General features: G+C 41.5%; 54 protein-coding genes and 1 other RNA gene (1 of these 55 running past the window's edge). 38 read left to right on the top strand and 17 right to left on the bottom strand.

The window, feature by feature from the left end:
- From map to K245_RS0109015, 3 genes are all read left to right on the top strand, one after another.
- Positions 1 to 281, top strand: the 3' end of a protein-coding gene (gene map / locus K245_RS0109025) for a type I methionyl aminopeptidase (protein ID WP_027359030.1). The gene continues 613 nt to the left of window position 1, outside the view; the window shows 281 of its 894 coding nt (coding positions 614-894); the start codon falls outside the window, past its left edge; the stop codon is at positions 279 to 281.
- A gap of 92 nt (positions 282 to 373) precedes the next feature.
- The gene (locus tag K245_RS0109020) at positions 374 to 862 is read left to right on the top strand and encodes a YchJ family protein (protein ID WP_027359029.1); all 489 of its coding nucleotides are present in this window, start codon (positions 374 to 376) and stop codon (positions 860 to 862) included.
- Between the two features lie 55 nt (positions 863 to 917).
- Entirely contained in the window at positions 918 to 1,298 is a 381-nt protein-coding gene (locus K245_RS0109015; protein WP_027359028.1) for a NifB/NifX family molybdenum-iron cluster-binding protein, read from the top strand.
- Between the two features lie 238 nt (positions 1,299 to 1,536).
- Here the strand turns inward: K245_RS0109015 and K245_RS0109010 are convergent, their stop codons facing one another.
- From K245_RS0109010 to K245_RS23730, 3 genes are all read right to left on the bottom strand, one after another.
- Positions 1,537 to 2,073, bottom strand: coding sequence for a hypothetical protein (locus tag K245_RS0109010; protein WP_156906749.1), 537 nt, complete (start codon positions 2,071 to 2,073; stop codon positions 1,537 to 1,539).
- Positions 2,074 to 2,217: 144 nt separating this feature from the next.
- Positions 2,218 to 2,469, bottom strand: coding sequence for a hypothetical protein (locus K245_RS0109005; protein WP_027359026.1), 252 nt, complete (start codon positions 2,467 to 2,469; stop codon positions 2,218 to 2,220).
- 62 nt (positions 2,470 to 2,531) lie between these two features.
- Positions 2,532 to 2,834, bottom strand: coding sequence for a hypothetical protein (locus tag K245_RS23730; RefSeq protein ID WP_051284004.1), 303 nt, complete (start codon positions 2,832 to 2,834; stop codon positions 2,532 to 2,534).
- 543 nt (positions 2,835 to 3,377) lie between these two features.
- Here K245_RS23730 and argC point away from each other — a divergent pair.
- The 10 genes from argC to K245_RS0108945 all read left to right on the top strand — a co-directional run bounded on the left by argC (position 3,378) and on the right by K245_RS0108945 (position 14,144).
- Positions 3,378 to 4,415: an N-acetyl-gamma-glutamyl-phosphate reductase gene (argC, locus tag K245_RS0108995; protein ID WP_027359025.1), complete on the top strand. Its 1,038-nt coding sequence runs from the start codon at positions 3,378 to 3,380 to the stop codon at positions 4,413 to 4,415.
- A 114-nt stretch (positions 4,416 to 4,529) separates the two neighbouring features.
- On the top strand, positions 4,530 to 4,961 hold the full coding sequence (locus tag K245_RS0108990; RefSeq protein WP_027359024.1) for an ACT domain-containing protein: 432 nt from the start codon (positions 4,530 to 4,532) through the stop codon (positions 4,959 to 4,961).
- 13 nt (positions 4,962 to 4,974) lie between these two features.
- A complete protein-coding gene (locus K245_RS0108985) occupies positions 4,975 to 6,147 on the top strand; it encodes an ABC transporter substrate-binding protein (protein ID WP_051284003.1) in 1,173 nt (390 codons plus the stop codon).
- Between the two features lie 82 nt (positions 6,148 to 6,229).
- Complete coding sequence (locus tag K245_RS0108980) at positions 6,230 to 7,087, top strand: branched-chain amino acid ABC transporter permease (RefSeq protein ID WP_232223814.1); 858 nt, start codon at positions 6,230 to 6,232, stop codon at positions 7,085 to 7,087.
- A 302-nt stretch (positions 7,088 to 7,389) separates the two neighbouring features.
- Entirely contained in the window at positions 7,390 to 8,397 is a 1,008-nt protein-coding gene (locus K245_RS0108975; RefSeq protein ID WP_051284002.1) for a branched-chain amino acid ABC transporter permease, read from the top strand.
- Positions 8,398 to 8,460: 63 nt separating this feature from the next.
- The gene (locus K245_RS0108970) at positions 8,461 to 9,222 is read left to right on the top strand and encodes an ABC transporter ATP-binding protein (RefSeq protein WP_198013860.1); all 762 of its coding nucleotides are present in this window, start codon (positions 8,461 to 8,463) and stop codon (positions 9,220 to 9,222) included.
- Between the two features lie 41 nt (positions 9,223 to 9,263).
- Positions 9,264 to 10,001, top strand: coding sequence for an ABC transporter ATP-binding protein (locus K245_RS0108965; protein ID WP_027359019.1), 738 nt, complete (start codon positions 9,264 to 9,266; stop codon positions 9,999 to 10,001).
- A gap of 496 nt (positions 10,002 to 10,497) precedes the next feature.
- Complete coding sequence (locus K245_RS0108955) at positions 10,498 to 11,793, top strand: phenylacetate--CoA ligase family protein (RefSeq protein ID WP_027359017.1); 1,296 nt, start codon at positions 10,498 to 10,500, stop codon at positions 11,791 to 11,793.
- Between the two features lie 224 nt (positions 11,794 to 12,017).
- A complete protein-coding gene (folD, locus tag K245_RS0108950; protein WP_027359016.1) occupies positions 12,018 to 12,923 on the top strand; it encodes a bifunctional methylenetetrahydrofolate dehydrogenase/methenyltetrahydrofolate cyclohydrolase FolD in 906 nt (301 codons plus the stop codon).
- Positions 12,924 to 13,187: 264 nt separating this feature from the next.
- Positions 13,188 to 14,144: a M23 family metallopeptidase gene (locus K245_RS0108945; protein ID WP_027359015.1), complete on the top strand. Its 957-nt coding sequence runs from the start codon at positions 13,188 to 13,190 to the stop codon at positions 14,142 to 14,144.
- A 2-nt stretch (positions 14,145 to 14,146) separates the two neighbouring features.
- Here the strand turns inward: K245_RS0108945 and K245_RS0108940 are convergent, their stop codons facing one another.
- The 3 genes from K245_RS0108940 to K245_RS0108930 form a co-directional block, all read right to left on the bottom strand.
- The gene (locus K245_RS0108940; protein WP_027359014.1) at positions 14,147 to 14,617 is read right to left on the bottom strand and encodes a PilZ domain-containing protein; all 471 of its coding nucleotides are present in this window, start codon (positions 14,615 to 14,617) and stop codon (positions 14,147 to 14,149) included.
- Positions 14,618 to 15,031: 414 nt separating this feature from the next.
- Positions 15,032 to 16,336: a CBS domain-containing protein gene (locus K245_RS0108935; RefSeq protein WP_027359013.1), complete on the bottom strand. Its 1,305-nt coding sequence runs from the start codon at positions 16,334 to 16,336 to the stop codon at positions 15,032 to 15,034.
- Positions 16,337 to 16,360: 24 nt separating this feature from the next.
- The gene (locus tag K245_RS0108930) at positions 16,361 to 17,161 is read right to left on the bottom strand and encodes an MraY family glycosyltransferase (protein WP_027359012.1); all 801 of its coding nucleotides are present in this window, start codon (positions 17,159 to 17,161) and stop codon (positions 16,361 to 16,363) included.
- 492 nt (positions 17,162 to 17,653) lie between these two features.
- Between K245_RS0108930 and K245_RS26515 the strand changes: the two genes are divergently transcribed.
- Positions 17,654 to 18,937 carry a carboxypeptidase regulatory-like domain-containing protein gene (locus K245_RS26515; RefSeq protein ID WP_027359011.1) on the top strand — a complete coding sequence of 428 codons (1,284 nt, stop codon included), beginning with the start codon at positions 17,654 to 17,656 and terminating at the stop codon, positions 18,935 to 18,937.
- Positions 18,938 to 19,248: 311 nt separating this feature from the next.
- On the opposite strand, the gene K245_RS0108920 is transcribed toward K245_RS26515, so the two are convergent.
- On the bottom strand, positions 19,249 to 20,079 hold the full coding sequence (locus K245_RS0108920) for a formylglycine-generating enzyme family protein (RefSeq protein WP_027359010.1): 831 nt from the start codon (positions 20,077 to 20,079) through the stop codon (positions 19,249 to 19,251).
- 488 nt (positions 20,080 to 20,567) lie between these two features.
- On the opposite strand from K245_RS0108920, the gene K245_RS28040 reads away from it, so the two are divergent.
- The 4 genes from K245_RS28040 to K245_RS26510 all read left to right on the top strand — a co-directional run bounded on the left by K245_RS28040 (position 20,568) and on the right by K245_RS26510 (position 23,979).
- A complete protein-coding gene (locus tag K245_RS28040) occupies positions 20,568 to 20,726 on the top strand; it encodes a hypothetical protein (protein ID WP_198013859.1) in 159 nt (52 codons plus the stop codon).
- Positions 20,689 to 21,792, top strand: a complete 1,104-nt coding sequence (locus tag K245_RS0108905) for a flagellar basal body-associated FliL family protein (protein WP_027359008.1) — start codon at positions 20,689 to 20,691, stop codon at positions 21,790 to 21,792. Before K245_RS28040 ends, K245_RS0108905 begins: the two co-directional genes overlap by 38 nt.
- 290 nt (positions 21,793 to 22,082) lie before the next feature.
- A complete protein-coding gene (locus K245_RS0108900) occupies positions 22,083 to 23,249 on the top strand; it encodes an exo-beta-N-acetylmuramidase NamZ family protein (protein ID WP_035276835.1) in 1,167 nt (388 codons plus the stop codon).
- The gene (locus tag K245_RS26510; RefSeq protein ID WP_084156179.1) at positions 23,176 to 23,979 is read left to right on the top strand and encodes a ribonuclease HI; all 804 of its coding nucleotides are present in this window, start codon (positions 23,176 to 23,178) and stop codon (positions 23,977 to 23,979) included. The genes K245_RS0108900 and K245_RS26510 overlap by 74 nt, the downstream gene beginning before the upstream one ends.
- A 193-nt stretch (positions 23,980 to 24,172) precedes the next feature.
- Here the strand turns inward: K245_RS26510 and K245_RS0108890 are convergent, their stop codons facing one another.
- Positions 24,173 to 24,385, bottom strand: a complete 213-nt coding sequence (locus tag K245_RS0108890; protein ID WP_027359006.1) for a hypothetical protein — start codon at positions 24,383 to 24,385, stop codon at positions 24,173 to 24,175.
- Between the two features lie 634 nt (positions 24,386 to 25,019).
- Between K245_RS0108890 and K245_RS23715 the strand changes: the two genes are divergently transcribed.
- Together K245_RS23715 and K245_RS23710 are read left to right on the top strand one after the other, a co-directional pair.
- Positions 25,020 to 27,638, top strand: coding sequence for a 1-acyl-sn-glycerol-3-phosphate acyltransferase (locus K245_RS23715; protein WP_051284000.1), 2,619 nt, complete (start codon positions 25,020 to 25,022; stop codon positions 27,636 to 27,638).
- 16 nt (positions 27,639 to 27,654) lie between these two features.
- On the top strand, positions 27,655 to 29,352 hold the full coding sequence (locus K245_RS23710) for a sugar phosphate nucleotidyltransferase (protein ID WP_051283999.1): 1,698 nt from the start codon (positions 27,655 to 27,657) through the stop codon (positions 29,350 to 29,352).
- 242 nt (positions 29,353 to 29,594) lie between these two features.
- Here K245_RS23710 and K245_RS0108875 read toward each other — a convergent pair whose 3' ends face one another.
- The 3 genes from K245_RS0108875 to K245_RS0108865 all read right to left on the bottom strand — a co-directional run bounded on the left by K245_RS0108875 (position 29,595) and on the right by K245_RS0108865 (position 34,270).
- Positions 29,595 to 30,146 (bottom strand): DUF1439 domain-containing protein, encoded by a 552-nt coding sequence (locus K245_RS0108875; protein WP_027359005.1) that lies wholly within the window; start codon positions 30,144 to 30,146, stop codon positions 29,595 to 29,597.
- A 474-nt stretch (positions 30,147 to 30,620) separates the two neighbouring features.
- On the bottom strand, positions 30,621 to 31,967 hold the full coding sequence (locus K245_RS0108870) for an acetyl-CoA hydrolase/transferase family protein (protein ID WP_027359004.1): 1,347 nt from the start codon (positions 31,965 to 31,967) through the stop codon (positions 30,621 to 30,623).
- Between the two features lie 200 nt (positions 31,968 to 32,167).
- Positions 32,168 to 34,270: an acetate--CoA ligase family protein gene (locus tag K245_RS0108865; RefSeq protein ID WP_027359003.1), complete on the bottom strand. Its 2,103-nt coding sequence runs from the start codon at positions 34,268 to 34,270 to the stop codon at positions 32,168 to 32,170.
- A gap of 234 nt (positions 34,271 to 34,504) precedes the next feature.
- On the opposite strand from K245_RS0108865, the gene K245_RS0108860 reads away from it, so the two are divergent.
- From K245_RS0108860 to K245_RS26505, 8 genes are all read left to right on the top strand, one after another.
- Complete coding sequence (locus K245_RS0108860; protein WP_232223813.1) at positions 34,505 to 34,978, top strand: MerR family transcriptional regulator; 474 nt, start codon at positions 34,505 to 34,507, stop codon at positions 34,976 to 34,978.
- Positions 34,968 to 35,735, top strand: coding sequence for a glycerophosphodiester phosphodiesterase (locus K245_RS0108855; protein WP_027359001.1), 768 nt, complete (start codon positions 34,968 to 34,970; stop codon positions 35,733 to 35,735). Before K245_RS0108860 ends, K245_RS0108855 begins: the two co-directional genes overlap by 11 nt.
- A 154-nt stretch (positions 35,736 to 35,889) precedes the next feature.
- Entirely contained in the window at positions 35,890 to 38,685 is a 2,796-nt protein-coding gene (gene ileS, locus K245_RS0108850; RefSeq protein ID WP_027359000.1) for an isoleucine--tRNA ligase, read from the top strand.
- A 461-nt stretch (positions 38,686 to 39,146) separates the two neighbouring features.
- Entirely contained in the window at positions 39,147 to 39,638 is a 492-nt protein-coding gene (gene lspA, locus K245_RS0108845; RefSeq protein WP_027358999.1) for a signal peptidase II, read from the top strand.
- Positions 39,639 to 39,658: 20 nt separating this feature from the next.
- A complete protein-coding gene (lgt, locus tag K245_RS0108840) occupies positions 39,659 to 40,429 on the top strand; it encodes a prolipoprotein diacylglyceryl transferase (protein WP_027358998.1) in 771 nt (256 codons plus the stop codon).
- Positions 40,422 to 41,843: a DNA polymerase III subunit delta gene (locus tag K245_RS0108835; protein ID WP_027358997.1), complete on the top strand. Its 1,422-nt coding sequence runs from the start codon at positions 40,422 to 40,424 to the stop codon at positions 41,841 to 41,843. The genes lgt and K245_RS0108835 overlap by 8 nt, the downstream gene beginning before the upstream one ends.
- 691 nt (positions 41,844 to 42,534) lie before the next feature.
- Positions 42,535 to 43,938 (top strand): pyruvate kinase, encoded by a 1,404-nt coding sequence (gene pyk, locus K245_RS23705; RefSeq protein WP_051283997.1) that lies wholly within the window; start codon positions 42,535 to 42,537, stop codon positions 43,936 to 43,938.
- Positions 43,938 to 45,170 carry a class I SAM-dependent methyltransferase gene (locus K245_RS26505; protein ID WP_051283996.1) on the top strand — a complete coding sequence of 411 codons (1,233 nt, stop codon included), beginning with the start codon at positions 43,938 to 43,940 and terminating at the stop codon, positions 45,168 to 45,170. The genes pyk and K245_RS26505 overlap by 1 nt, the downstream gene beginning before the upstream one ends.
- A 434-nt stretch (positions 45,171 to 45,604) precedes the next feature.
- Here K245_RS26505 and K245_RS0108815 read toward each other — a convergent pair whose 3' ends face one another.
- From K245_RS0108815 to K245_RS26500, 6 genes are all read right to left on the bottom strand, one after another.
- The gene (locus K245_RS0108815) at positions 45,605 to 46,273 is read right to left on the bottom strand and encodes a hypothetical protein (protein WP_027358995.1); all 669 of its coding nucleotides are present in this window, start codon (positions 46,271 to 46,273) and stop codon (positions 45,605 to 45,607) included.
- Between the two features lie 369 nt (positions 46,274 to 46,642).
- A complete protein-coding gene (locus tag K245_RS0108810; RefSeq protein WP_027358994.1) occupies positions 46,643 to 47,626 on the bottom strand; it encodes an inorganic phosphate transporter in 984 nt (327 codons plus the stop codon).
- A gap of 38 nt (positions 47,627 to 47,664) precedes the next feature.
- Positions 47,665 to 48,309, bottom strand: coding sequence for a DUF47 domain-containing protein (locus K245_RS0108805; RefSeq protein ID WP_027358993.1), 645 nt, complete (start codon positions 48,307 to 48,309; stop codon positions 47,665 to 47,667).
- A gap of 185 nt (positions 48,310 to 48,494) precedes the next feature.
- Entirely contained in the window at positions 48,495 to 49,805 is a 1,311-nt protein-coding gene (locus K245_RS0108800) for a DUF401 family protein (RefSeq protein ID WP_027358992.1), read from the bottom strand.
- Positions 49,806 to 49,903: 98 nt separating this feature from the next.
- A complete protein-coding gene (locus K245_RS0108795) occupies positions 49,904 to 50,413 on the bottom strand; it encodes a M48 family metallopeptidase (protein WP_027358991.1) in 510 nt (169 codons plus the stop codon).
- A gap of 607 nt (positions 50,414 to 51,020) precedes the next feature.
- Positions 51,021 to 51,731, bottom strand: coding sequence for a LexA family transcriptional regulator (locus K245_RS26500; RefSeq protein WP_051283995.1), 711 nt, complete (start codon positions 51,729 to 51,731; stop codon positions 51,021 to 51,023).
- Between the two features lie 58 nt (positions 51,732 to 51,789).
- Here K245_RS26500 and K245_RS0108785 point away from each other — a divergent pair, with 58 nt between their 5' ends.
- From K245_RS0108785 to K245_RS27210, 10 genes are all read left to right on the top strand, one after another.
- The gene (locus K245_RS0108785; RefSeq protein WP_027358990.1) at positions 51,790 to 52,035 is read left to right on the top strand and encodes a helix-turn-helix domain-containing protein; all 246 of its coding nucleotides are present in this window, start codon (positions 51,790 to 51,792) and stop codon (positions 52,033 to 52,035) included.
- A gap of 137 nt (positions 52,036 to 52,172) precedes the next feature.
- A complete protein-coding gene (locus K245_RS0108780; protein WP_198013858.1) occupies positions 52,173 to 54,404 on the top strand; it encodes a Mu transposase C-terminal domain-containing protein in 2,232 nt (743 codons plus the stop codon).
- A 194-nt stretch (positions 54,405 to 54,598) separates the two neighbouring features.
- Positions 54,599 to 55,339, top strand: coding sequence for an AAA family ATPase (locus K245_RS0108775; RefSeq protein WP_027358988.1), 741 nt, complete (start codon positions 54,599 to 54,601; stop codon positions 55,337 to 55,339).
- Positions 55,340 to 55,486: 147 nt separating this feature from the next.
- Complete coding sequence (locus K245_RS0108765; RefSeq protein ID WP_027358987.1) at positions 55,487 to 55,987, top strand: hypothetical protein; 501 nt, start codon at positions 55,487 to 55,489, stop codon at positions 55,985 to 55,987.
- Positions 55,980 to 56,318: a helix-turn-helix domain-containing protein gene (locus K245_RS0108760; protein ID WP_027358986.1), complete on the top strand. Its 339-nt coding sequence runs from the start codon at positions 55,980 to 55,982 to the stop codon at positions 56,316 to 56,318. The genes K245_RS0108765 and K245_RS0108760 overlap by 8 nt, the downstream gene beginning before the upstream one ends.
- Positions 56,319 to 56,483: 165 nt before the next feature.
- On the top strand, positions 56,484 to 56,786 hold the full coding sequence (locus K245_RS0108750) for a Mu transposase C-terminal domain-containing protein (protein ID WP_027358985.1): 303 nt from the start codon (positions 56,484 to 56,486) through the stop codon (positions 56,784 to 56,786).
- Positions 56,776 to 57,006, top strand: coding sequence for a hypothetical protein (locus tag K245_RS0108745; RefSeq protein ID WP_027358863.1), 231 nt, complete (start codon positions 56,776 to 56,778; stop codon positions 57,004 to 57,006). The genes K245_RS0108750 and K245_RS0108745 overlap by 11 nt, the downstream gene beginning before the upstream one ends.
- Complete coding sequence (locus K245_RS0108740) at positions 56,990 to 57,205, top strand: hypothetical protein (protein ID WP_027358862.1); 216 nt, start codon at positions 56,990 to 56,992, stop codon at positions 57,203 to 57,205. The genes K245_RS0108745 and K245_RS0108740 overlap by 17 nt, the downstream gene beginning before the upstream one ends.
- 51 nt (positions 57,206 to 57,256) lie before the next feature.
- Entirely contained in the window at positions 57,257 to 57,526 is a 270-nt protein-coding gene (locus K245_RS0108735) for a hypothetical protein (RefSeq protein ID WP_027358861.1), read from the top strand.
- An RNA gene (locus tag K245_RS27210) (hammerhead ribozyme type II) lies at positions 57,526 to 57,588 on the top strand. The genes K245_RS0108735 and K245_RS27210 overlap by 1 nt, the downstream gene beginning before the upstream one ends.
- Positions 57,589 to 57,671 lie beyond the last annotated feature (83 nt).

Genomic DNA, 57,671 nt, shown 5'->3' with positions numbered 1-57,671 from the left:
GGTGTTCTGTCGTGCGTGAATACGTCGGTCACGGAATAGGTTATGATTTCCATGAATCACCCCAGATTATGCATTACGGCAGAAAAGGAACCGGGACTCCACTTGTGCCTGGTATGGTTTTTACTGTCGAGCCAATGATAAATATTGGCGGACATGATCTTTACGTTTTAAGGGATCAATGGACTGCAAAAACCAAGGACGGGTCTCTGTCCGCACAGTTCGAGCAGACGGTTGTAGTAACTGAAGGCGGGTATGAGAGTCTTACCCCATATGATTTATGATTTTGAAACTTGAAAATTAAACGCCAATCTAATAAAAAAAACATGCTTTTGTTTTTTGGCTTTGATTAATCTCTATTTTAAGGAGCAGAAAGATGGAAATTTGTCCATGCGGTTCAGGAAAAGGATACACAGAGTGCTGCGAACCGCTTATTCAGGATCAGAGAAAGGCCGCAACAGCAGAAGAGCTTTTAAGATCAAGATATACTGCATATACCAAGGTTGAGCTTGAGTATCTCTATGCCACAACTCACCCTAGCCAGAGAGCCCATTATGACTCTGAAGGAACAAGAAAATGGGCCGAGAAATCAGACTGGCTGAATCTTGAAATTCTTGATGTCAATCTTGGCGGCGCAGGCGATGATAAAGGTCAGATTGAATTTCTGGCCCATTATGCAAAAAAGGATAAAAAAGAATCCCACCATGAACTTGCTCTTTTTGAAAAAGCAAACGGTATTTGGTATTTTCTTGACGGGAAACCCGTTATTCCAAAGCAGTTTAAAAGAGAAGTTGCAAAAGTGGGAAGAAACGAGCCTTGTCCTTGCGGCAGCGGCAAAAAATACAAGAAGTGCTGCGGCGCATAGCCTTTTTCAAGACAAACATTGATTTTAGAAGAAAGCTGATAAAAGGATTCTTTAAATGAAAATTGCATTCCCGGTTAACTCAGGTTCAGATTTGAACAGCGAAGTCTTCGGGCACTTCGGTTCTGCAGAAAAATTCATAGTTGTTGATTCTGAATCAGGTTCCTTTGAAGAAATAGGCAATAATGATCTTGGCCATGCACATAATAAATGCAATCCAATGAAAGCCCTAGGCGGAAATAAAGTGGACGCAGTTGTTTCAGGTGGCATTGGTCAGGGGGCACTGAATGGTCTAAGATCCCTTGGAATTAAGGTTTTCAGATCAGAAGGCGGAACAGTTTTAAAAAATCTTGAGCTTTTCAGATCAAACTCACTCATGGAATTCATGCCTGGTTTTGTATGTTCCGGTCATGACCATGAAGGTGGCTGCGCTCATTAATTATGATGAAGCCTCAAAAAGTCAGAAAAAGGCGTCGGCATCATGCCGGTCTTGATCAGGCATCTTTGTAGTTTCAGCCACTTCTGGATTCCGGCCTTCGCCGGAATGACGGGGATCTTGCTTTTTTGCGACCTTGTCAATGATGATGTTTTTTAAGAATTGAGATAAGAAAAATTCAGGCCGTTTTATTTTGACAGTTTGTTATTGTCTCTATAAACCGGCCCGGTTTTTTGATGGTTTACTGGTTGGTTTTTGGGGTCGCAGCTTTTACTGCTGCTGCTTCCAGAGATGCTATGGTCTGCTGAAGTTTTGATATTTCTTTTTTCTGGTCTGCAAGAAGCTGATTGAGCTTATCGACGTCTTTTTTCTGGGCTGATATTTCTTTGTCTTTATCTGCAAGAAGCTGATTCAGTTTATCCGCTTCTTTTTTTTGCGCAGAAATATCTTTGTCCTGATCCTTTATCTTTTTCTTCTGGTCTTCAATCGTTTTATTAGCTGCGGCAAGCTTTTTCTCTGTTTCTTCAGATTCAGAATTGTCAGCCATTCCGAACATCTTCATACAGTCTGACATAGACCCCTGAATTTTTTTTGACGAGTTTTCCCAGAGTAGCATTATATCGTCAGGTGTTGCCTTCATTTCACAGACTTTTTTTGAAAAAGTCATGAAATCATCCATATAATGCATTGTGTTCTGGAGCCATGCATTTATTTCGTTTGAGCTGGCTGTTTCAGGTTTCATGAACTTGAAGTAGTTGTCCCACATATTTTTATCCATTAAATGGCCTCATAGTCTTATTAAGGTTTGAAAAACAACGGCGGACGCTTTTAATAAAAAGCAGGCCGCCGTAGTATTGCTTTATAATTTTTTTGACTGATCGTTAAAACTGAAAGAGAGGGTAATTATTCAATCAACTCGGCATTAAAAAAACTCTTTGAGTTTTTTATAGTTGCTGTCCATCGTTGCTTTGAATTCTTCGCGGCTCTTTTTCATAGTGTCAACCCAGTCGAGAACAGATTTTTTTACTGGTTCTGGCAGTGCAGGCTGCTTTTCGATCATGCTGAGAATCATTTTCTCAGTCTGCTCCTGCATGCCTTTAATACCGTTGAATGTGTTTTCGAATGAAGTCTTATTGAAATCAATCATGAGTTTCATGAATTCAGGCTGCTGCATATTAAAATCCTCCACTTTATACTCCCGGCCGCAAGTCAATCACCCATCAGCCTTAAATTTTATTATTTTGCTGATTTTGACTTTGATGAATCAGATGATTCTTCTACGAAAGATTCCATTCTTTTGAAGTTTTCATCGATAGATTTTTTGAAATCGTCGCGGCCTTTTTTGAAAGAAAGACGCCATTCATTTATTATTTTCTGGCCTTCTTCAGGGATAAGGCTGTTTTTTGTGATAAACTGATCAGCAAGTTTTTCAGTCTGGCCCTGGATCATCACCATGGCGCTGAAAGAGTTTTCAAAAGCTGTTTTCTGGAATTCAATTACCTGTTTTACCATTTTTCCTGGTTCAAAACTTTTCATCATGGCGGTATCCTCCTGGATTCTTTATTATTATTTTTTTTGTCTAAAGATGAGTTATATTAATGCTGTATGGCAACAATATTAGCAGCGATGATCTAATTGTCAAGGCAAAATTTTGCATCGCAATAATTTTTTATCCATAATATTTGTGCGGATAATATTAGCTGTGTGTGAGTATTTAATTAATATTTTCAGATTATTAACTTGATTAAAATAAAAAGGCCTTTATGTTTCGCAAAATTATTATTTCTCATTTTCTTATTGCAATACTGTTATGTCTTTGCAAAAGCACCAAACAAGTAACGCTACAGGTATGAAGCAGCAAATAACCTTGAAAAGCACTGTAACCTTTGATAATCATTTCTTCCCGAATCATTTCCCAGATAATTGAATAACAGGTATTGGGGAAATGTTTTAGTTCTTAGGCAATTAAACATAGTGTTTAATGTATGTTTTTGTTATCCCTGCAATAAATGCTTGGCAGTTGCTTAAGGGAAATGTGGATTTGGTTTACCTTATATAAATAGAACCGGAGACTTTATATATATGCTTAAGGCCGCAATAATTGGTGCCACAGGATATACAGGCGCGGAACTTGTGAGGATTCTTGCATCCCATCCGAATGCAACTGTTGAACTTATAACCTCAAGGCAGTACCAGGGGGTTGCTTTTTCAGATATTTACCCCGCTCTTTCAGGATTGATCAATCTTACATGTGAAGAATACAGGCTTGATAGAATTATTGAGTCTGCGGATGTCGTTTTTATGGCATTGCCTCATCATCTTCCCATGGGCCTGGTCCCTGATATTTTAAAAGCAGGGAAAAAGATCATAGATCTGTCTGCTGATTTCAGGTTTAAGGATAAAAGTGTTTATGAAGCGGCTTATCAGGCTCATTCTGCTCCTGATCTGCTTGAATCTGCGGTTTATGGGCTTTCAGAAGTTTATAAAGAGGAAATAGCCTGCGCGGATCTTGTTGGCAATCCAGGCTGTTATCCTACAAGTATTCTTTTGCCTCTAATTCCTCTTGTAAGGGCGGGATTCATTGTTCCTGAAACAGTAATAGCAGATTCAAAATCAGGAGTCAGCGGAGCTGGACGATCCCTTTCAATGAGGGCACATTTTTGTGAGGCAAATGAGGCATTTAATGCTTATAAGGTTGCAAACCACAGACATTCTCCGGAAATTGAGCAGATTATTTCAAGAGAAGCCGGTTATGATGTGAACATTACTTTTGTGCCGCATCTTTTGCCTATTTCAAGGGGTATGCTCTCAACCATTTATTCGGCAGCAAAGGATTCTGTCACTTCTTTCGGTGTTTTTGAGTGTCTTTCAGATTTTTACAAAGACAAACCGTTTGTAAGGATACGCAAGGAAGGGGATATTCCTGATGTTGCGCATGTCAGGGGAACCAATTTCTGTGATATAGGATTTAAGCTTGATTCAAGGACTGGCCGCCTGATTATTGTTTCAGTAATCGATAATCTTGTGAAGGGCGCATCTGGACAGGCTGTACAGAATATGAATATAATGTGCGGTTTTGACGAGACAGAAGGTATGCGCGGCATACCATATCCTATTTAAAATGCCGCCGATTTTGCTGACTGATAATCCTTATGATAATTGTATTGAAGAAGGGGGTGTCAGGCTGATGAATACGGCTTTATCAATATGAACAGTATATTTCCTGGAGGTTGGATGAAAGTAAAGCAGCTTTCAATATTTTTGGAGAACAGGTCGGGGCGGCTTGCCGAGATTACTACAACCCTGGGTGATGCTGCCGTAAATATCCGGGCCATGTCTCTTGCAGATACTTCCGATTTTGGAATACTCAGACTTATTGTCAATGACGTTGAAAAAGGCAGGCAGGCATTAAAAGACTGCGGGTTCACGGTTCATATTACCGAGGTTATTGCGGTCGAGATTCCCGATACTCCGGGCGCTCTTGGCAAACTCTTGGTTTCTATAGAGAAATCAGGGCTTAACGTAGAGTATATGTATGTTTTTGTTGAAAAAATTCTTGGCCAGGCCATCATCATTTTCAGGTTTGATGATCTGGACGAGGCTGTGCGGGTAATTACGAAGGCAGGATATAATGTCCTGGAGAATGACAAACTATTAAGCATGTAAACTGGAGGGGACAGTGAAAAAAAGTCTTATGGGTTTTTCGGCTTCATTTTTTTTAATGACGGCTGTTTTTACGTTAGGATTTGGTTCCAGCGTCATTGCAGCAGATAATGACTATAAAATAGGCTGTGTTTTTTCTGTGACAGGAAATACTTCCTGGCTTGGAGAACCCCAGAAAAAGACAGTTGAAATGATCGCAGATGAAATAAATGCAAAAGGCGGAATAAAAGGCCGTAAGATTTCACTTTTTATCGAAGATAATCAGGGCGACAATACAAGAACCGTTAATGCTGTAAAAAAACTTGTTCAGAAGGACAAGGTCTGCGCAATCATCGGGCCATCTGAAAGCGGCACGACAATGGCGGTTATCCCGGTTATTCAGAAGATGGAAACACCTGTTCCTCTTCTTTCCTGTGCTGCTGCAGAGGAAATTACAAAACCTGCAAGCGAGCGTAAGTGGATCTTCAAAATGGGACAGAACGATAGTGATGCTGTCAGAAGAATCTATGAAAATATGAACAAGAAAGGCATTAAAAAAGTCGGCATTCTGACAGCCACAAATGGTTTCGGAAATGCCGGACGTAAAAAACTTACTGAAATGGCCTCTGAATTCGGTCTTCAGATAGTAAGTGACGAGACCTATAATCCGTCTGATACAGACATGACAGCACAGCTTCTGAAAATTCAGAAAGCCGGAGCCGAGGCTGCCGTTAATTGGTCAATAGTTCCTGCCCAGTCCATAGTTCCTAAAAATATGAAACAGCTAAAAATGAGCATTCCTCTTTATCAAAGCCATGGATTCGCAAATGTGAAATACGCCGAAGCAGCAGGAGATGCTGCCGAGGGTCTTGTGTTCCCTGCTGGCAGGGTAATGGCTGTTTCGACCCTTCCTGACGGTCATCCCCAGAAGGCTGTTCTTAATGAATATAAGACCGCTTATGAAGCTAAATATAAAGACCACGTAAGCACATTCGGCGGGCATGCCTATGACGGGCTCTGGCTTGTGGTCAAGGCTATAGAGGCAGTTGGTGACGATCCTGCCAAGATCAGGGATTACATTGAAACAGCCCAGTTTACAGGAACCGGTGGTCAGTTTAAATTTTCTGCCGCAGACCATAACGGACTTGACAAGAACGCCTTTGAGATGCTTACCGTTAAAAATGGCCAGTTCGTAGTTCTTGGTGAGTAGGCTGGAATAATAAGTAAAAGGGCAGGGCTTAATTTAAATCATGGAACCATCATTTTGGCCGGATTTTATACAGTATATCTTTATGGGCATACAGCGCGGCTGTATTTATGCGCTTGTGGCCATGGGGTACAATATTATTTACAACTCCACCGGCGTAATAAATTTTGCCCAGGGCGAGTTTGTTGTTTACGGCGGCCTGATGATGGTAACCTTGACCATGTCTTTGGGAATGCCGGTTCTGCCGTCATTCTTTTTAGCCGTCATTTTTGCAATGATTGTCGGAATACTCATGGAGAGGCTGACAATAAACCCAGTTAAAAATCCCACAGGGCTTCAGCTGATAATAATAACAATTGCTGTTTCAATCATTATGAAGGGCCTTGCCATGTGTTTCTGGGGCAAGGGTTCCCATTATATGAAGCATTTTTCAGGAGATGAGCCTCTTAAGGTTTTGGGAGCTCTGCTTCTTCCCCAAACATTGTGGATTATGGCTATTCTTTTCATTATCGTGATTCTTCAGGGCTTTTTTTTCAAATATACAATGACGGGCAAGAGTATGCGCGCCTGCTCAATAAATCGTGATTCAGCAAAACTTGCGGGTATTAACGACAGATTCATGGTAATGCTGTCCTTTGCTCTCTCAGCCGGTGCAGGCGCGGTTGCAGGAATTATAATTACACCTATTATCCAGATGGATTACGGTCGAGGAGCCATTCTTGGGCTAAAAGGATTCGGAGCCGCTGTGGCAGGAGGTCTTGGAAGCAGTTTCGGCGGTGTTTTAGCCGGGCTTCTTTTGGGGATTCTTGAGGCCATGGGAGGCGGTTACATTTCTTCCCATTATATGGATGCAATGGCACTTATAATTCTGATTATGGTTCTTTTCATAAAACCATCCGGGCTGATGGGCGGCGCAGGCGCTAAAGGGACAAGGGAAATTTAGCAGGCTTTTTTTGTCTTGTATGGTAAAATTGCATAATCGTAGTCTGCTCAAGCTCTAAGGCTTGCGCACCAGATGCGTGTGCCCCTGGCGGGTCGCTTTTTGGAAAAAGTTCCGCAAAAACTTTACGGTTTGCGCTTTCTGGCAATGGTTCTTATTTATTGAGCATTTAAATGCTTCGGCTATGTCTTCCAAGCCGCAACCGACAATTGAGCATAGTCTTTGTTTTGTATTTTGGAACTATGGAATTGCTAACATACTGTTCTTGCAATTTATAATTTATAATTAAGTTTTTTCGGATTTTTATGACAGATGTTTTCAGAAATTACGCTCTTTTAATTTGCCTTGCAATCGGGGTTGCTGTTATTCCTTTTTTTGTTTCAGGAAGCTATTATCAGGGTATTTTGATTTTTTCAGCCCTTAATTGTCTGACATGCACAGGCTTATGCCTGCTTTCCGGTTATGCAGGGCAGATTTCCATAGGTCATGCAGCCTTTAATGCCCTTGGTGCATACGGGACAGGGATCTGCACGACAATGTTTGGTCTGTCTCCTTTTGTTGGTATGGCTGTTTCCGCTGTTATTTCAGTATTTGTGGCATTTGTTTTAGGTGGCCCGGCACTTAGATTGAAAGGGCATTATCTTGCCATGGCAACCCTCGGATTCGGTGCAATAATTCATACGGTCGCTGTTGCTGCCGTTGATATTACCGGCGGCCCCCAGGGTATAAGCGGTATTCCTTCAATAAGCCTTTTGGGCTTTGAACTTGACTCAGATCTCAAGCAATATTATTTATGCTGGGCAATTGCACTCTTGGGCATTTTTTTTGCGCTGAATCTTATCAATTCTAGAATAGGGCGTGCTCTTAAGTCTATTCAGGGAAGTGAGGCAGCTGCTTCGTCAATCGGTATCAATACTTCCATCTACAAGATTCAGATATTTGCACTAAGCGCTCTTTATGCTTCAATCTCCGGGAGTCTTTATGCTCATTATATGGCTTATATTGATCCTGAACCTTTTGATGTAATGCACTCTGTTCTTCTTGTCACCATGGTAGCTGTCGGAGGCATGCACCAGATATGGGGTGCTGTGATAGGATCGGTCGTTCTTTCACTGTTGCCTGAGGCTCTTTCATTTATAGGTGAGAATTTCTCGATCATGGGTGTTTCATATAAGACTGATTACAATACTCTTGTTTACGGCGGAATATTGCTTGTTATAATGCTTTTTCTTCCTGACGGTCTTGCCGGCGGTCTGGTTAAAATAAAGAACTCGTTAAAGAGCTCTGTGATAAAAACACGCAAGTCTGCATGAAATTTATTTTGAATAACTGCATTTACGTTTTAAAATTCTGGGATTTGGAAGGCTTCACTTATAGTGTCTGAATATATATTATATATTGAATCAGTCTGTAAATCTTTTGGCGGACTTCTGGCAGTTAACGGGCTTGATCTTGCAATACCAAAAGGCTCGGTTTCATCTGTCATAGGGCCAAACGGAGCAGGCAAGACAACGCTTTTTAATATGATAACAGGCTATGTCATGCCTGATTCAGGCGTTATCACGTTTAATGAAATTTCAACCAAAGGCCTTAAACCGCACCAGATTGCTTCGCTCGGTATAGCCAGAACCTTTCAGAATATTCAGATTTTTCCAGGCATGTCAGTTCTTGAAAACGTAATGGCAGGCAGGCATCTGAAATCAAAGTCAGGATTTTTCCTTTCGTCTTTTTTTCCTCCTGTCCTTAGAGGTGAAGAGCGCAAGATAAAAGAGAATGCTGAAAAATGGCTCGAATTCACAGGCCTTACATCCGAGGCTTGTAATAATGCAGGAAGCCTTCCGCTTGGCAGCCAGAGGCTCCTTGAGCTTGCAAGGGCCCTTGCCATGGAGCCTGATCTTATACTTCTTGATGAGCCTGCTTCAGGTCTTAATACGAGGGAAACCTTCAGGATGGGAAGCATGATAGAAAAAATCAAAGCAATGGGTACAACAGTCATGCTTGTGGAACATGATATGGAGCTTGTTATGGAGATTTCCGATTTCGTGGCTGTGGTTAATTTCGGTACCAGGATTGCTTGGGGAACGCCTGCCGAGGTTCAGAGAAATCCCGATGTGATAAGGGCTTATCTTGGTGAGTGAGTCTTTATGTCTCATTCAGGAATGAATCATGGAAATGCTGAATGCTTAAAATAGTAAATATAAATTGTCATTATGGCCTTGTGCATGTTCTTAAAAATGTGTCTCTCCACGTAAAAGAAGGAGAGATAGTCACGCTCATAGGCGCAAATGGTGCCGGAAAAACCACCACCCTCAGATCAATTAGCGGCCTGCATTTAGTTTCCGGCGGATCCATCACGTTTATGGGCAAAGAAATAAAAGGCGTGTGCGCGGAAAAAAGGGTGGGCACCGGAATTGCTATGGTTCCAGAAGGCAGACAGATTTTCAGGCCAATGAAGGTTGTTGAAAACCTCATGATAGGCGGTAACCTTATTTATCGTCGAGAAGGCAGAAAAGCCCTCACAAAAGCCATAGAAGAGATGTATGAAATATTTCCTCTGCTAAGGGAGAGAAAATCACAGTATTCAGGCACTCTGAGCGGAGGGGAGCAACAGATGCTTGCACTTGCAATGGCTCTTATCAGAAAACCCAGGCTCCTTCTTCTGGATGAACCGTCAATGGGGCTTGCTCCGCTTATTGTAAAAGATATTTTTCAGACAATTTCCATGCTCAACAAGGAAACCGGCCTTACAGTCCTTCTTGTTGAGCAGAATGCCAATGCTGCTTTGAATATCGCCCACAGGGGATACGCTCTTGAGACAGGCAAGATCATTCTTGAAGATACTGCTTCTTCTCTGAAGATGAATCCTGAAGTAACCAGGGCATACCTTGGTAAGGAAAAAAGAGAAATTTGGGAATAATCGGATTGATGCTTTATTTGTTTCAATTTAATAATCCGTATATGCTTTATTCTCATTTGAAATAGCCTTGTATGGTTAAATTCACTTAAAAAAGGCCAGTTAGTAGGTCGTTTTAGAGTGCCCCTTTGCTCGTAGTCCGGCATTGATTCGAATGCCCCAGGCGGATCGTTTTTTTTTTAAAGTTCCGCAAAAACTTTATGATTATTGCAAATGCTCAAATTTGACAAAGTCGCAAAAAGTCAGATTCCCGTCATTCCGGTTCAGGCAGGAATCCATAAGTATCTGAGAATACAAAGATGCCGGATCAAGTCAGACATGACGACACCGCCCGTTTTTGACTTTTGCGAGACCATTAAATTTGGATCACCTGACATATTAAGCAAAGCTTTTTATGAGACTTTTTCAAATATTAACCAGCTCTGATTATATTGCCTATCTATATTAAGTACGGATCATGAGCCATCTGATTTTTCATGCTTTGCAAAGGAGAAACGCCATGGAATGCTGGGATCCTTCAAGAGAGTTGATGCCTCTGGATGATATCAGGCAGTTGCAGCTTGAAAGGCTTCAGGCTGTATTCAACAGGGTTTTCAAAAATGTCAGTCATTACAGACGGATTTTCAGGCAGATAGATTTTGTCCCCGAAGATCTGAGGTCTGTTGATGATATAACGAGGCTGCCTTTTACAACTCGCGAAGATCTTAAAAGAGACTATCCCTATGGCATGTTTGCGGTTCCTTTGCGTGAGGCAGTCAGAATTCATGCTCCGGCGGTAAATCTTGACAAGCCTGTCGCAGTTGGTTTTACGGCAAATGATCTGAAGAACTGGGGGCAGCTCATGGCAAGAATGCTCAGGGCCTCAGGTGTTACAAAAGATGACGTGATCCAGGTTTCCCTTCCAATGGGCAAAACCACCGGCCCTTCTGGAATTCAGCTTGGTGCCGAACTCATAGGCGCTTCTGTTATACCTCTTTCAAATCAGAATCCCGAAAATCAGGTAAAGATAATGAGGGATTTTCGAACCACAACCCTTGTGTCAACTCCGACATTTGCTCTTCAGCTCAAGGCTGAAATGGATAAACTCGGAATGGATCAGGTGGGACTCGTTTTGAAAAGGGGTATTTTAGGGGCCGAGCCATGGCCAGAGTCAATGAGAAACAGAATCGAATCCTCAATGAATATCTCTGCAACAGATGCTTATGGTCTTGCAGAAATATTCGGACTGGGTATGGCCTGGGAATGTCAGGCAAAAAAAGGACTTCACGTTTCAGAAGATCATTTTCTGGTCGAGATTATTGATCCTTTATCAGGTCAGCCTATGCCTGACGGCCACGAAGGCGAACTTGTCGTTACTACGCTTTCAAAAGAAGCTTTTCCTTTGATCAGATTCAGGACTGGTGACGTCGCAAGTATAGATAGAAGCGTATGTGAATGCGGAAGAACTCATTGCAGAATATCAAGGATTTCAAGAAGGGTCGATGATGTCATCGTTATGAGGGGCACTTGTGTTATCCCTGATCAGATAAGGGTTATCCTTGAAAAAACCGGAGAGGTTGATCCAAAGTTCCAGCTTGTTGTTGAGAGAAAAAATGACCAGGACTTTCTTTCTGTTGTTGTAGCTATTTCCGACAATATGTTTTTTGATGAGATGAAAAAGCAGAGATTGTTTGTTGAAGAACTTGTACGAGGAATTTCAGGTTATCTTGGATGGGATGCAGCTGTTAAGCTTGTTGAACCTGCTGCATTCGACCATACCGTCAAGATCAAGGATCTCAGAGGTTTTTCTGATTGATTAAGGTATCCATAGTGTGTCTGCTATAATATAGACAAGGTCGCAAAAAGTCCGATTTTCGTCATTCCTGCGCAGGTCGGAATCCAGAAGTGTCTGAAAATACAAAGGATGCCTGATCAAGTCCGGCATGACGTCAATCCTTTTTTGACTTTTTGCGAGTCCATAAATCTTGAATTGTTTTGCGCACGCCTGCGCCGCATGAATATATGAAAATGGAGGCTTATATGTCAGCTGTCATAATAAATGGTAATGAAATACGAGAAGGTATACTTGCGGATCTAAGAGAAGAAGTCGCGGCCTTAAAGGCCAAACACGGCGTTGTTCCTGGACTTGTAACAATTATGCTTGGTGAGCATCCTGCGTCGGTTTCCTATGTTTCTCTTAAAATCAAGACAGCAAAAGGTCTTGGATTTAATGAGATACAGGTCAGTCTTCCTGAAAACATATCTGAAACGGACCTTCTTGAAACAATAGAGAAGTACAATAGGGATGATCGTGTTCATGGTATTCTTGTCCAGCTTCCACTGCCTAAACACATAAGTGAACAGAAGGTTATAAATGCCATTCGCCCGGAAAAAGATGTAGACGGCTTTCATCCTGTAAATGTCGGCAAGACGCTGATTGGAGACACAACCGGTTTCAGGCCGTGTACTCCTGCGGGTATTCTTGAAATGATAATAAGGAGCGGGATTAATACATCTGGGGCAGAAGTCGTTGTTGTTGGGAGATCAAACATTGTTGGAAAGCCAATTGCAGCCATGATGATGCAGAAAGGGCCTGGAGGAGACGCCACTGTCACCGTAGTTCATACAAGGACTAAAGATCTTTCCTATCATTGCAGGAGGGCGGATATTCTTATTGTGGCAGCCGGAGTACCGGGCCTTGTAAAGTCATCATGGATAAAACCAGGGGCTTGCGTGATTGATGTTGGGGTCAACAGGGTGGGGGAAAAGAAAGATGATAAGACCGGCAGAATCATACCTCTTTTAAGAGGAGACGTCGATTTTGAAGAAGCTCGGGAGATAGCAGGCTGGATAACTCCGGTACCCGGTGGAGTAGGGCCCATGACTATTGCGATGTTGATGTCAAATACAGTACGATCATTGAAGCGCAGTCTTTTATTAATATAATAAGCCATTTATTTATTATTGTCTGACAAATGAGTTTCTTGGTTATTTTATCTTTTTGATTATATATAATAAAAACAGGTATTTATTATGATATATCATGCACTGTTGTGACATGGTGTCGTATGATTTTGTCTGTCTTTTCTTGACAGCTTACCTTTACTTATGGTATCTATGCCGCTAAAATAACTAATTGTTAATATGTATATAGCTAAATGTTCGGAGGCTTTATTATATTTTATCTGTATTTAAAGATGGTTAAAAAATATGTCTAGATATTATACCTTAATGTTTATTGATGATGATGGCTCATCTGTCAAAAGAGCAGTAATCTCTAAAAAACTTCTTATATCGGTTTTTTCATTCGTTATCTGTATAATAGCAGCACTTACATATGTTTTTTTTGATTACTCCAAACTAAAGAATACCTCATTCCAGACCAAACGTTTTGAGAAAAGACTTCTTAGCAACAGAGGGGAGCTTGAAAACCAAAGACGTCAGATTCAGCTTTTTGCTGATGAGATTAACGCTCTTAAGAAAAAGATGGAGAGCCTCAACACATTTGAAACAAAAGTTGCTGAAACACTTAAGAGTAAAAAAGTTACAAAGGAAGATTTTACAGGCATGGGCGGTTCCATGCCTGACGATATAAATACCAACCTCTCGCTTGGTGACAGGCATAATTCGCTACTCAGGGAAATGCACCAGCAGCTTGATCTTATTGTTGCAGAGGCGGAAAAACAGGATGTGGATTTCAATGTACTCCTTAAATCTCTGGAAACTTTTGAGAATCAGAAAATTTCTGGTGAAAAGAATGTCAGAAATTTAGTCATTTCTTCTACTCCAAGTCTGAGACCGGTCAACGGCGGCAATGTTACATCCCGTTTCGGGTATAGGGAGTCTCCTTTCGGAGGACGCACAGAAGTACACAAGGGATTTGATATAGCAGGAAGCGCGGGAACACCTATAAGAGCCGGAGGCGATGGTATAGTGTCTTTTGTTGGCGACAAGGGAGCTTATGGCAAAACAATAATAATCAGCCACGGACACGGTATCGTTACGCAGTATTCTCACCTTTCTTCATATAAAGTAAGTTCCGGTGATAGGGTAAAGAGGGGGCAGACAATAGCCGGAATGGGAAGTACGGGAAGAAGTACCGGAAATCATCTCCATTATGAGGTTCATCTCAACGGCGTTCCTGTTAACCCGCAAAAATACATGTAATCTCAATTTGAGGATAAAACCAGTTCAAGGGCTTTTCTAGTTTCAGGTGATACATTACTGAATCTGACACCAATCCCTCTGTTTAATATCCTTTCTTGGGAAACTCCTGAATTTGACCATACGACTTGGGCTGTCATGATCGGCAGCCTCGGTTCATTCAAAAACTCGACTTTCAGAATAGTTCCTAACCCCAATGATTCATTGCATTTTATAAAGGCTCCGCTAAGACTCATATCTCCTGATGTTGCTGGAATTGCGCCGGTCAGATCATTGCAGAATATTAAAAGAGGCTGACCTGTTTTAATTCTTGTGTGCTGCCTTTTTTCCTTTGCTCCGCAGTCAGCGGCCAGATTCTTGATCCTATGATTCTGAAGTTCCTTTGAGTTTTTGCATTTCACTTTCTCGTATATTTTTGAACAGATAAAAAGTACTCCTCCGCAGATCATTATTGCCACCATAAGCTGTTTGAACATATTGCCTCCTGACCCAAATAAAATTTGATGAACTATCAAAATAATCCGATTCCCGTTCATAAAATAAACAGAGCCTGATTTATTTTGTACGAGCTATTTATTTGCCAAACCTGACACAGTTATTAAACTTCGGGTTACATAAGAACAATGGTTAGAAGGATGGTGAAAAAAGGATAAAAAGCAGAACATATTTATTTCAATTTTGACAAAATTGCAAAAAAAAGTTAGATTTTCGTCATTCCGGCGCAGGCTTTAATACATAACTGTCTGAGAATAAGAAGATATTAGATCAAAACAGGTATGACCCCGATTTTTTTGCGAGTCCATCAATTTTGAATCAATGCATCTTTGATTTGAAATCTGGAATTAGCTGTCGGCCAAAATCATTTATGAATTCAGCCGACAGAAAAATATTTAATCAGGGAGCATATCATAAAAATAATTCATCATATCTGACCTTGAGACTATTCCTATGAGTTTGCCATCCTGCAAGACAGGGAGTCTTCCTATGTCGTATTTAACCATTATCCTTGCTGCTTCCATTACGCTTTTTTCAGGAGCTATGGTTACAAGATTTGGGCTCATGAATGCTTTTACAGGAGACTGCATCTGCTGGGTCTTTTTGACTTTTCTGAAGTCTCTTTTTGATACGACCCCAACCATGTTGCCGTCGCTATTTACAACCGGCATTCCAGTGCATCCCTTTTCGACAAGAATTTTAGACAGATCTTCCATTGACGAATCCTGAAGGATGGAAAAAACCGGAAAGGACATTATATCTCCGACAAGAATGCTTCCCTGTTGATCGCCCTTTATAAGCTCTGTTATTGTCTCGATAACAGTGTCCGGGTTGACCGATTTCATGAGCGCAGAACCTGCTGCAGGGTGGCCACCGCCGCCAAGTACCCTCATTATTTTTCCGATGTTAAGATCCTCGTTTTTGCTTCTTCCTATGATCATGACTCGGTCTCTTTCGGCTTCAACAAAGACACCGATTGCGGCGTCAGCATTTACAATATTTCTGTACATATTTACAACGGCCGAAAGATTTCCAACATGTCCTGATACTTCTACACGGTTAAAGCTTATGGAATGGCCATTGATTTTTGTGCTTACCGCGTTTTTAAGCATTTCGAAAAGGATTTCTTTTTGTTTCTCACCGTAAACCTGCATCAGAAAAGTGCTTAATATATTGAGATCTGCTTTTCTCTCAAGGAGGTATGCTGCTGACATGGCATCTTCCGCTGTTGTTGCGGGGAAAGTCAGGTTGCCGGTATCTTCGTATAAGCCAAGGAGAAAAAGTGTCGCCTGAATTGGTGTGATCAGAGTCCTTTTTCTTTTAAGCTCTCTAATCAGCAGTGTGATGGTGGCGCCTGTTTCTTCCTGGCAGGATGAGACTACTGGCCTTATGTCTCCTTGTTCGTGGTGATCCCATATGATCACTTCCAGATCGTGCTTATTCTTAAGAGGCGATGTTGAGCCGTCAAGCCTGCTCCAGTTGTTGGTGTCTACAATTATCAGTCTGTTAATGTCTGAGGTTTCTATTTCGGAGAATGAGTAGGAATCAAAAATGTCCTTGTGTATGGACAGAAATCCCTTGACATTTGGATTGATGGCTTTGGGAAGAACAGGAAGTGCATCAGGATAAATAAGCTTTGCCGCCATTACCGAAGCAAGAGCATCAAAATCCACATTCTTATGAGTTGTAATAATATCCATTTAAAGCCTTTTTTGGTGCAAAAATCAGTCTTTAATTTCAAAAACAGCAGATTCATTCATGGATTCTATTTTCTTGATATCTTCATGATCAATCAACCGTCTTTTGTCAATTGCATTGAACTCAATCTGCTTTATCGCAATCTCCTTCTGAACCTCAATGGTTTTGCGCGCCAAAAGATATCTGAGGTAGATTATCCATAGCATTGTTCCAGCTCCAAAAACTGAAATAACGATGAAAAACCATTTGTAATTTATTATGAAATCAAGGGTAGCTTTTGAAATGTAAGTAAATAGGTTGGGTATGACCCAATACAGGAAAACCGATAGAAGCAGTATGAAGCCTATCGCAAAAATATCGAGGCGTTCAAATATCTTCATGTAAGCGGGCAGTCCCTTGCTTCCCGAAATATCATCGTAAGATTCCATGATGCTTGGTTCAGTTGCGTGAAAAAGCGATTTGTAAGCTTTCACGGCAAATGCAGAAAGTAATATCAGAAAAAGAGGAAGCCCGGCAGCCGCAGTAAGCCAGGCCCTGAAAGGAAAGGGGATGTCTTTTGTTACCAGCTTTTTTTTATATGTTTCCAAAGAGCCGAAAGTATTTTCAAAATAATATTTGTCAAATTCGGAAAGGTGTTCTCCATTTATCTCATATATAACCTGATCAGTGCTATCTATTATCTGTAAACACTTTTTATTGCCTGACTGACTAAATGCCGAAATCAGAATCAGACCTTCAAGAATAAGAATAAAGACTATGACAAGGATGATATTGCGGTCATGCTTTTTAGCAAGGTCTTGTTTATCTTCGTTATAATGATCCGTCATTAATTGACACCTTTTTTAAATCAAATTTAAAAAAATATTATCATAGTTATTTTGTCTTATACAGAGTTAAATTAAATAATTATGAATTTGTATTACCAAAAAAATAGCGCAAGGCATCGTTAAAAAAAATAATCTGATTCTTATAGACCTCTGATAGAGGTCTATCCTCTTAAAATAATAAAAAATCCTCTTTAAAAAACGCATGAAAAGAGTTAAATATATAGATATATTTAATTTAAAGAATTCTGTGAATGATTTGCTCAATAATTATTATTGAACTTTGACAAGGCAGCAAAAAGTCCGACACCTTCATTACTGTGCAGGCCTGAATCCAGAGGTAACTGAAATTCAGGATGCCGGATCAACTACGGCATGGCGCCTACGCCTTTTTTGACTTTTTGCGAGACCATTAAATTTATCATACTGAAGAAACTTTGATCCGAAGGCTTCGGTCATATTTTGAGTTAAACATGTATATTTGAAGGGGGAAGTATGGAAAAGAGATTTTTAAGAAGTATTTTGCTGTCCGTTGTTTTTTTGTTAGCGTTTGTGCCAGGATTTGCGATGGCCACAGATTGCGTTGTAACTCCTAAATCTTTGCAAATGAATTACACCACAATGCCAAAAGCTGGCGTGCCAATTGATTTTACTCTGGATGCAGTATCAAGCTGCAGTGGCTCACTCTTTTATTTTTTTACTTATATCCCGGATTATGGTTCAGCGTCTTATGATGCATATAACAACTGGGTTAATATGATGACTGGTACCCAGGTCGTCACATTCACACCAAGCAATACGGTTAGATATACTTTTGACACACCCGGCTATTACATCGTGGTAGGAGATGTTATGCCTACAGAGGCTTTCCCGGCTGTGAGAAATATTATTGGTACTTCAGTCGCTGTCCAGGAGAACTCTGGCGGAACAGGAACCTGTCCATTCCAGGCAACCGGTCTTAACATGACAGTTACAAATGCTCTTAACGGTGACGTAGTACCCGGCGCCACAGTAACAGCACTTGGCCAGACAAATACCACAAATTCAAGCGGTTCCGCTTCATTGATCAATCTTCCGACGGATCAGGATGTTGTTGTTCAGGCAAGTGCTCCAGGATATATCACCCAGTCTCTTCAGGTAAGGCTTGCCTGTGGTCAAGTACAGACCCAGGGTCTTGCCCTTCTTCCGTCAGGAGATGCAGGAGTGGCAAGCGGTGACATAAGAGTTATTCTTACTTGGGGTGAAAATCCTTCGGATCTTGACTCACACATTACAGGGCCTAAATCAGACGGCTCTACTGACCGCTTCCATGTATATTATTCCAATACAAACAATAATGGCTCTGGTGCTGCATCTGACACGACCATACCTTGCTGGCTTGATGTTGACGATGTAACAAGTTACGGACCAGAAACAGTCTCAGTCAACAAGTCCGGCAGCTCATATGTCGCTGGTACTTACAGGTACTATGTTCATCACTATTCAGGGTCAAATAACATCCCGACAAGTGGCGCGGTTGTTCAGGTATACAAAGGATCTCAGTTGATAAGAAGTTTCAGCGCGCCTACTACAACAGATGCCAGTGTTGGTGATAATTATGTCTGGTCAGTTTTTGAAATGACTTTAGGAGCTGATGGAAGTTATACAATCAATCCTGTTAACACCTACTCATCAACAGGCTATTCTTCATATGATACGACGGTGTTCAGAAATGGCGTAAAGCTTCCGTCTTTCATTCCTGAAGTTTATCAGCTGTTCATGAGTATGCCTGCAAAATAAAAATCAGTAATTTTCTCATTAAATTTTTAAGGCTCCGGATCAAATCCGGAGCCTTTTTATTTGTTAATATTTATCTGATTTTAAGGATTGCATCGCCCTGAGATAAGGTCGGAAGAGGTATTTACGGTTTCATAATATTTGATATATGAATCCTTGATGGTCTGTCAAAAAGTCAGAAAAGTGTTTTAGCGTCTTCTATACTTGACCCGGCATCTTTGTATTCTCAGATACTTCTGGATTCCGGCCTGCTCCGGAATGACGGTAATCTGACTTTTTGCAACTTTGTCATATTTGATATATGAATTTTTGAATCAGTCTTCTTTGGGTTTGCTTTCTTCAGACATTACTACCCTGAACCCAAGAACAAAATCCTTGAATACATTCATATTAAAATAACGATTTGCAGACCTGCAGTCCCTTGCGCTGAAAACGTAGCCACCGCCCTTAAAAACCTTGCCTTTGCCTTCAGACGGCCCCTTGGGGTCTTTTACATCATCTTTGCCGAGATCCTCAGTATACCAGTCTTCGCACCATTCCCATACATTCCCATGCATATCATAAAGTCCGTTTTTATTTGGTCTTTTCAATCCTGTTTCATGTGGGAAGTTTTCATTTATTTTTACAGTATTTTCATTGAACCACGCATATTTATCAAGATCCTGGGCAGTTCCCAAAAATCCGTACGCACCTTTTGAGCCTCCTTTGCAGGCATATTCCCATTCTGCCTCAGTCGGCAATCTGTATTTATCTGTTTTTTCAAGTTCGTTCAGTTTTTTGATAAATTCCTTGCAGTCATCCCATGAGACAAAAGTCGCAGGGAAATTATCACCAGACTTTACATTTGTTTTTCCTTCCCATGGCTTGGTGCCCATGACAGAAGTCCATTGTGCCTGTGTCACCTCGGTTGTCTGGATGTAAAAATCTTTTGTTATTGTTACCCAGTGCTGGTTCTCTCTATTGTAACGTCCTTCTTCGTTTTCAGGACTGCCCATCTGGAAATAGCCAGATTTGATTTTTACAAAATTCATTCCTGCCGTGTTTGTGACCGGCTTTTTTGAAAAAACAACGGCCATGAAATAAGAAAAGGCAAGAACTGCTATCATCAAAATAGCTAATATTGATAAGTCTTTTAAAGTTTTCATATATTTCTCCCTTGGTTTATAAATATGTGAAACTGTTTAAACCATTTTATAGGTTAATTTCAAGCTATATTGGTTTCTTGAGTTATTTGGATTATTGGGTTATTGTTTTAAGTCAATAACAGCTAAAGAGGACTATGGGAAATGGAGATGTGCAGTCTCTGCGGAAAACTGAAAAGCGGTGCTGAAACATGCACGGATTACCAGGTCAGAATCCAGGGCAGTGTGTATTCTCCCGTAAAATATAGTTCAAAGAAACCCACCCCTTTCAATTCTGAAGAAACCAAAATGCGGTGCCCTTTGTGCGGCGTAAAACCTGGAGGGTATCATCATGTGGGATGTGGATTGGAGATATGTCCCTGTTGTGGTGGACGCTGGATTTTCTGCCATTGTCATGGCATAAAAGAAAGGCTAACTGATTTGTCCCGGGTTAGCGACAATGTCCTTGATTTGAGGACCGAAGCGATGAAGATAAGAAATAGGAAGAGTTAATGAAATATATTATCTGGTTTTTTCTTGTTGGTACAATAATCGGTGCAGCCAGAGCTATTGCCCGAAGCAGAAGACATTCGTCCACGCATGAAAATGAAACCTTTGAATGTACGGATTGCGATGATAACAACTGCGAATGTCATAAAAAAAATGAATAACGGAACTGCCAACCCATTCAAGACTCTGTATTGTCTGTTTTCGGTTTCAATACTGCTGCTGTTCTATTCATGCGGAGGCCCATCGACCCAGGAGCTTCTTATTGGAGAATGGATAGTGAAAGATGTTGATGCAGTTGTTGTTCTTAATGCCAATGGCACCTGGAAGCTTAAATCTGATGTGCCTTATCAGGAGCACAGCGAAAAAAGTGAGGGTGACCAGGTAAAGAAGGATAGCCCAAAGGAAGTTTCCGAAAAAAAAGAAGTTCCTAAAGAAGGTGAGAAAGACTCTAAGGAAAAAGAATCAGAAAGTAAAACTGGTGAGGGCAAAGAGTCAAAAGAAGAAAAGAAACCGGATGAGGAATCTTTCGGCCTCTGGGATATAAAAGATAAGACTCTTATGATCAGTGCCGACAGAGATATTGCAGGGCTTGATTGGAAAAAAGGTGACAAATTCGATTTTGAGATCATGGAACTTACCCCTGATCTGTTAAAGCTCAAAGGCAAAGATGGAAGTCCGTCAGAATGGGAAAGAATCAAGGAAGAAAAAGAAGGTGAAAAAACCTCTGAAGCAAAAGAGGACAAGCCTCTTGTGATTGAAGGCGATCCTATGGTGATAAATCTTCTCCAGAAACTCCAGTATGGGAAAGAAAGATATCTGTGCATCAAAATAGATTATCATTTTAAACAGCCGCCCGTAGATCCCAAAAAAGAGAAGGGCAAAGAGGATGAGAAGAAAGAAGGACGTGCGGAGCCGTATAAATATCAGTTTATCCATCCTGAAATTAAAGATGCCGTAATTATGCACCTTGGAGAACTTCAATATCGTGACGTGCGTAATTATGATAAGATCAAGGGGCTTAAGTCTGGCATAGAGAAAAAGATTGCGCCATATTTTTATGGCGAGCTCCTTGGCGTTGTGATTTCTGACGCAATCATTACCTCAAGCAAAGACAGCATTGATCAGTTTATTGGTCAATATGCACCGGAGCCTGCAAAGACTGAAGGTGAAAAAGAGGAAAAGACCAAGAAGGAAGGCGGGAGCGAGGAAAAAAAATCTGCTCATTGAATACTTTTTGCAAAGAGTTGTATCGTTTTTAGCCACACCCTTTAATGATTTTGAATGCTTTCATTATCCCATAAAAGAATTCAAAAGAGTATATATAGTAATTTGTTAAAATGAACTGAACAGATTCGATTTTGACAAAGTCGCAAAAAGTCCCAATCCGTCACTCCTGCGAAGGCCGGAATCCGGAAATATATGAAAAATACTGGATGCCGGATCATGTATTAGATGACGCTGAAGCCATTTTTTGACTTTTTTTGAGTCCATCAATTTTAACCGGGAACTTACTTATCATGATAAAGACCGGACTGAATAAGTTTATTGAAGGAGGCCATCCCTGGATTGAAGGAAAGAGACTTGGGCTCCTGTGCAACCCCGCATCCGTTGATGAAAATTTTATACATGCAAGATATCTCGTCAATGAAAGATTCCCTGGTCAGCTTAAGGCAATATTTTCTCCCCAGCACGGTTTTTTTGCGGAAAAACAGGACAATATGATCGAATCAGGTGATACGACTCTGCATGATTTCGGTATTCCTGTATTTAGTCTCTATGGTGAAACCAGGAAGCCGACAGAGCGGATGATGGAATTCATAGACGTATTGATTGTGGATCTGCTTGATGTGGGAACCAGAGTATATACATTTATATACACTATCTCATATTGCATGGAAGCTGCGAGGGAGTTCGGAAAGAAAGTAATAATTCTTGACAGACCAAATCCTGTGGGAGGGATAAAGGTTGAAGGCAATTGTCTTGACACCGAGTACTCTTCTTTTGTCGGCAGATACCCGATACCAATGCGCCATGGTCTGACAGTCGGCGAGCTTGCATACTTTATAAACAAAGAATTCGGGATAGGGTGTGAGCTTGAAGTCATAAAAATGGAAGGCTGGAAAAGAGGGATGATATATTCGGATACAGGACTTCCATGGGTTCCTCCTTCGCCGAATTTGCCAACCCCCCATTCTGCACTTGTTTATCCAGGCCAGGTAATATGGGAAGGAACGAACGTTTCGGAAGGACGTGGTACAACTTCACCTTTTGAGCAATTCGGAGCTCCTTTTATTGAAACAGGTGCAATCATTTCAGGTTTGCCCAAAGACAAAAGAGCAGGAATCGTTCTCCGGGAGGTTGGTTTTGAACCAACCTCAAATAAATGGGCAGGCCAGCTTTGCTGGGGATTCTTTATCCATGTGACTGATCACATGAATTACGATTCCTACGAGACTTCACTGCGGCTCCTCCAGGAAATCATAAGGAACTATACCGGCGTTTTTCATTGGAAAATCGAAGCCTATGAATATGAATTTGAAAAGCTTGCCATAGATTTAATACTTGGTGATATTAACCTAAGAAAAAGCATAGAAAATCTTGAGGATATCGATGCCATTATCAAATCATGGCAACCTCGACTTAAGAACTATATCAACAAAGCATCATTATTCCATTTATATTGATATGACAGACGAAAACAAAGCAGACGATAAAGAGAACTGGCTCAGAATGGTTTTTAAAGGAAACAAGGTCTGGGCTGAAAAAGGACCCGATGGCCAGCTTCTTCAACAGAACGGAAGAGTCAGAGTTAAATATAATCTATCCCATGACCAGGAATATCTGGTCAATCCGGTTAATTTGGGCAGCGTGGATGATCTTCCGAAAAAACTCGAAAAGAAAAAGGCCCCAAGAAGTAAGCCAAAGGAAAAAGAAACTGATAATGGTTCAGAGAAAAAGAACTACTTGGTTTCTTCAGCCTTTCTGGATGCAGGTCATGACCCTGATTCAATAATAGTTTATACAGATGGAGCTTCATCAGGCAATCCCGGGCCATCCGGGATAGGCGTCTATTTTGCATTTGGACGACATGAAAAAGAAATTTCAGAGTATATTGGTGAAGCTACCAACAATATTGCAGAACTGGAGGCAATTAGGCGGGCTTTATCTGAAATCAAGAATCACGAATTACCCTTGAAAATATATTCTGACAGCTCATATGCCATTGGTCTTATTACACTGAATTGGAAGCCCAAAAAAAATCAGGAACTTGTGGCAGAAATTAAAAAACTGGTTTCCAAATTTAAAAAAATTGATTTTATAAAGGTTGAAGGTCATAGCGGTATACCCGGCAATGAAAGGGCCGACAAGTTAGCCACAGGAGCTATAGAAAAATATGTGAAGAAGGGCACTTGAGGGGTGACAAGGCTGCAAAAAGTCCGATTCCCGTTATTCCGTTATTTTTTTCAAAATGATTTTCCGTTGATAAACGTAATAACAGCCTCGCCATCCAAACGGATCTGACATATGCCTTAGTGCATAATAAAAAAGCCCTGCCTTTTATAAAGGCAGGGCTTTTAAAGCTCTATCTGATATGAATCAGAATTACTTACTCTTCTTTAGCATCTGCTGCATCAACAGATTTGTCTTTCTGCCAAGAATCCTTCAGTTCATCAAAACCGAGGTAAAGTGCAAGCCCGCCTCCGAGAAGGAGAAGCGCTGGAAGAGTTCCTGCGATTATCTGAAGAAATGAATCAAAAAAAACCGCAATTCCAATAACACCAAGTACTGCGCCGATTGCGCCGCCGATCAACGTTTTCATAAAACCCAATCCTCCCTTTTTGAAAAATTAAAAGAAAGAAAAACTCTATTTTTCTTTTTTAGTTCAATATGCACTTAAAGGCTTTCCAGGTGCTTGATTGTGCAAAGCGTAACTGTTGCCTTTGGATCCTGTTTTTCGGGCACTTTCTCTGAGTTGCCATCTCGCCCCGATTCCGTTGGAATCCTGTAAAAGCTTATGGTTAGGGCTGTGTACTCAAATGGCGTGAACCGTAGCACACCGTTTTTTTAATGGCAAGCTTTAAATATCAGGGGATATTTTGCTTATGGGCACTCTGCCAAAACTGGGTTCATAAATCAATAGTAATCATTATAAAGTATATTTTTTTATATTTAATTAATTATTTTAGTATGTTGAATATCAGGTTTGACCTCTTGGGCAATAATCGCTGTTGACACTATTTTTTTAAGGGATTATTTATAATTTCTGGAATTATTATTCTAGTTGATTAATAATAAAATCAGATAATTATATAACAGTTTTTTTAATTGCGGAGAAAAGCCGGATATAAATGGTTTACATCCGCCTCCTTAAAGAAGGTTTCTTAGCAGCATTCATTATATCTGTCCCAGCAACAGAAAAATCCCATTTGAAATTCAAGTGAAGGAACAAAATAATGGCAAGTTTAAAATACTTAAAAAATGCGGCAGAATTTTACTACACTTTTATTCAGTTTTTACTTGGAAAAACCTACCACCATTTTCTATGCCAATTACCCAAAAAGCCTGGATTTATTTCAGGCCTTTTTTTCAAGCTTCTTTACAGAAACATAAGACTTGATGAAAAAAACAGACAGCTCATCGAAGGACTCTCAAAAGAGGGCGTTATTGTATATGTCAGCAAATACAAGAGTTTTTTCAATTATCTTTTTTCATATGCCAGGCTTAGAAATGATGGCCTTCCATACGCCACAATAGGCTTTGATCACTCCATATACGGCATGCAGTCCATGGTGAAATTGTTCCGGGTATTTCTTGCAAAAATTGATTATTTTTTTCGAGGACTCGGTTCACTTGATCCTTATTCCACCGGATTTGTCAGGGATAGGCTGATATCAGGTGATAATGCGTTTATGTCTCTCATTGACAGCAGGGCCTTCTATCTCAGGTTCATCAAGTCAAAAACAGATCCGATACAGCATCTATTGGAGCTTCAGAAGACAATGGAAAAACCTATTTTTCTTGTTCCTGAGCTTGTCTTCTTCAGCATCAATCCGGATAGATCAAATCCAAGTCTTTTGGATATTATTCTTGGCAGCCAGGAAAAGCCGGGAAGACTGAGAAGGCTGTTTATCCTTTTCAAAAACTCAAAAAAGGTTTTTGTGGATTTTTCTGAGCCGGTAAATCTTAAGGAATATCTTGGAAGACCTGAAATTGCCGGAAAACATCCCGAGTTCCAGGCCCTGTCACTCAGATTCAATCTGATTGATCGTTTGAACCGCCACCGTCAGAGCGTTACAGGCCCTATTCTTAAGTCTAGGGAGGAAATCAAGGAAAGTGTTCTCTCAAGTTATGACATAAGATCATTCATTGAGTCCCAGGCCAAAGAACAGGATGCATCCATTTATAGCCTTAGAAAAAAAGCGGATGCTTATATTGATGAAATTGCAGCAAACTACAGCATGAAGTGGATCAAAATTTACGATATTGTTCTTACCTGGATGCTCAAAAATATTTTTGAAGGCATGGTCGTCGACGTCAATGGCCTGGCAGAGCTTAAAAAAGCTTCGCACTCCGCACCTCTTGTGCTTGTGCCTTGTCATAAAAGCCATCTTGATTATTTGATTCTTTCCTATGTCTTCCATCATCACCATATGCCTTGCCCCCACATTGCAGCCGGGAAAAATCTTTCTTTCTGGCCAATGGGGACAATTTTCAGAGGCGGCGGCGCATTCTTTTTAAGACGAACTTTTAAAGGCAACCTTATTTATTCAAGAATCTTTGGAGCTTATATTGCCAAGCTACTTGAGGAAGGATTCAATCTGGAATTTTTTATTGAAGGCGGACGGAGCAGAAGCGGGAAGCTTCTGTATCCTAAAATGGGGCTTATGTCCTATCTTTTTGATGCCTACAAGAAAGAGTCCTGTCCTGATCTTATGTTTGTACCAATTAATATCGGATATGACAGGGTGCTTGAGGAAAAAGCCTATCTACATGAGAGAGAGGGTGGGGCAAAACAGGAAGAAAATATTTCACAGGTTGTGGGAGCCAGGAAATTTCTTAAAAAAAGGTATGGGAAAGTTTATGTGAATTTCAGCCAGCCCATTTCCTTCAAGCAATACCTTCAGGATGCAGGTATTGATATCAAGTCTGTTGAGAAAGAGGAGAAACACGAGATATGCTGTGATATGGGCCTTCGCATAATAAATTCAATAGCGGAAGTTGGAATGGTTACTCCCCATGGCATCGTTGCCTCAGCCCTTCTTAACAGCCAGAAAAAAAGGCTTGAGTACTCGCACCTGCATGAAGAGATGGGGGTTTATCTGAATTATCTTGTAGCCCAGAATGCTCGTCTTGCCGATACTTTGAACTCAGAGCCTGATGACGCCTTTGACTCGGTTCTTGACTCATTCCTTGATCGGGGATTTATAGAAAAATATGCCGGAGATGATGTACCTCTGAATGAAACGAATATATTTGTAAAAGAGAACAAACGTCCACTTCTGGATTATTATAAAAATTCATGTATTTCCTTTTTTATTCCAGCTGCTTATACTGCATTAAGCATTCTTGAAAACGATGCCTTCCAGTTTACGTCTTTCGACCTGCACAAGACATATAGCGTTCTCAAGGAAATGTTCAGGTTTGAATTTCCTGACACTTCTCTTCATGACTCTGCACGGAAGGTCAGGAGAAACCTGAAAGCTTTCATAGACGATGCCATTATAGTTCCACATCATGATTTGCCCGATACCTATAATATAACCTCTTCTGGTTTTAGAAAACTTAAGCTTTTTGCCCGTTTCTTAAGGGCTTTTATGGAATCTCTGCTGATTGTTCTTACAAGCCTTGAAAAACATCCTTTTGAAGAGCTTGATGAAAAAGAGCATATCAAGAAGATGTTTTCCGCAGGGAACAAGATGTTCAGATCCAGTGATATTGAGTGCGGAGAAGCAATTTCCAAGGAGAATTTCAGAAACGCTCTTCTTTATCTGAATGAGAAAGGGATTAGGTCTGATGCTGACATTCGCTCCCTCTGTTCGAAGGTTCAAAAATTTCTTGAGATAATGAATTAGCCTGACTGGAAAGAATATGAAAGCCCTTGTGCTTGCCGCAGGCCTTGGAACAAGACTGCGGCCATATACATATGTGACTCCTAAACCTCTCTTTACAATCGAGGGTGTCGCAGTGCTGGACAGAATAATCACCCAGCTTGTTTCTGCTGGGTGTTCCGCTATAATGGTCAATACCCATCATCTTGCCGAAAAGATTGAGGCACATGTGAAAAAGGGGGCATATCATGCCGATGTCAGGACTGTGTATGAACCTGCCATACTTGATACAGGCGGGGCGATCAGAAACATTGCGGAATTCTGGGATGACGAACCTTTTTTTGTAGTCAATAGTGATATTTTTACTGATTTTGATTTCAGGCAGATTTACAGGCATCATGCCGGATCACGCGCTGCCGCGACCCTTCTGATGCATGATGATCCAAGATTCAATAATGTAGCCGTTGATTTTGACGGCAGCATTTCAGAATTCAGGGTTAAAGAAGCTGGTAAGGGCCGACTTCTGGCATTCACGGGCATTCAGGTCGTATCTCCGGTTATTCTTGATTTTATTCCTGAAAATATTCCTTCTTCAATCATAGAAGCGTACAGCACTCTTATATCTGACGGCATAAATGTCAGGGCCTTTGTCCCTGATAGATTCGCTTGGGAAGATATTGGTACCCCTGAAGCATATCTGGGATTATCAAGGCAGATGCTGGCCGCAAGCGTTTTGGGAGCCGCCCCATCTGATATGGCATATGAAAGGTTGAAGGGCGATGGTTCCGACAGGCAGTGGTTCAGGGTTTCAGGTAATGGCGGGGTAAAAGTATTAGCCGAGCATGGCATAAAGAATTCTGAAACTATATGCGAGGCAGAGTCCTTTGTTAATATTGGTCAGCATCTATATAAAAAAGGAATACCTGTTTCAGAGATAATTAAAGGAGATGTTTTCAGCGGTCTGGTTTTTTTAAAAGACCTTGGGAATATCCATCTTGCTGATTTTGTGGAATCTGCGAATAGTCAGCAGGATATAAAAGAAATGTATAAAAAGGTAATATCTGATCTGGTCACCTTTTCCGTAAAAGGATTTGACGGCTTTGACGCTTCATGGGCATGGCAGACTACTGAATATTCAAGGGAAATGGTTCTTGAAAAGGAGTGCCATTATTTCAGAGACGCTTTTATAAAAAATTATCTGGGCCTTGAAATTTCAGACACATCCATAGATGCCGCTTTTGAATACATATCAGAAGGAGCCTCAGCAAAAGGTTTCAAAGGATTGATGCATAGAGACTGTCAGTCCAGGAATATAATGATTAAAAACGGGAAACCTTTTTTCATAGACTATCAGGGTGCAAGAAAAGGCCCTTTTCAGTATGATCTGGCCTCTCTTCTTATTGATCCCTATGTAGGGCTTTCTGAAAATCTGATAATAAGTCTCGAAGATTATGCCTTTGAATGTTTAACCGAATTCTCCATGTCCGACAGGCATGAATTTACTGAAAGCCTCTTGTTCTGCAAGGTCGCAAGGAATCTCCAGATTCTCGGGGCTTTTTCTTTTCTTTCTATGGTTAAGGGGAAGAAAAATTTTGAAAAATACATACCTGCTTCAATTCAAAGACTTGTCATAAATCTGGAACTGTTGCCGGATCAGCAAATTGCTTTCCCACTTGTGAATTTGGCGTCAAGAGCCCGGCAAATTATTTCAAACGGCTATGTCCCACTGAAAAGTTGAAATCAAAAATAAGACTCTGTTTCCTTTGAGTGTGGAAGGCAGTTTTATTAAAAGTATTAGTTAGCTGTTGGAATAATAAAGTATTCCGCACTTAACGGGAACTACGCCTGAAAAATATAAATAACTCAAAATACTGGGCGCAGGATCAAGTCCTGCATGACGCTGACGCTTTCTTCTGCCTTTTTAACATGCCCTTAAAATTGTAGTAATAAGGGGCATATGGTGTTCAAATCAGATTGTATCTATTTACCCATGGTAAGAACAAGTTTACCATTTTGAATTTGCATGTCCTGAAGCTTGAATTTGCCAATTATCGTATCTACGTCCCTGTCCTTGGATTCAAGGACATATATAGGATGCTGGCTAAGAAGCCCTGTTAAGGTTGTGTTGGTGAATTTTGTCAGTTCTGTTATCTGTTCAGTATACTGGGCTGGTATATTTTTTATGTCTAGTTTATCCACCTGACAGTCGTTCAGGAAAAGCTCTCCTGTATCAGTATTGAATTTGAGTCCTGAAGTGGCCTGAATTGTGCCATCACCAATAGGCATGATGTTGTTCATCATATTGACACCAACTTTGGCGTCTACGCTTATTGTAACTTTTTCAGTACCTTCTGTGAGAATAATCTGGGGGTTGTTGCATGCAAGTTCAAAGACCAGAAATGTTTTTTTAAGAGGGAAGTTTTCGGATAGCTTTTCATTTATTTGTTTGTCTGTAACATTTATTTTTATCTGGGCGCAGCCACCAAAAAAGAATGCTGATACAAACATAAAAAGCAGAATTATCCTTTTCATCGAAAAATTTCCTTGGATTTTTAGTTAACTGATTAATCTTGCCTGATCTTTTAGCCATGTGAGACTATATTTAAACAGCTCTACAGTCAAGTTTTAGAAGACAAAAGATAGAAGACAAATCTAAATTCCCAGCAAAACTATCACGGTCTTTTTTTTGCATAATGCAGGTCATATCAAAATGTGGCTATGCTCAATTCTCAGTAATATTTGAAAAGGTCATGGCCTGAACATTTGTAAGACTCTAAAAATATCAGTGTTTTTGTCTACTAACAAAACCACAAAGTTTTTGCGGAGCTTTTTCCAAAAAGCGACCCGCTCGAGGCACTCCCATAGCAACTTCAAAACAGCCGAAAGAATACGCTTCGTCTGACTTTGGTCTATTGGGTTATAAAGCCTCGCCGGAGGCTCCCTGTTTAACGATGGAGCCGTCTTTTGGAATTATCCACCATTCAATATTTTCAGATATTCATCTTTTTAATCAGCATCAATCCTGTTGCTTTTTGTCCATATCCCCATTCTTTCGGCATCCCTTACAAGTTCATCCCTAAAAAGAGGGTGGGCAATGCTTATGAGGGCCTCTGCCCTTTCCCATGTGGATTTACCCTTTAGATTGACGATGCCGTGTTCTGTGACCACATAATTAGTTATTGTCCGGGGCAGGGTAACTATTGTTCCTGTATCAAAGGATGGCCGGATTCTTGATCTGATTTTGCCGTCCTTGTCTTTTGTGGTTGATGTGAAGCATATAAAGGATTTTCCACCGGCCGAATGATATGCCCCATAGGCAAAGTCGAACTGACCGCCTGTTCCTGTGATATGTCTGTTCCCACATGATTCAGAGGAGATCTGCCCGAACAAATCTGCCTCAAGCGCATTGTTTATGGATATCATGCCAGGATTTGACATAATTCTTTGCAGATTATTGGTGTAGTCAACGGGAAAACTTGCGCAGCAGGGATTGTTGTCGAGGAAATCATAAAGCTCCGAACTTCCGAGTGCAAAAGTATAAACGATTTTGCCCGGATCTGTTACCTTATTTCGGTTTGTAAGTTTTCCAGCCTTGTACATGGCAAGATATGAGTCTGCCAGCATTTCAGTGTGAACGCCAAGATTTTTGAGATCAGAGTCTGCGATCATTTTTCCTATGGCATTTGGCATTGCTCCTATTCCAAGCTGGATGCAGTCTCCGTTTTTTATTTCTTTTACGATCAGTTCGGCAATCTTTCTGTCTGTTTCTGTGGTTACAGGGTCTGGAATTGAAAATGGAGGTGTATTGTCTGTTTCAACAATATAATCAACCTCTGAAATATGCACGGCTTCATCATATCCGCCAAGACATCTGGGGATTGACTCGTTTATTTCTATTATTACAAGTCTGGCGTTTTCAATTGCCGAGCGTGTGCAAGTGTTTGCCGCTCCATAGTTGAAAAATCCGAATCTGTCCATCGGCCCTGTTCTGAGCATGCATACGTCAACCCTGACATTTTTTCTGTAATGGCCTGGCCCCTCATGAAAAACAAAGGGTATGAAGTGACAGTTGCCGCTGTCATGGAGTTTTCTGTCCGAGCCGCTAAAATGCCAGCTATTGTAGATGATTTTGTTCATGCCTTGATTTGCCTCTGCAACTGCTGCAGTTCCCTGAAAGGCTATGGATCTGACCTTGACATCGGTCAGGGAATCGATTCTTTTAGCGAGCGCCTGATCAAGAACCTTGGGAACGCATATCAGCGAACCATAGTCTACCCAGTCTCCGGACTTGATGTGACTTACGGCGGCTTCCGGTGAAAGTATTTTTGAATTGTAAACAGTAGAGTATGTCATTTTAGCTCCTGAAAGTTTTTGAAGGGGACAATGGGATTTTTTTTAAAAAATTCCCTTGTTTTTTATTATTGATGGTCTCGCAAAAAATCAAAAATGGGAGGTGTCGTCATGCCGGACTTGGTCCGGCATCCAGTAATTTCAAATACTTCTGGATTCCGGCCTGCGCCGGAATGACGGTAATCGGACTTTTTGCGACCTTGTTATCTTTTAATCCCCATCCTTGCGTCTAATGCCATAACACCGCCCCTCTCCAGAATTCTCACCGGGTTCAGGTCAAGCTCCTTGATTTCAGGGAAATCGGCCATAAGATGTGATACCCTTAAAATCAGTGATGCATAGGCCTCTATATCTGCCGCCTTTTGACCCCTTGTTCCTGAAAGTATCATGTATGATTTTAGGCGTGTTATTTTGCCTTTAATTTCTTCAATTGAAGACGGGCATAGAGTGTTTTCAACATCTTTAAAAACTTCGACAAAAATTCCGCCGTATCCGAAAAACACAACCGGGCCGAAGGACGGATCGTTTACTCCGCCGACAAACATATCATGGCCGGATGATGCCATTTCCGTAATTCTGATACCATCAAGGCGGGCGTTTTTCTTATAAGCTTCGAGATTGCTTTTTATGGTTTCAAAGCCTTTTTTAGCTTCATCTGCTGATTTTATTTCAACAAGAACTCCGCCAGCCTCAGTTTTGTGAACAGCATCAGGAGATACTACCTTCATGACCACAGGAAATCCAATTTTTGCAGCTGCTTTTGCAGCTTCGTCCGGGGAGTTTGCAACCTGTGATTCAGGGCATTTGATTCCATAGAACTCAAGAAGCTCCAGACTTTCCTCGCCAAGAACGCCATCCTTATCTTTTATCCATTCGGCAGCAGCGGTCTTGTTAATACCGTCGACTTGGGTAGGGATAAAGTTCCCTTCTGCTTTTTTCGTATAAAAGGCCATCTGGCGTTTCATCGCCTTGATTGCTTCTTCAGGGCCATCAAAAACAGGGATGGAGAGCCTTCTCTTTATATTTGCGACATATGGGCCGTGGCCATAAAGCGCAAATGCAAGCGGCTTATTTGATGACCTTATCGCTCCTATTGTCGGATTTGAAATATCAGTATTAAAGAGATCCGTGAAATAGTCTTCTCCTCCAGAAGGCATTTTAGGCCACTGACTTACGCAGACTGCTCCGTCAACATTTTCATTTTCAAGAACCCTGCTGAAAATGAGGGGGTACATGTTGGATTTGTAAAAATCTCCCATGTCGAGGGGGTTGGAAAATTTAATTATGCCTGCGTTGGCGATGTCGGAAAGTTCATTATAGAAGGCTACCCCCGGATCGGCAAAACAGAATCCTTCCTTTTCGCATATATCTGCCATTGAAACTGCAATGCCACCGGCAGGACTCATTGTAAATATGCGCCTGCCTTTCATTGGAGGAAGGTCAAAAGCCTTTGCTGTTGTTATGAAATCCCTGAAGTTGTCAATTCTTATGATTCCAGCCCTTTCAAAGGCCGAATCAATGATATCCTCGTTGTTGCTGAGTGAAGCCGTATGGCTCATTGCCGCCTTGTTTCCGGCTACTGTGGTGTTGGCCTTGTAGACAATCAATGGCTTGTTTATTTTCTGGGCAGCCTCAATGAGCTTGGTCCCGTTAACAATACTTTCAAGATAAAGGCAGATTACCTTGGTTTCAGAGTCATTGCCGAGATATTCAATGAAGTCGCTTTCATCCAGATTCAGCTTGTTACCGATACTGACAAACTTGGCGAGTCCCACGTTTTCATTTTCCATGAGATTCCACAGAAATATTCCAAGTCCGCCACTCTGGGTTATTAAGGAGAGTCCTCCTTTAGGAGGCTTGAAGCTCGGTACGAAAGGAAAGCACAGGCCATTTGCGGTATTTGCCAGAGTAAAAGCATTGGGGCCGACGAATTTTATTCCGTGCTTTTTTGCATTGGCCACAAGCTGTTCGGCAAGAATCAGGCCTTCTTCGCTGCTTTCATTGAATCCGCCCGCAAGTACGGCAAGCCGCTTTATTCCTCCGTTTCCGCAGTCATCCACAGCCGGAGGGACATGTTTTGCAGGAATGAGGATCACCCCAAGATCAGGAATTTCAGGTAGCTCTGTGGCGCTTTTGTATATTTTGATCCCGCATACTTCGTTTTCGGTTGCTGATGGGTTGATTCCGAAAATTCTGCCCTTGTATCCCCATCTTATAAGGTTTTCCAGGATTATTTTGGGCGTATTCTGCTTTTTTGAAGAAAGACCTGCAATGGCTATGGATTCAGGGTAAAACAGCTTTTCCATGGTGCGTTCCTCTGAATGTTTTTTTGCTGTTGATTTCGTTTGTGATGATCTTAGTGTTTACGTTAACGTAAATAACGATTATATCAAGCAATGAACTTTGTCAATACTCTAAGTTTCATATCAATAAACCCGTATATAATAATGATTACAGAACGAAATTATTTGTTTTTATCGGACGGCTTTTTGTGTAATCTTCCGGTAATTTTGGAAATACGGTATAAATGAGCCGATTTAATGAATAGGATTATGATGAATTCTGAAGAGCCCAAAAAAGATATAATTACTCAAAAAGATATAATTACTATATCGGAACTTGCACATGAATTTGACGTAAGCACGCGTTCCATAAGATTTTACGAAGAAAAGGGCATGATCTCGCCAGGCAGGACAAATGGTAATCAGAGGTTCTATACCAAGAGGGACAGGGCAAGGCTCAGGCTTATTCTGAGGGGCAAAAGGTTCGGCTATACACTCGAGGAAATTGCTGAAATTATAGGAATGACAGATGTGGATTACAATGAGGCAGAACAGCTCAGAAAGGCGCTTAAATTCGGAGACAGGAGACTTGCGGAAATCAGGGAGCGGATAAGCGAGCTTCAGCATCTTGAACATGATCTCATGGCGCTTCATGAGCATATGGACTCGAGGCTCAAAGAACTAGAGGTAAAAAAGGATAAAAGGGCAGTGGAGGAATATTTTGAAGAATAGAAAATACGAAAGGCTTGTGATTGCACATAGAGGGGCAATGGCCGCCGCTCCTGAAAACACTGAGGCAGCTTTTGATCTTGCCCTCGAATATCCCATAGACGGTTTTGAGACAGATATTCAGATGACCTCGGATGACAAGCTTGTGATCTATCACGACAGAACCACAAAAAAACTTGAGAAGAAACCAAGGCCGATTTCTGAGATCACCCTGAAAGAACTTAGGAAACTTGATTGCGGTAAATGGTTTACAGAATCATATTCTGGTCAGAAGATCATGACACTTGATTATTTTTTTGAAAAATATTTGCCCCAGACCATGCTGATGCTTGAGCTTAAATCATATCCAGGCGATCTTGACGGCAGCAGGCGTGAAAAATTCTTAGAGCTTCTTGCTGATTCACTGAAAAATTTCATGCCTCAAAATATAGAAGAAAAAGTTTCTGTACTTTCATTTGACGGAGATCTCTTGTCTGGTTTTTATAAGATAATGCCTAAGCTTAGATATGTAATGAATATGGAAACAGATTACGGGTATTTCAAAAATCCTGAAAAGGCCCCTCATTTTATTTCTGCATTCTGTATGGACATAAATGATCTGACTCCGGGATTTGTAAATGCTGCAAAGGCTGCCGGAAGAAAGGTTTATACCTATTCCTGCAATATTCCCCAGACACTTTCAAAGGCAATTGAGCTTGACCTTGAAGGCATTATGACAGATGATCCCGCAAAATTTTTCAGTTTTTATCTTGGAAACTGAATGCAGAAGTTAGTGAGAAGCAAGCATTTCCTTGACACCAAATGAACGTCTGGTTAAATTCATTCTCTTTATAAAATAATGGACGCCATATAAATCGTTATTGCTACAAAAGAGGGGCGTCCTCATTGAAATCCCGTTTGGAGGACCATTGGTGATGGACTATAAGAATACGTTGAATCTTCCGGTTACAGATTTCCCCATGAAGGCGGATCTTGCAAGCCGTGAACCTGTACAGATAAAGGCATGGGAAGAAGGAAACCTGTACGGGAATATTCGTGAGCACTCAAAAGGCAGACAGAAATTCATCCTTCACGACGGCCCTCCGTATGCAAACGGACATATTCATATCGGAACAGCCCTTAATAAAATATTAAAGGATATAGTTGTTAAATCACGCCAGATGGCTGGTTTTGACGCTCCGTATGTTCCTGGCTGGGACTGTCACGGCCTTCCTATAGAGCTTAATGTCGACAAACAGCTCGGCAAGAAAAAACATGACATGACAACAGCCGAAATCCGCGGAAAGTGCCGTGAATACGCATCAGGATTCATAAACATCCAGAGGGACGAGTTCCGAAGACTCGGTGTTCTTGCTGACTGGCAGAATCCTTATCTTACAATGAATTATCAGTACGAGGCCGAGATTGCCCGTGAGTGCTGTGAATTTTATCTTAAAGGCAGCCTTTTCAGGGGGAAAAAGCCGATTCACTGGTGCTGCAGCTGTACTACAGCTCTTGCAGAAGCTGAAATAGAGCATGAAAATACTGTCTCGCCTTCAATATATGTTCGTTTTCCTGTAAAAGACGATTTGTCTTTCATATCTCCTGCCCTTGCTGGCAAGAAAATATTTCTGGTAATATGGACGACAACTCCATGGACAATTCCTGCCAACCTTGGTGTCAGTGTTAACCCTGATTTTGAGTACTCAGCAATAGAAAATGGAGATGAAGTTCTTGTGGTCGCAAAGGAACTTGCTGAAAAATGCATGCAGACTTTCGGTATTGAAACAATCAATACAATTGCCGAATTCACAGGAGTTCAGATAGACGGCCTCAAATGTTCACATCCTTTTTATGATCGTGACTCGATAATAATGAACGGCCTTCATGTTACTCTTGAAGCTGGAACAGGTTGTGTTCACACAGCTCCCGGACATGGTACGGACGACCATATTGTCGGACTCAGGTACGGCCTAGAGCCTTTTGCTCCTGTAGGCGATAACGGATGCTATACAAAGGAAGCTCCTGGTCTTGAGGGGCAGTTTGTTTTCAAGGCAAACGAGTCAGTAATAAACATCCTTAAAGAAAAGGGCATGCTCGTTAAAGAAGAAAAAATGAACCATTCCTATCCCCACTGCTGGAGATGCAAAAAACCAGTTATTTTCAGGGCTACGGCACAGTGGTTCATTTCAATGGACAAGACAGGCCTGAGAAAAAAAGCCCTTGATGAAATTGAAAGAGTCCAGTGGATTCCAAGTTGGGGACGTGACAGAATACACGGCATGATTGAAAATCGTCCGGACTGGTGCGTTTCAAGGCAGAGATCATGGGGAGTTCCGATCACCATGTTCCATTGCAAGGACTGTGATGAGCTGCACATGACAAAGGAAATAGCAGACCGTATTTACGAGCTTTTCAAGGAAAACGGCGTAGATGCATGGTTTGAAAAGGATGCTTCTTTCTTCCTGCCAGAAGGTACAAAATGTTCCAAATGCGGATCTTCTGATTTTGGCAAGGAAAGAGATATTCTTGACGTATGGTTTGACTCAGGCGTCAGCCATGCAGCTGTTCTCAAAACAAACCCTGCGCTCTCATGGCCTGCTGATATGTATCTTGAAGGCAGTGACCAGCATAGAGGCTGGTTCCACAGTTCTCTTCTTACTTCTGTGGGAATCAAAGGTTCAGCTCCTTATAAATCAGTTCTTACCCACGGTTTTGTTGTGGATGCCGAAGGTCGCAAGATGTCCAAGTCAGTGGGCAATGTAATTGCTCCTGAAGAAGTCATCAAAAAATTCGGGGCCGAAATATTAAGGCTCTGGGTAGCGTCTTCTGACTACAGAGATGATATCAGAATCTCTGACAATATTCTGAAACAGCTTTCAGACGCATACAGGCGCATCAGAAATACCTGCCGGTTCATTCTTGGCAATCTTTCTGATTTTGATCCTTCAAAAGACGCGGTTGCTCTTGATGAAATGACAAGCCTCGACAGATTTGCGCTTCACAGGCTTGGGGACATTCTTGATAGAATAAAGAAAGCATATGATGATTATGATCTTCACATTATCCATCATACGCTTGCTAATTACTGCGGCGTGGATCTTTCCGCATTTTACTTAGATATTCTGAAGGACAGACTCTATGTTCTGCCTGCTGGATCTGTCGAAAGAAGAAGCGCACAGACTGTCATGCACATAATCCTTGATTCAATTGTTAAGGCCATGGCTCCGATTCTCTGCTTCACGTCCGAAGAAGTATGGAAATATATGCCAAAGACAGAGGGCAGGCCAGCGAGTGTTCATCTTGCTGATATGCCTGTTTATAATGAAGCGTGGAGAAATGACGAACTTGCCGCAAAATGGGAAACTATCCTTAAGGTGAGGGGCGATGTAACAAAGGCGATAGAGCAGGCCAGAGTTACAAAGCTTGTCGGCCATTCACTCGATTCATCCGTGACAATACAGGCTGAAGGCGATGTTTATGATGTTCTTTCAGGTTTTGCGGACGATCTTGCGGGTATATTCATAGTATCTGCTGCAAGGGCGACTGATTCTGAAAATCTTGGAGAAGTATATGTTAGTCAGGATTTGCCTGGGCTTTCCATTAAAGTTGAAAAGGCAGGCGGAGAAAAATGCCCGAGATGCTGGATATACGACACTTTTGTAGGTCAGGATGTCGAACATCCCCAGCTTTGCAAAAGGTGTTCTTCTGTAATACGTCAGATTATTTAATAAGTTGATTAACAATCTATGGGTCTCTGTTTTTTGCAGAGATCCATTTGATTTTTGTGAAGATTCGGCTTGCCTCCGGCGAGGCTTTATAACCCAATCGACCAAAGTCAGACGAAGCGTATTCGCCCGGCTGTTTTGAAGTTGATAGGGCGAGTGCCTCGAGCGGGCCGCTTTTTTGTAAAAAAGCTCCGCAAAAACTTCATGGTTTTGTTATTTGGCAAAAACATTGATATTTTAAGAGTTTTAAAAATGATCGGGCCATGACTTTTAAAATATCACTGAGAATTGAGCATAACCACATAACTTTATGGTTTTTGGTATAAGTGAAAATCATAATAGTTCGTAGGTCGGACTATAGTGTCCTTTGCTCGTAATCCGACAATAAATTTAAAAAAGTATAGGTTTTATAATCCAGTCTTCCCACTAATTATTTATAAACTGCAAAGGTTTACTGCATGGTCATGGATAAAGAAAAAATAATCAGACTTCTACTGATTTCTGGAATTGTTCTGATTATTGATCAGATAACAAAGATCATCATACTGAAATATCTGTTCCTGCATCAGGAAATACCTGTAATCCCGGGTTTGTTCAATATCGTATCAGTAAGAAATCCTGGCGGTGCGTTCGGCTTTCTTGCAAACCATTCAAGCCTGGTGAGAGCCCTTGTTTTTTTTGTGGTTTCGGGTTTTGCAGTAATAGCAGTCATTTATTTTTACTGGTCAACACCAAAGGACTTGAAATGGCTTTCTTCCGCGTTTGCAATGATACTTGGCGGAGCGGCCGGTAATCTTGTGGACAGGATCAGATTCGGAGAAGTTGTCGACTTCCTGGATTTCTATCTTGAATACTTCAATTACCACTGGCCCGCGTTCAATGTGGCAGATAGTGCCATTACCATTGGTATGGCTATTTTTTTATGGCATGTTGTTTTCGGCAAAATTCCTGATTGATTCTACACAAGTGAGGTTTTATGCATCCGGTAATATTCAGTTTAGGCTCGATCACTCTTTATACATACGGCCTTTTTCTTGCGCTTGGATTTATTTCCGGCCTTTATATTTCAAGACGTGAGGCTGTTTTGATTGGTGAGAACCCTGACATTGTGAGTGATCTGGTTTTTTATCTTATTATATTCGGAGTCCTGGGCGGCAGGTCTTTTTATATTCTTACCAATCTTGACTTTTTTTTGAAAAATCCGGTCAATGTTTTCAAGATATGGGAAGGAGGCCTCGTATTTTACGGTGGTTTTATTTTCGCCATAATAACTGTCTGGGCCTATACAAAATATAAGAAGATTAGTCTTTGGAAATACGCGGACATACTTGCCCCTGGTCTTGCCATAGGCCATGCAGTGGGAAGAATAGGGTGCCTTATGGCAGGCTGCTGTTACGGCAGGGAATGTGATCTGCCCTGGGCAATCACCTTTCATGATCATGGTTCTCTTGCTCCTCTTGATATTCCGCTGCACCCCACCCAGATTTATGAAGTAATCGGCAATCTGCTTATATTCGCAGCTTTGATGCTTTTCAGAAAAAAGAAGCAGATCGATGGTCAGGTCTTCTGGGTATACGTTCTTCTTTACGGAGCAATGCGTTTTATCATCGAGATATTCAGAGGCGATGACAGGGGCGCTTTTATTTTCGGTACGGTTTCCGTTTCCCAGACCATAGGGATTATGATGATAACAGCGTCAGTATTCATGCATTTTTATTTGAGAAGAAAAAAAACGAAAAATGCCTGAAATAACCCACAGGGATCTGGACAAACATCTTAAATCAGGCGAAGACCTTCACCAAACCATTCTGATCTTTGGCGATTCGTGCCTTGCTGATTCTGCAATGGCAAAGCTCATGACCCATGTTTTCAAGGGTAAGGATCCGGGGATAAATTATGAAAAGGCAGATGGGCTTTCAGGAATAGGAAATGCCATTGAATTTTTGATGACCAGATCTTTTTTCCCTGGCCCGAAGCTTGTCTGTATTACTGACGCGAAAATTTTTGAATCAAAGGAAGATCTCCCTGGAATAATAGCAAAATCAAAACAGGCCTTTGATAAGGATGACAAAAAAAGAGCCTCTAAATTCCTTCTTAAATTCATCGTTGAATCAGGCTTGGATCTTGCCTCGATAACCTCGGCAAATTTTCACGAAAAAATAGGCCTGTCGTCTGAAGATGACTGGGCGTGGGGTATTATAAATCATATCCGTCAAAACGGAATAACGGCAGACGAAGGGCAGGGCGACTCTTCAATTATTGAAAAGACAATAGCTAAGGGACTGCCGAAAAATCATTTTCTTGTTCTAATTTGCGATTCTGTTGACAAGAGAAAGGCCGGATACAAAAAATTCAGTTCGACTGCCCTGATCGTAAATTGTCAGATTCCAAAAGGGGACAGAAAGGCTGATAAAGATGCCCAGGATGTAATTTTCAGGGAAAAGGCGGCAGAAATGCTTGGCCCGCTCAAAAAGAGCCTCGATTCCCTTGCTTTTATGGCGCTAAGAGATATGACCGGGGACGATCTCAGGGTTTTTTCCGAGAATCTAAAACTTCTTGCTGATTTTTCAGGAGAGCGCCAGAAAATAACAAAGGAAGACGTTAATAATGTCCTGGCCAGAACAAAACAGGACCCAATTTACGAGTTTACCAATTCCCTTGCTTCCAGGGATCTCGAATCGTCCATCTTTTTCATGAGATCAATTCTTGATTCAGGTGCACATCCTCTCCAGATTCTTGCCTCTATGATAAATCTTGTCCGCAGGTTGCTTGTTGTAAAAAGCTTTTGCGATGGACAAAATGGCAGAGCATGGCGCAAGGGCATGTCATACAACGATTTCCAGAATGCTGTGATGCCGTCTGTCACTTCAGTTGATTCCGATCTGACCGGAATCATTACAAACTGGCTGTCTGCTTCAATTCCAGCTAATTCCAGAAAGGCCCAGGCCGCAAAAACAGATCTTCTTATGGCAAAAGGGACAAGTCCTTATCCCCTTTATCTGCTTTTTCAGAAAGTTTCTGCTTTTACCATGGGAGAGCTTGTGTCTTTTTTCGAAGAGCTATCAAAGCTTGATTTGAAAATGAAGACCTCCGGAGGCGATAATGTGCTTCTTATTGAGGCATTGATCATAAGAATATGTGCAAATCTAAATAATAGATGATACTGGTAAATCCATTATTTCTTTTGATCGTTCATATATAAAAAACAGGCTTTTTTTTCTATAATTGTGGAAAAGGATATATAAAAAAGGCTGTGTTCCCCTTAGATATTGAAAAGCGAAATAATAAACCTTTTTGTAATTCTGGATCTTGGACAACTTTTTGTAAAATGGTCCTTAAGTCTCCTCAAAAATATTAAATTTTTAAATGGCTATGTACTATGTTTAGTATGATTGTCTGGTCTGAAAAAAGTTATTTACAAAAATATCGAAAGTATTGTTTTCCAAGCATCTGACATAATCATAAAGTTTTTTCTGACCTTTTTACAAAAAGCGACTCGCCGAAGGCGCTCAAGCTGAAATAAGACAGAACCATATATTTTTATTATTATAAGAAGCAAATGTCCTAAAGTTGTGTATGTTTTTTAATTGATGGAGATTAAAAGAATTTTTACACAAAGTTTCCAAAAAAACGTAACTCAAAAATGGTTTATTTTTTATATTCCTATATTTGATGGACTCGCAAAAAGTCGAAAAAGGGCTTAAGCGTCATGCAGTGCTTGACATGGCACCCGGTATTTTCAGGTGTTTCTGGATTCCGGCCTGCGCCGGGATGACTTAAAATCGTACTTTTTGAGAGTTTGTCATATTTGACTCGAACATAGCCAAAAAATAACATTCATATGGTGATGAAATGCCAAGAACAAAAATAATATGCACAATAGGTCCATCAAGCAGCACTCCTGAAATCATAAAAGCAATGATCCAGGAAGGCATGAATGTGGCAAGACTCAATTTTTCCCACGGAACCCACGAACAGCACGCCGAAAAAATTGTAATGATAAGAAAGGTGGCTGATGAGCTCGGAAAGCATGTCGCCATACTTCAGGATCTTTGCGGCCCAAAGATAAGGATCGGTCTTGTCAAAGAACCTGGCATAAGGCTTGACTCAGGAAGTACTCTCATTCTGACAACCGAAATCCTTGTTGGTGAGGATGGAAAAGTATCTGTATCATACAAAAATCTTCCAAGGGACGTAAAATCAGGAGACATAATTCTTCTTGCAGACGGAATGATGGAACTTGCAGTTCGTGAAATCAAGGGCGATGAGATTTTCTGCACCGTAATAACCGGTGGTGTCCTTACTTCTAACAAGGGAATAAACCTGCCTTCAGGTACAATAAGTACACCCTCGCTCACTGATAAAGACAAGGCAGATCTTGAATTCGGACTTAAGCACGACATTGATTTTGTGGCCCTTTCATTTGTAAGAAGGGCTTCAGATATACACGAAGCAAGACAGTTGATTATTGCAGCTGGTAAGGATGTGCCCATAATTGCGAAAATTGAAAAACATGAGGCCATTGAATCCATTGACGCAATTATTGATGCCTGTGACGCTGTGATGGTTGCACGGGGTGATCTCGGGGTCGAGATCCCACTTGAAAATGTACCTGTTCTTCAGAAAGAAATTGTCAAAAAAGCCAATCTTGTTGGAAAGCCTGTAATAATTGCTACCCAGATGCTCAGATCCATGGTTGATTCTCCAAGACCCACAAGGGCCGAAGCGACTGATGTCGCAAACGCAGTACTTGACGGAGCCGACGCTGTAATGCTTTCAGAGGAGACAGCAAGCGGGCAATATCCTGTCAAAGCAATTCAATATATGGCGCGTATTGCAGAAACTGCCGAAAAAACGTCAAAAAGCACGGTTGACATGAGCCTTATCCCTGAAAAAAATATTGAGGAAGCCGTGGCCTACGCGTCCTGCGTTCTGGCCGAGAATCTTGGGGTTTCTGCAATTGTGGCGCCTACGAGTAAAGGCTTTACAGCTATGCTGATTTCGAAATTCAGGCCCAAGGCAAAAATTATCGCGCTTTCACCGGATATTTCCATCGTTCGAAGACTTTCTCTTTACTGGGGCTGCTTTGCAAAGCTCACGGAACAGTCAAAAAATACTGATGACATGATTGAAGACGGCGCTAAATCAGCGCTCGAAACAGGTCTTGTATCAAAAGGGGATCTCATTGTCATAACTGCTGGACATCCTGTTTGGGTGGCTGGGACTACAAATATGGTTAAGGTGAAGAGGCTTTGATGATGGGTAGTACAAGATCCGAAAAATCATCTACAGACCAAATGAGACATGACAAAGTTGCAAATAGCATATTTCTTCAGGCCAAGTATCTGGCATTCTGTTTAAGGCATATAAATAGAATAAAAAAAGCGAAAAAAATATTTGGCGTGTCAGACCTTGTTAATGCCGTTTTTGATGATTTTGATAGTATCCTTACTCCTCTTCAGATTAAGAGCGAGATACATGAGCTACTTGAAATTTTGAAAAATTCAGGAGCAAATAATTTGCTTGAGATTGGTTCTGCTAATGGAGGAACTCTTTTTCTTTTTTCAGGATGCGTGCGCCCTAATGCCAAGCTTGTTGGGATAGATGTCCCATTCGGAAGATTTAAGACTACTTATTCGATTGCAAGAAGAGCATTATTTAAATCTTTTATTGGCAAGAAACAAAAACTAAGAATTATTGAACGGAATTCCCAAGACATATCTACTCTGACTGTTGCCGAAAGATTTATATCAGGAAGAAAATTCGATTTTATTTTTATAGATGGAGATCACTCTCTTGAAGGCGTAAAAAAGGATTTTGAACTGTATTCTCATATAGTCAAGGATGGAGGGTTGATTTGTTTTCATGATATAGTACACCATCCTCCCGGAACAGTGTCCCACGCTGCAGAAGTAGATGTTTTTTGGAATTCCATCAAATCCGGGTATGATCATCTTGAAATCATTGAAAGTGATTCCCAGATATGGGGCGGCATCGGAGTTATAATAAAAGGCGGAATTCCTTCCAGGACCTGTAAAAAGAAATCTTTTGGGTATGGATCATCAAATATTGATATGGAAGTTGAAGGTTTTTCATCGCCTGAAGCAGAATCATCTTTTTCGTGGACTGATAGTGATAATGCCATAATCAGAACAAAAATTGATAAATATGAAACTGACCCAGGCTATGTTCTTGAGTTGAATGCCATGCCATTTTTTCTTTCTGAACCAAATTTTGCAGATGTCCATGTTAACGGTATTAAAGTCAAAAGATTGATTTTTGAAAGTTCTGATAAAAGGATATTCCGTATCTATTTCAGCAGTTCGATGGTAAAACCTGATGGCAAGATAGAGATTGAACTCATTTTCAGCAAAAGGATTACTCCATTTGAGGCTGGGATATCATCTGACAAAAGAAAGCTCGGACTCGCATTATTTGATCTTGAAATAAAATCAACGGGGATTGCGGCGCTGGAAAAGTCTTTTTGAAAAAATGTTTAGATAGCATTACCGGAACGTAATGCATTTAATACCAATTCCAAATCAAAGCGCTATCTATGTTGGCATCGTCGTCAGCTCCTCAACGTACAAACCACGTACGTTTGCGTCGCCTCCTCCTTGCCGCCTTGATTTCATCTTTGATTTGAAAATGGTATAACAAGCTCTTACATCCCGTATGGTTATTTTTGAATCCCATATCATGATTTTTTTTGCGGAGCTTTTTTCAAAAAAAAGCAACCGCCGGAGTTATTCGGATCAATGTCGGATTACGAGCAAAGGACGCTCTAATCCGACCTACGAATCGGCCTTTTTTTACTGTAATTTAACCATATAAGGCCCATAATGTTCGATTTAAATTAGAATGAGACGTAAATTAAACTCCCTATGAGAAAATTGTGCCCGGTTGATCAACGACAATTATTTCACCCTGTACATTCATCATCAAGGTTTACGAGGTGATCCTTAAGAACCATCGCCGCAACAATGAAGATATAAACGCTTACCATAATGCTGGCGGCTCCTGCCACGGAAGAAAAAACATCTGCCATTAAACTTTTTTGACCTTCCATCATTCTTTGAACCATAGAAAGTATTATGCTCTGCATACCTTTAATTATTATAAGAGGAAGGCTGTATGAGAAATTTCCGATAAGGCATTTTATTCCGAGAAGGATGCTTGAAATGCTTGTTTTCTGAAGAAAAACAAGGGGAAATACATAAAGAGTTGCAATGTCGATCACAAACGATCCTGCTTCTTCAATAAAAGATGATTCACCTGTCAGCCCGAGCAGAAGGGCAGGGGTGCTTAGTATCAGACTTGCAATAAGATAGTTCGCCCAATGGGTCTTAACGAGAATAATGCAGGATGATTTTCTGCAGTTTGATATGATCTCCGCAATTTTCCCGTAAACATAAGGATAAGGGAAGAAAATCAGAATTATGGACATCAGGAAAAAGAGCCCCTGATTTGATGCAATATATGGATTATGTATGAATAATGCATAAAAAATTGCCGGAAGAATACACGTGAATATGTTTTTGCGGATCAGTGTGATGGCTCTCGAGGTATATATCATAAAGTCATTTTTCATGATTCTTCCCTCCTTGGTATTTGTTTGAATTGTGATCCAGAATTTTCTTTAAATCTACATTATCCCTTTTAAAAACTAAAGATTAAAATTGGGTTAATATCAGTATCTTGAGGCTCCTTTTTATGAATTTACTCTCTGCAAGGATGATAAGGGGGGAAACCGAATATATACAAACTTGATGGTTTCTCAAAAAGTCAGAAAAAGGCATCAGCGTAATGCCGGATGTTATTAGGCCTGTTTGTATTTCCAGGTAGTTATGGATCTATACCTGCGCCGGAATGACGGCAATCGGACTTTTTGAGATCTTGTCAAAATTAAAAAGGCAGCCTGGGGCCGCCTTTTTTAACAGAAATAACAGAAACGTTTTATTTATAAGGGCAGAATATGATAGATAACCCCGGCGATAAGCATGCATGTAGGAATGGTAAGAATCCATGCCATTACAATATTTCCGACAAGTCCCCATTTTACGGCGTGTATTCCCTTGGTGCTTCCGACGCCCATTATTGATGTCGATATTACATGTGTGGTGCTTATTGGTATCCCGAAATGGGAAGCGCCAAGAATAACAGCGGCGGCAGATGTTTCAGCTGCAAAGCCGTGAACAGGTTTGAGCTTGATCATTTTGCTGCCCATTGTCCTGATGATCTTCCATCCTCCGGCCATTGTTCCTAAGCCCATGGTTATTGCGCAGAGAAAAATAACCCATTTGGGAACCTCAAATGAATCAAGGGAATGAAAGCTCACAAGAGCAAGCGTTATGATCCCCATGGTTTTCTGGGCATCGTTTGTCCCATGACTGAGAGCCATTACGCCCGAAGATAGCAGCTGAAGCTTTTTGAAGTATTTATTGACCTTGTCCGGGTTGCTTTTAGAAAACACCCACAAAATTACCACCATGAAAAAAAAGCCTATTACAAGTCCTATCAGCGGAGATGTTACCATTGGAATGAGCACTTTCTCGGCTACTCCGTGGATTTTTACAACGCCTAAACCTGATTTTGCAATTGAAGCTCCCATAAGTCCGCCGATCAGGGCATGGGAAGAGCTTGAAGGGATTGCATAATACCATGTGATAAGATTCCATATGATGGCGGAAAAAAGAGCGCAGAGTATTACACCCTGGGTTACACTGGATGTTTCAACAATTCCCTTGCCCACTGTGCTAGCTACATGGGTTCCAAGGAGGGCGCCGCCCATGTTTAGCACGCCGGCGTATATGATTGCAGCCCTTGCAGTAAGAACCTTTGTTGATACAACCGTGGCTATTGCATTGGCTGAATCGTGAAAGCCGTTAATATATTCAAAAATAACTGCTGTTATAACTACAACAATCAGAAGAGCATATGTCATTTTCTAAGTTCCCCGCTACCTGTCTGTCCTGATTTAGCCTAATCATGCTTGAGAACGATATTAACTATCTCGTCTGAAATGGCAGAACAGATATCAAGAGCATTTTCAATATTCTTGTAAATATCCCTCATTTTGAGAACATGAAGAGCGTCATGGGCGCCTGAATAAAGCTCCTGGGTTGCCTGGTAAAGAATTTCATCTCCGTGGTTTTCGATCTCCTTCATTCTATGATGACATTCGGTCACTTCCTTGAGCGAGGGGCCTTTTTTCAGAAGAGTAATTACGTTTTTAAGCTCTTCTGTGGCCTTTAACAAGGTTTCAGACTGCTTTTTCATGAATCCGTTGTAATGATCGATATTGTAGATTTTGAGATTGATGCATGATTTTACAATGCTTTTCGATATTCTTGAAAGCAGTGATGAAATGAGCTGGATATCTTCTCTGTCTATGGGGGTTATGAATGAAGCATTAAGAAGGGCAAGATTCTCTTTAGAAATATTGGAACTCATCCTTTTAAGAGTTTTTGCCTGAATAAGATGGTCTTCCTGGTATGCTTCATCAGAATTTATGATTTGATGATATAGTTTTGCTGTCTCCGCACAGATTCCTGCCCCATCTTCAAAAAGGCTGTAAAATTTTTTTTCCGGCGGAGGAAGGATCCTTTCGAGAATGCCTAACTTCATATTATCATTAGCTCCTTATTAGATTTCTATTATTATTAACAAGGCGGTTATATCGCTTTATTCCCAAATGTCAAAAGGAAATCATGTCAACTTTTCAGGGCTGAACCGAGCTGTCCCGCCGTGCCCTCATGGGCGCGTCTTTTTTTGAAAGAGGCGGTTTTATTATTGATCAAATGATGAATTACTCAGGGCTTGTTTATTAGCATGATTAAATGAAAATACAGAAATGTGAAAACAATGATTAAAATGCAGAGAGGAACAAGTCTTTTGTAAAAAGTCAAAGAATCAGCACCGAAAAATGAGTTAGAGAGGATAAGACACAGGTGAAGAGGCGAGAGCATTACTCCCATGAATCCGCTTGCTATTGCAAGGATGGTAACGGGTTCTATTAATGCGGTATTTCCTGAAACCGAACAAAGAGAAATAATCACAGGAAGGCTTATGCCTATGAATGCTACGCTTATTCCTGTCACAATTCCTGTTAGAAATGGCAGGAAAAAGGCTGAAAGATAAATCGGGATTCCAGCACCTGTAATTTCACTTCCAATCTGGCCGGCGGCCCCTGTATCCTCAAGAATTTTTTTGAAGACCATTATTGACACCACCATTAAGATCATGTCTGCCAATCTTTTGTCCAGTATGGCTGCCTTCACGGTCATCATATCAAGCCTGTTTGTAATGATAACAAAAAGTATCCCTGAAATGAGGGATGCCATGAGTATTAAATCCCTAATCATATGTGCTTCCGGAAAAATTCTTGCAAATATAGGTGAAATTGTGAGCACTGGTATAATAACCAAAAGTATTGGTGAGATTTCTTTGATGCCGCGCTGAAAAATCGGGCTCATATCATCCCGTGAATTTTTATTTGTCTTTATTTTGTAATCAAGGGATATCCGGCCGGAAGGCAAATACACGATCCCTATCAATATTGCTAAGATCGTAAATGGGGACATGTATAATGCTAACACGTCAAATCCCATTCCGCTTATTGAAGAAGCAAGGATTACTCCAGGATAAAGTGGCCACAGATATTCCCACACATGTCTGTACCAGTAATTTATGAGACTCATTCTTGATGGGCCGATTTTATGGCTATCCGCAAGGGTTTTTACCATTGGCGCTGAAAACACGGCTCCTCCTGGAACTGGGAGGAGTCCTATTATTGCCGGAAATGCGGCGAGTCCTATTTTCCGGCCTCTTTCATTGTCCTTGAATATCTCTGCCATCCTTGATGTTGACCCTGATTTTTCAAGAAGATCTCCGAAAATAATTATCAGGGAGACAATTACCCCAAGGGAAAGAGTCTTTGATGCAATAAGCGATGATAAAAAAGACAGGATATAGTTTTTGAATGGCATGGTAAAAAAAAGTGAAAGCAAAACACTTCCGCCAAAAAAAACAGATGAAATGGAATATTTTTTTCTTATGGTGAGAAACATGACCACAAATACAATTATGACCCTTAAAATTGCCGAATAATCGGGGGTATTCATATAGCCTCGAACCTGAATTCCGTTATCAAGACAATAAAAGAATCCGTATATATGATTTTTTTTCAAAGATCATTGGAATTATTGACCTGCTAAGTCTTTCAACGATCATAAGCGCCATTTAAGTCAAGGTGAGTAAGGTAAAGCCTTAAATCGAATTCCAGCTGGTGGTAGGAAGGTTCCATGTGCTCGCATAAGCTATAGAATGACTTGTCGTGGTCTTTTTCTTTTAAATGAGCAAGCTCATGAACCACAATCATTTTTAGAAATTCTATGGGAGCTTTTTTAAAAATAGAGGCTATTCTGATTTCGTTCTTGGATTTAAGCTTTTTCCCCTGGATTCTGGACACATGGGTATGCAATCCGAGGGAATGGTTGATTACACTTATTTTGTCATCGTATACAACTTTGCTTATAGGGCGTGTCTTTTTAAGATATTCATTTTTTATTCCAATGGTGTAATCATAAAGCGCTTTATCAGAGGCGATGTCATGCTGTATTATGGGGTATTTTTTTTGTATAACCTCGCCAAGCTGTCCGCTTTCAATCAGGGACCTAACCTTATCTGTGATTTGGGCAGAGTAATTTGACAGATATTTCAACTCATACATTTTTGTTTCCGTTCTAAAAAACAGTGGTTAAAACTTGACGGACATCGGTCTAATTACCTGAAAGTTTTTTGCGGAGCTTTTTCAAAAAGCGACCCGCCGGAGGCAATCATTATCACAACTATGTCGTTAAATGTCCTTATGACTCCTGTCTGTCTTTGGTTTTTAAGGAGTAGATTGCCTCCCCTGAGGCCTCTTTTTTATTAAAAATATTAGCTGTCTTAACGGGAACTGAGCCAGCAATTATGCTTTTAAAGCATAAGCGAAACAGAGCCACAAATTAAGAATACAGATATATTATATGATCTGATTTTTAAAGAGATTATAAGCGTTATTTAAGAATTTTGGTTTTGCGTGGATTTGAAAGAAAGGCCGGGGAAAGAAAGTCATTCCCCGGTCATTATTGTGAAGCAGCGAGAGCTTTGGCACCAATAGGGTGTGGGTGAAAATATGTGGGAAGTGCCGGGATTTGCTGGGTTTTGGTGGGATTTTGGCCCGGAATATTTTTTGGCACTACTTTTTTAATTTTCGATAAAAATGCGTGTGGTTTGGCACTAATTGATACAGGGATTAATGACGCTTTAAAGGCTCGTTAATCCCTTTTGATTTTTTAAAAGCCGCCGTTGCCGTTTGCAGGTTTAACAAGCTCGCGGGCATACCACACAACCTGACCTATTATAATGATGTCGCTCAGATCTGCCTCGTATGTCGGGTACTCTGCCACATTGTCGCTTATTATTCTTATCTTATCCTTTAGCCCCATTTCAAGCCTTTTGACGGCAGCAAGCCCGCCAAGGTTTATGCTGTAGATTCCATTGAGGCTCAGGGTTTTTCTGTTCGTATCTATCATTACAATGTCACCATCCCGAAGAGTCGGGTTCATGCTATCCCCTTTTACAAGGCACAGAGCCAGAGACCCTGGAGATGATGAAATTTTTCTGACCCATTCTTTGCGGAAAGCATAGCGTGATGTAACTCGCTCTGATTCCACCAGGGTTCCATGTCCTGCAGCCAGCTCTACATTATATAAAGGAACGAAGCTGAACTCATCAGTTATTTGACCTTCGGATCTTGCGGAATCTTTAAGCGGTTCAGATATAAACATTTCCCCCTGGCCAGTTCTGAGCCATTCGTAGTTTATTCCCTTACATTTTGTAAGGAAAACATCTACATCGCCTATATTGTTGCGGGCTTTCCATGCATTAAGAGTCCCTTCTTTAACCCCTAAGAACTCTGATAACTCCCTGTAAGTCCTTAATTTATAGTATTTTTTTATAGCGTCGAATATCAATTCTACTTTATGTAGATTTTTATCTTGCATTTTGTAGTTTCCATAGTTATAAATAATCAAACATGTAGGATTAATCAAAAGGTAACTAATGAGCAAAGAAAAGGCAATTAAAATAAAGGTTTCGTTGCTTCAGATGGGGATCAGCCAAGCGCAGATTGCCAGGGATTTAGAGTTAGACAGGAGCACTGTCAACCAAGTTATTAATGGCACGCGCCGCTCACAGCGTGTTGAAAACTATCTCAATGAAATTTTGTCTAAGGCTCAAAGTGTCAAAAACGATGTCCGAAATTATGAAGGCAATATCGGACAGGATAACGGACAAGAAAATGAATAACGGACAAAGAGCTTAAATCTATTAAATACAGGGATATAAGTCACATGGACGGCTGGATAGGGATTAAAGAGATATCGGACATTTTAACAGCCAAAGAAGACACTATATTAAAACGTCTTCAGAGGGGGAGCTTTACCATGAAAAGGCAGGTTCCTGTCACTGGTAAAGGCGCTCGAAACGGCCTTGTCTGGCAAATCCACATCGACGACCCTGCAATCCCATCAGAAGCCCGTGACAACTGGAAGAAAGCCCACGCAACCAAGGTTTTCAACAGTTCAGTCCTATCTGCAAACGCAGATAGGACTGAAGAAACGGCCCTGATCCATAGCCTGAATCTTCCTGATAACGATCTGACCAGGTCGGCGGTTAAATCTGCGGTGAAGCGTCAGAAATTTGACGCTAAAAACAAGGAAGAAAGACGCAAGAAAAAGGAACTCGACCTTGCCAGATTCAACCAGCTTCCTGAAAAAAAGCAGAAATCAGCCCTGGCAAAATATGAAATCCTGAAGTCATGCGAACGCTGGCTCAAGGCTGCCGGATATAAACCAGGCAGTCCAAGCGGCGTGGATCTTTTTGCGATTGAATACAACAGCCGGACTCTTGAAATCAGCCAGCCCGTACTTGACGAGATCAAGAAAACAAGCAGGCGCAGCATCTTCAGATGGCGCACCTTATATAATGAAGGAGGTCTCCTTGCCCTGGCAGATGATTACAAAAGCAACGAAGGAAAGACCAATCTCACCAAGGAACAGCAGGCACTGGTGATTTCCATGAAGATCAAGTTCCCGGGATACTCGCTCAAGCGTGTAACCAAGGCTCTGGCCGCCAGAAACATGCCAGCAAACGTGGATTCTGTACGCAGATTCATAAAACGCTGGCTGAAAATGAACGCAAGCCTTCATCTTTTTCTTACAAGTCCTGATGAATGGAAAAGCCGCCATATGTTCGCTTTCGGCGACGCTTCCGAGACGGTTTCCCGGCTCAATCAGCTTTGGGAAATGGACTCAACGCCTGCGGATATCATGCTCACTGATGGCCGTTATACGGTTATCGGCTGCATTGATGTCTATTCACGAAGATTCAGGCTGCTGGTTTCTCCAACTTCAAAGGCGGTCTCTGTGGCAGCTCTTATACGCAGGGCAATCATTGAATGGGGAGTAGCCGAAACCATCAAGACCGACAACGGCGCGGATTATGTTTCCGCACATGTTGAACGAGTTCTTGAAGGGCTTGAAATAGAGCACTTCCTTTGTGATCCTTTTTCACCTGAACAGAAACCTCACATTGAAAGAGCTTTAAAAACTTTTTCCCACGGAATCGTGGAACTTCTGCCCGGCTATATAGGCCATTCGGTCACTGACAGAAAGGCAATTGAAGCAAGACGATCCTTTTCCGCACGGCTGATGAAAAAAGATGAAGAAGTTGAGATAAAACTCACGTCCCTTGAGTTCCAGAAAATCTGCGACAGATGGGTGGACGCCATTTATATGCACGATTCCCATGCTGGCCTTGGCGGTAAAACACCTGCTGAAATGGTCAGGGAATGGGCGCCTCCGATACGGGTGGTCGAGAATGAGAGGGCGCTGGATATTCTTCTGCATCCTGCTCCTGTTGATGGCGGCTACAGGACTGTGGCCAAAAAAGGCGTCAGAGTGGACACCAGAAATTATATCTCGCCCGATTTTGCGGGCTGGGAAGCGAAGCGTGTCATGGTTCGGATGGATGAAACGGATCTCGGTCACGTCTTTGTTTACAGCGGAGAAGGCGAGTTTATCTGTGTGGCCGAATGCCCTGAATGGAGAGGTATTTCAGCGGCTGAACTGGCAAACCATGCCAAGGCAAGACAGGCCGCCATCATGAGGGAGCAGAAAAAGGAACTTAAAGAGCTTACCAGAAAGGCCAAGGTCGAGACAGTCCCGGAAGATATCCTGACTTACCGTGAAGACAAGATAGCGACCATTATGGAGTTCCCGAAACAGACCGTCCCACATATTACCCCGGCACTTGAAGAAGCTGCTAAAGCGGCTCTGGAAAGGGATTCCCTGAAAGAAAAGAAAGCGCCTGTTCATATCGAGCTGCCGCCTGAAGTTCTGGAATTCGAGAAGAGACAGGAAGCAAAGGTTGCGAGTCTGGCTGAAGCAAGAAAGATGAAGGATATCAGCAGCCCTCTCGATGTTTATTACCTGATCCTGGACAAGATAAAGGCCGGAATCATCACGCATTATGAAATGCAGTGGAAAGAGGCTTACGAGCATTGGTCGAATACAGGAAAGAAAGTCGGCCTGTTCAAAGAGGATCAATACTGCCTCCATGATCCTGATGATGGTGTGAAAGCAAAAGAGGCGGATGGGACGCATGGGGCGGTGTAGGTAAATCCCCAAGCCTACTTTAAGAGGGGAATAATGAAGGAATAACCGGGATTTAAGCCCGTTTTTTTAAGCTCAAGAAAAAGAGAAAGAAACAGATAAACAAAAATAAAGGCAATAAAAAAGCCGGGGTGAAGACCCGGCTCAAAATCTCGCCCTGTAAACAGGGTTTAAATTTTCTAAAGAGGACATATCACATGAAACACAAGATGGTACAGACAAAAGATTTGAGAAGATTCATGCAAAGCATTGACGAGTTGTTAAACAGACCGCAGGGAACCGAAGGAATGGGGCTGCTCTGGGGGCCTCCGGGAACCGGTAAAACCACGTCAATCGCGTTCGTGGCTAATATGTATGACGGTGTTTATGTTCGCGCCCTGGGTTGCTGGACTGTAACCTCCATGCTCGGAACCCTGTGTGAGGAACTGAAGGGAAAGCGAAAGCTCCGCAGGTCTGACATGGTGAACTACATAGTTCATGAACTTACCAAGGATAATACCAAACCCAGGCCAATATTTGTCGATGAGGCAGATTATTGCTTCAGGCAGTTCGATATGATCGATTCACTCCGCGATATCTATGACATGAGCGGATGTCCTGTGATCCTGATCGGCATGGAAAATATTGCCAGAGATATCAGGGAACACGACCGTATTGCCCGCCGCATAACCCAGTGGGTTGAATATTCAGGCCTGGATCTGAACGATACCACGAAAGTGGCCACAGAACTGAGCGATATAGAGATCGCTCCAGCCCTTGTTCAATACATACACAAGCAGACCAACGGAAATATAGGCCGTGTGGTCATAGCTCTGTCAAAGATAGAAAAATACGCTGAAGCTAACGGTATGAACAGCGTAAATGCCGATCAATGGGGCGATAAACCACTTTATTTTGACCAACCGAGCTTCGGGAAGAGGAAGAAGCAGGTACTTTAAAAAAAGAGGGAGGGATGGATGGATGACGCTCAAGGGGCGATTCCCGGCCTTCTTAAAGGATGGCCAAACGAGAATCACGGTCGGCCCTGGCAAAAGGGCCAGGGCAGGGCCTTTAAACAATAGGAATACGAAAGGGCACATAGTTTTATGGGAGAGAACAGTGGACGACCAAGAGGGGTAAAAAACACGTATCCTTACCGCAGAAAGGCAAAGAGGGATTCTATCTTTGAAAGGGCATGGAGAAGCATGAGGATAATACGGATAGATTTTTCTAACCCTGTCCTTTTGATGACTTCATCTATCGAACCTACTGGTAACAGCGATGAAGATATTCTTCGAAAATGGCTTACTATACTTGTTGTTCATGGATACATCAGAAAAACGGGTAACACATCAAAACGCCGACAAGTAGGGGAATATCAGACATATACCCTTATAAAAGACCAGGTCGAGCGGCCTATTTATTGCGAAACATGCGGCCAGTCAATTTTTTCAAAGGTGTGCGACCCTACTCTCTTAAAGAAAGAAACAAAGAAAAAGAGAAAGAAAGAAACAGAGAAAGAAAAACAGGAAATCTGCGGATGCGAGGACGTATCCCAAGCCCCTGGGGACAAAGCAGATGAAAAAGTCGAGGTAAATCATGAATGAAGAGCAACGGTTGAAGCTGCTTGGGACAAAATGCAGGGAGTTCGGCCAGGGAGCGGTGGCAAGGATGCTTGGGTACTCACCCACTGCGGTGAGTCAGGTTTTAAACAATAAATACAAAGGAGCTTTAGACGGATTTTTGACAAGGGTTGAAGAAGTATTTGGCCAGACAATGGTGGATTGTCCGGTTCTGGGAGAAATTACACTTGGAAAATGCGCTGAAAATAGGAAGCTCCCCTTCGCGAGCACGAACCCGTTAAGAGTTCGGCTCTTCCGTGAGTGCCAGATTTGTACAATAGGATCAGGACAGGCCCACGGCGGGGACTCCAAATAACACAGCCCTGATGTGTTTGCACCACATCAGGGCCAAAAATACAAAGGATTGGAAAGAATATGCCAAAGAAAATGAATGAAATCAATAGAAAAAATAAAGTGCAAGTTAAATTTGCTGCAAAAATTGAAAAAAAAGGGCCGTTCCAGTCTCGGACAAGGATGCCATATGAATAAAAACAATCATGAAAAGAAATCCCCTGCCCCCTTTAAACGGTGGGGAACAACGGCGGGGTCAAAGGTTCGGATAAGGATCATCAAGCGCAGGGTCTGGAAAGGCGTGATCCGGGTGGATGAGAATGATTACGCGGATCAGAGGCTCAGGGAATACGAAGGCTGTCAGGTAGATGTGGGTTTTGATCCGAAGAAGCCGGAATTTGTGTGGATTCGTCTGGATGATGGTCGGGGTCTGATGGCTTCAAGGGTGGTGAAACGCAATCTTGATATTAAGGGAGGTAATTATGCCGCGTGAAGAGCTTCTCGCAATGCTGAAAGATATAGATGGGATCGGGAACTATGTAAACGAGCAGATGGCGAACCTTCCGGCGGAAGCACGGAAGAAAAGCGAGGCTGCGGTGATGGTTCAGGGTGTGAAGTATGGTTTGGTCAGGTTGATCGAGGCGCATGACAAGTCTTTGGAATCATTAAAAAGCCGGATTGAGGAAAGGAGAAATTATGAAGAAGTTCATTAAAAAAATATACGCAAGACTGTCCAGGCAGAAAAAGATAAACGCGATCCATGCGGATCTGAACGCGGTTGTGCTGGATTTGCAGGTTTTAACCCGGTCGGATGATGAGAATTTTAAAAAGGCAGTGGTGGCAAGGGCAATGAACGGCATCAGGAACACCAAACTTAGGATGCTGGATCTGGGGCTGGAATATCAGGGGTAAATGTAGGGTGCTCAGGCCGGAAGGCCTGCGCACCAAATCAAGGAGGCACATATGTGTGATTGCAAACAAAAGATGGAAGAACAGCTTATCGATAACTTCAAGAAAAAGGCCCCTAAAGCCAATGATCATGCCGTGGTGCTTAAAGGCTACACATTTACAATGCATAGAGAGAGCAACTCTCTCAATGAACATCCTTTTATGCCCATTGAGGCCAGCGCTCAGTTTACCCTCAAGAATGGGAAAACAAAGATGAAAATATTCAAGGAAAAGATGCTTGTCTACTTCTGCCCTTTCTGCGGGGAAAAACTGACCAGCAAATAAAGCGAAACCGCCTTCGGGCGGTCATTTCAGGGTGGCTCCTGGAATCTGATGAGCAGCCAAAACATTGAGGAGGGCAATATATGAACATGGAAGACTACAGAAAAGACCACAAGGACAGGCTTGTGCCAATAAGCCTGATTGATGA

Source organism: Desulforegula conservatrix Mb1Pa (assembly GCF_000426225.1).
Classification (GTDB): Bacteria; Desulfobacterota; Desulfobacteria; order Desulfobacterales; family Desulforegulaceae; genus Desulforegula; species Desulforegula conservatrix.
The sequence above is the reverse complement of the archived record's forward strand: the minus strand, read 5'-3'. Positions and strand labels throughout refer to the sequence as shown.

Coding starts and splice junctions, on each gene's coding strand:
- K245_RS0109020 (WP_027359029.1), top strand. CDS start 374: ATGGAAATTTGTCCATGCGGTTCAGGAAAAGGATACACAGAGTGCTGC.
- K245_RS0109015 (WP_027359028.1), top strand. CDS start 918: ATGAAAATTGCATTCCCGGTTAACTCAGGTTCAGATTTGAACAGCGAA.
- K245_RS0109010 (WP_156906749.1), bottom strand. CDS start 2,073: ATGGATAAAAATATGTGGGACAACTACTTCAAGTTCATGAAACCTGAA.
- K245_RS0109005 (WP_027359026.1), bottom strand. CDS start 2,469: ATGCAGCAGCCTGAATTCATGAAACTCATGATTGATTTCAATAAGACT.
- K245_RS23730 (WP_051284004.1), bottom strand. CDS start 2,834: ATGATGAAAAGTTTTGAACCAGGAAAAATGGTAAAACAGGTAATTGAA.
- argC (WP_027359025.1), top strand. CDS start 3,378: ATGCTTAAGGCCGCAATAATTGGTGCCACAGGATATACAGGCGCGGAA.
- K245_RS0108990 (WP_027359024.1), top strand. CDS start 4,530: ATGAAAGTAAAGCAGCTTTCAATATTTTTGGAGAACAGGTCGGGGCGG.
- K245_RS0108980 (WP_232223814.1), top strand. CDS start 6,230: ATGGGCATACAGCGCGGCTGTATTTATGCGCTTGTGGCCATGGGGTAC.
- K245_RS0108975 (WP_051284002.1), top strand. CDS start 7,390: ATGACAGATGTTTTCAGAAATTACGCTCTTTTAATTTGCCTTGCAATC.
- K245_RS0108965 (WP_027359019.1), top strand. CDS start 9,264: ATGCTTAAAATAGTAAATATAAATTGTCATTATGGCCTTGTGCATGTT.
- K245_RS0108955 (WP_027359017.1), top strand. CDS start 10,498: ATGGAATGCTGGGATCCTTCAAGAGAGTTGATGCCTCTGGATGATATC.
- folD (WP_027359016.1), top strand. CDS start 12,018: ATGTCAGCTGTCATAATAAATGGTAATGAAATACGAGAAGGTATACTT.
- K245_RS0108945 (WP_027359015.1), top strand. CDS start 13,188: ATGTCTAGATATTATACCTTAATGTTTATTGATGATGATGGCTCATCT.
- K245_RS0108940 (WP_027359014.1), bottom strand. CDS start 14,617: ATGTTCAAACAGCTTATGGTGGCAATAATGATCTGCGGAGGAGTACTT.
- K245_RS0108935 (WP_027359013.1), bottom strand. CDS start 16,336: ATGGATATTATTACAACTCATAAGAATGTGGATTTTGATGCTCTTGCT.
- K245_RS0108930 (WP_027359012.1), bottom strand. CDS start 17,161: ATGACGGATCATTATAACGAAGATAAACAAGACCTTGCTAAAAAGCAT.
- K245_RS26515 (WP_027359011.1), top strand. CDS start 17,654: ATGGAAAAGAGATTTTTAAGAAGTATTTTGCTGTCCGTTGTTTTTTTG.
- K245_RS0108920 (WP_027359010.1), bottom strand. CDS start 20,079: ATGAAAACTTTAAAAGACTTATCAATATTAGCTATTTTGATGATAGCA.
- K245_RS28040 (WP_198013859.1), top strand. CDS start 20,568: ATGAAATATATTATCTGGTTTTTTCTTGTTGGTACAATAATCGGTGCA.
- K245_RS0108905 (WP_027359008.1), top strand. CDS start 20,689: ATGATAACAACTGCGAATGTCATAAAAAAAATGAATAACGGAACTGCC.
- K245_RS0108900 (WP_035276835.1), top strand. CDS start 22,083: ATGATAAAGACCGGACTGAATAAGTTTATTGAAGGAGGCCATCCCTGG.
- K245_RS26510 (WP_084156179.1), top strand. CDS start 23,176: ATGCCATTATCAAATCATGGCAACCTCGACTTAAGAACTATATCAACA.
- K245_RS0108890 (WP_027359006.1), bottom strand. CDS start 24,385: ATGAAAACGTTGATCGGCGGCGCAATCGGCGCAGTACTTGGTGTTATT.
- K245_RS23715 (WP_051284000.1), top strand. CDS start 25,020: ATGGCAAGTTTAAAATACTTAAAAAATGCGGCAGAATTTTACTACACT.
- K245_RS23710 (WP_051283999.1), top strand. CDS start 27,655: ATGAAAGCCCTTGTGCTTGCCGCAGGCCTTGGAACAAGACTGCGGCCA.
- K245_RS0108875 (WP_027359005.1), bottom strand. CDS start 30,146: ATGAAAAGGATAATTCTGCTTTTTATGTTTGTATCAGCATTCTTTTTT.
- K245_RS0108870 (WP_027359004.1), bottom strand. CDS start 31,967: ATGACATACTCTACTGTTTACAATTCAAAAATACTTTCACCGGAAGCC.
- K245_RS0108865 (WP_027359003.1), bottom strand. CDS start 34,270: ATGGAAAAGCTGTTTTACCCTGAATCCATAGCCATTGCAGGTCTTTCT.
- K245_RS0108860 (WP_232223813.1), top strand. CDS start 34,505: ATGAATAGGATTATGATGAATTCTGAAGAGCCCAAAAAAGATATAATT.
- ileS (WP_027359000.1), top strand. CDS start 35,890: ATGGACTATAAGAATACGTTGAATCTTCCGGTTACAGATTTCCCCATG.
- lspA (WP_027358999.1), top strand. CDS start 39,147: ATGGATAAAGAAAAAATAATCAGACTTCTACTGATTTCTGGAATTGTT.
- lgt (WP_027358998.1), top strand. CDS start 39,659: ATGCATCCGGTAATATTCAGTTTAGGCTCGATCACTCTTTATACATAC.
- K245_RS0108835 (WP_027358997.1), top strand. CDS start 40,422: ATGCCTGAAATAACCCACAGGGATCTGGACAAACATCTTAAATCAGGC.
- pyk (WP_051283997.1), top strand. CDS start 42,535: ATGCCAAGAACAAAAATAATATGCACAATAGGTCCATCAAGCAGCACT.
- K245_RS26505 (WP_051283996.1), top strand. CDS start 43,938: ATGATGGGTAGTACAAGATCCGAAAAATCATCTACAGACCAAATGAGA.
- K245_RS0108815 (WP_027358995.1), bottom strand. CDS start 46,273: ATGAAAAATGACTTTATGATATATACCTCGAGAGCCATCACACTGATC.
- K245_RS0108810 (WP_027358994.1), bottom strand. CDS start 47,626: ATGACATATGCTCTTCTGATTGTTGTAGTTATAACAGCAGTTATTTTT.
- K245_RS0108805 (WP_027358993.1), bottom strand. CDS start 48,309: ATGAAGTTAGGCATTCTCGAAAGGATCCTTCCTCCGCCGGAAAAAAAA.
- K245_RS0108800 (WP_027358992.1), bottom strand. CDS start 49,805: ATGAATACCCCCGATTATTCGGCAATTTTAAGGGTCATAATTGTATTT.
- K245_RS0108795 (WP_027358991.1), bottom strand. CDS start 50,413: ATGTATGAGTTGAAATATCTGTCAAATTACTCTGCCCAAATCACAGAT.
- K245_RS26500 (WP_051283995.1), bottom strand. CDS start 51,731: ATGCAAGATAAAAATCTACATAAAGTAGAATTGATATTCGACGCTATA.
- K245_RS0108785 (WP_027358990.1), top strand. CDS start 51,790: ATGAGCAAAGAAAAGGCAATTAAAATAAAGGTTTCGTTGCTTCAGATG.
- K245_RS0108780 (WP_198013858.1), top strand. CDS start 52,173: ATGAAAAGGCAGGTTCCTGTCACTGGTAAAGGCGCTCGAAACGGCCTT.
- K245_RS0108775 (WP_027358988.1), top strand. CDS start 54,599: ATGAAACACAAGATGGTACAGACAAAAGATTTGAGAAGATTCATGCAA.
- K245_RS0108765 (WP_027358987.1), top strand. CDS start 55,487: ATGGGAGAGAACAGTGGACGACCAAGAGGGGTAAAAAACACGTATCCT.
- K245_RS0108760 (WP_027358986.1), top strand. CDS start 55,980: ATGAATGAAGAGCAACGGTTGAAGCTGCTTGGGACAAAATGCAGGGAG.
- K245_RS0108750 (WP_027358985.1), top strand. CDS start 56,484: ATGAATAAAAACAATCATGAAAAGAAATCCCCTGCCCCCTTTAAACGG.
- K245_RS0108745 (WP_027358863.1), top strand. CDS start 56,776: ATGCCGCGTGAAGAGCTTCTCGCAATGCTGAAAGATATAGATGGGATC.
- K245_RS0108740 (WP_027358862.1), top strand. CDS start 56,990: ATGAAGAAGTTCATTAAAAAAATATACGCAAGACTGTCCAGGCAGAAA.
- K245_RS0108735 (WP_027358861.1), top strand. CDS start 57,257: ATGTGTGATTGCAAACAAAAGATGGAAGAACAGCTTATCGATAACTTC.